The sequence below is a fragment of the Amycolatopsis orientalis DSM 43388 genome, assembly GCF_000411975.1.
GTDB classification, from domain to species: Bacteria; Actinomycetota; Actinomycetes; order Mycobacteriales; family Pseudonocardiaceae; genus Amycolatopsis; species Amycolatopsis orientalis_D.
The window spans coordinates 1-57,091 of the sequence record NZ_ASXG01000048.1 but is presented as its reverse complement, the minus strand read 5'-3'; the positions used below and the strand labels follow the sequence as shown (position 1 = coordinate 57,091).

Sequence of the window (57,091 nt, the reverse complement as noted above, 5' to 3'; positions counted from 1 at the left end):
GAACCGAGCCCGTAGCCGATGTCGGCCAAGCTGTTACGGACTCGGCACGGACGCCTGGACCGCCGCGAGTTCCTCCGCGCTCACCTGCCCCGCCAGCACCTCGCGGTACCGGGGTTCCTCCTGCTCCGGCAGCCCGAGAGAGAACTCGAGACCGTACGGTTCGCGGATTCGGGTCTCGAAATGCTCCTGCACTGACTGCCCGGTACCCGCCGGACCACCTCGGCCACGATCGAGAACCGGCGAATCCGCTGCAACCGTAACCAGATCCCGGCCGCCAGAACGGCCCCTACCCGACCAGCCGTCGAGCAATCACCCGGTCGTCCGCGAGTTCCTTCGCAGCAGTCCGCCATCCGCCCCGAGCACGCCGGGACGGTGGGTCAGCACGTCGTGAACCGTGCTCCCGCCCTTGCCTGCGACAGCGAACACTGGCCAGTGGCGCGCGCCCGGCACGTCCAGCACACAGGCCTGCACCACCAGCGCGGTCGCCCCTCGGTCGACGAATAGACACCGGTCAACGTATCCCCCGTGACCTCGCACGCCGAGAGATCGACCACCAGCCGACCGGGTACACGAACCGCTACCTGCACGCCCGCGTTCGCCCCGGCCACCGCGCCGAACTCCTCGCGGACCGTCTCGAAGCCGTTCGCCACAGTCCCGTGAATCTCGATGTCCCCCGTCAGCCCTCCGATCGTCGGTGCCGAAAGGGAGACCCGCGCACTGTCCCGAAGGTGGCTAGGCTTCGCTCTGTGACCGCCAGGCGAACTCTCGCCCTCTTCGCGGCGCTCTGCGCGCTCGCCACGCTTGTGCTGGGACTGCTCGTCGCGCCCTACGCACCCGGCTCGGTGGACCAATGGGCCGAGCGGTCTGCCTCGACGCTGAACCCAGGCTTGCTCAATGCGCTGGTGCTGCCGACCGAGCCGTACGTGCTCATCCCGGCCATCGTCGTCATCGCCGCGCTCTGCCTCTACCGACGGAACCGGCTCGACGCCCTACTCGCCGTGGCAGGCCCGCTCGTCGCCATCGCGCTGAACAGCTGGGCGCTGAAACCCGCCTTCGACCGCTGGAAAGGCGGCACCCTCGTCTACCCGAGCGGGCACACCGTCAGCCTGGTAGCCGTGCTCACCGTTGTAGTACTGCTGGTCCGGTTCAAGGCTGTCGCCGTCGCGGTGGGCGCGGTGCTGGTTTGCTGCGCAGCGGTAGGCATGATCGGCCTCGGCTACCACTACCTCACCGACATCGTCGGCGCAGTTTGCTTCGCAGCCGCCGTGGTTACCGCGCTGCGGGCGGCGCTGTCACCGCGTCGCGCGCGAGAGCCGTCAACCGGCTGATCGCCCGCAGATACTTCTTGCGGTAGCCGCCGTTCAGCATCTCCTCGCTGAACAACTCAGGCAGCGGCACGCCGGACACGACCACCGGAATCGCCCGGTCGTACAACCGGTCCGCCAGCGCGACCAGCCGAAGCCCGACCATCTGGTCCGGCACCGGCGTCACGTGCTTGAGGTGTACCCGCCGAACCCCGTCGAGCAGCTTCCCGTACCGCGAGGGGTGCAGCCGCTCGAGATGCTTCGTCAACGCGCCGAATTCGTCCACAGTGGACCCTTCGTGCGCGGCCGCGGACGCGTCGATCTCGTCGTCGCCGACCGGCGGCGGGGCCTCCGGCAGCCCGCGGTGCCGGTAGTCCGGCCCGTCGACGCGGACGACGCCGAACCGCCGCGACAACGCCTGGATCTCGCGCAGGAAGTCCTCCGCCGCGAACCGCCCCTCGCCGAGCTTGTCCGGCAAGGTGTTGGAGGTCGCCGCGACATAGACGCCCGCGTCGGTGAGTTCCTGCAGCAGCCGGCTGACCAGCGTGGTGTCGCCGGGATCGTCGAGTTCGAACTCGTCGATCGCCAGCAGCCGGTGTTCGGAAAGCCGCGAAACCGCGTTGGCGAACCCCAGCGCGCCGACGAGGTGGGTCAGCTCGACGAACGTCCCGTACGCCTTCGGCCCCGGAGTCTCGTGCCACGTCGAGGCCAGCAGGTGGGTCTTGCCGACGCCGAACCCGCCGTCGAGGTAAAGCCCCATCGGCCCGTCCGGGATCGCCGCGCCGCCGCCGAAGAGCGACCGCAGGCGGGACTTCTTGGCCTTGGCCGCGCCGATCCGCGCGGCGAACGCCGAACACGCCTCGACCGCGGCCGCCTGGCTGGGCTCGTCCGGGTTGGGCAGGTAGGTGGAGAACCGAGCCTCGCCGAACCGCGGCGGCGGCACGAGGGACGCGATCAGCTCGTCGGCCCCCAGCTCGGGAAACCGGTCGGTCAGCGCAGGCGCGGGCATGGTCGGAGAGCCTATCCGGACGGCCCCGCCCTCTTCGGCACGCCTCAGCGCGGCCGCGAACCGCGAATCCCCCGGTCGGAGCCGCCTTCGGCCTCGTCCAGCGCCAACGGGCACAGGCACGTGTGGCGACTCTCACCGGCCGTCGCGCTGAAAGGCAAGCGCCGCTGACCCGAAACCACTCAGCCAAGGACAGCCGGCCGCTCAGGCCGTGCGCACGCGCCGAGGCGGACTGGCCGGTCACGCCGTACCGCCGCCAGCCCCTGCGAGCCGCTGACCAGACCCGCACGGGCCGATCATCCGGCGTACGGGTTCGCGGCACTGCCGCCATCACACGACGGCTCGCCCCCGTTGTCCCCGGTCAAGTCCCCGACCGCACCGGCTGCCCGCGCCGACCGCCCGCCGACTCACCCATTCGAGTGATGCCGCGTGAGTTTTCGCCCGGTCGGGAGGTCTTCCGAACGGGCATGTCCTCGGCGCCGCGAGCCGCTCGCGGCGACACTGGACGCGCCACGTCCGCACACAGGGAGCGAGGAACCATGCCGAGCACGAACCGGCCCGATGTGCCCACCGCTGTCCCGTCCGCCGCGCTGGCGTCGGCCGACCAGACGGACACCGCGGGCCGCACCACGATCTCGTCGCTGGTCGTGCAGAAGATCGCGGCGCTCTCGACGCGCGAGGTCGCCGGGGTGCACGCGCTCGGCGGCGGGGTGTCGCGGGCGATCGGGGCCATCCGGGACCGGATCCCGGGCTCGGGCGCGACCTCCACCGCGGGCGTCGCGGTCGAGGTCGGCGAGAAGCAGGCCGCGATCGACCTCGACGTCGTCGTCGAGTACGGCGCCCGCATCGCGGAAGTCGCCCGCGACGTGCGGCGCAACGTCATCGCCTCGGTCGAGCAGATCACCGGGCTCGAGGTGATCGAGGTCAACATCGCGGTCAACGACGTCCACCTGCCCGGCGAGGAGGACGAACCCGAGTCGAGCCGGGTCGAATGACCTGACCGCCGCGGAGGGCCGCGACCGCCCCGGCCACGCCGCGCGCGCCGCCAGCGCCCGGACCGAACACCGCAGAGCAGGCACCACCTCAACCGCGCAGCACGCACATCCCAGGAGGGCGCACGTTGAACGCTACGCAGACCGGGATCCTCGCCGGGCTGATCCTCGGCCTGGCCGCCACGCAGGGGTTCACCGCTTTCCTGGTGACCTTCGCGGTCGGCATCATCGGGCTCGTGGTCGGCCGGGTCCTCGACGGCGAGCTCGACCTCGGCGACCTGTTCGGAAAGGGCCGGGACAAGTGACCCGGACGGTCGAAACAGGGCCGTCCCGCAGCGACCTCCCGGAACCCGCCGAACGCGGCTCGCTGACCATCGCGCACTCCGTCGTGCGCAAGGTCGCGCAGCACGCCGCCGACCAGGTCCCCGGGACAATGCTCGCCGAACGCCGCGTCGCGGGGGTCAGCGCCGGGATGTCCGGAGCCTCCGCCAAGGTCGGCGGCTCGGACAACGACGTCGAACTGTCCCTCGATCTCGCCTTGCGGTATCCCGCGCCGATTCGGGAAGTGACCGGGCAGGTGCGTGCGAAAGTCGTCGAAGAGGTCGAACGCATCACCTCCTATCACGTGCGTTCGGTCGCGGTGACGGTCACCGCGTTGTTGCCGGACGTGCCGCCGAGGGTGCGATGATGCGCATCCTCGTCCGTCTTCTGTCCACGCTGCTCGGCCTGGCTGTCGCGGCCGGCGGCGCGTTGCTGGCGCTCGAGGTCGGGTGGGCTTGGTGGCAGCCCGGCAAGGCGCCGCTCCTCGTGCCGTGGCCGCGGTGGAAGTCCGCCATCGCCGAGCTCGACTGGACCAGCACGCCGGTGCGCATCGCCGCAGGAATCGCCCTGCTCGCCGGACTGGTGCTCCTCGTGCTGGCGCTCGGCGCCGGCGACCGCGCGGTGCGGATGACCGACCCCGCCGACGGCATCACGGTGAACACCTCCCCGCGAGCACTCGCGCGGTTGGTCGGGCTGGCGGTGCGCGCGGAGGACAACGTGCGCGGAGCCTCCGTGACGGCCAGCGCCCGCCGGGTGCGCGTGCGCGCGACAAGCCGGCTGGAAACCGAGGAACAGCTGCGACCGCGGTTGCTGGAAACCGTCGCGAAGGTGCTGGACGACCTCCCGCTGCAGCGTCGCCCGAAGGTGTCTGTCGTCGTCGACTCTCCGAAGGACCGGTCATGAGCGCTTCCGCGGCGCGTCGCGCGCAAGGCCGTTCGTACGGTGCCGAGCGCACGCTGACCTCCGTGGTCGGCGTGCTCGGGGTGCTGGCGGGTGCCGGTGCACTCGTCGTCGGCATGGGGTGGCTCGGGCAGTTCCGCGGGCACCGGCCGGTGCTCGACCCGATCGCGGTCGGCTGGCTCGGCGACCACGCGCTGTACGCGCGAATCGGCGCGGTGGTCCTCGGAGTTCTGCTGCTCGTGTTCGGGCTGTGGTGGTTTTTCCGTTCGCTGCGCCCGGAACGCCGTCCGGACCTGAAGCTCGACGAGACGATCGGCGAGGAGCTGACCGTCACCGCCGGAGCGCTGGCCGGGGCCGTGCAAACGGACGCGGAGAGCGTTGAAGGGGTTACCCGCGCTCGGGTCCGATCAGTGGGCACGGTGGCCGAACCGGCCTTGCGGATCACGCTCTGGCTGGCCGAGGGCACGGAAGTCCGGCGGGTGTGGGAGGACTTGGACGCGTACGTGCTGACCCGGGCCCGGGAGTCGCTCGGCGTCGAGGCCCTGCCGACCGCGGTGCGGCTCGAACTCGACACGACCGGCCCGGCACGCGTGCGCTGACTCCGCGTTTCGCCCAGAATGCCCGCATGGCCCTCCCTGTGCAGGCACCGATCAAGCCCATGCTGGCGAAGCCGGCGAAAGCCATTCCCGACTCCGGCGGCCTGCTCTTCGAGCCGAAGTGGGACGGGTTCCGCTGCCTGGTTTTCCGCGACGGCGACGAGATCACCCTGCAGTCGCGCGCGGAGAAGCCGCTGAACCGGTACTTCCCGGAGGTTCTCGCCGCACTGCGGGAATCCTTGCCGGAGCGGGTCGTGCTCGACGGCGAACTGGTGGTGGCCCGCGACGGCAAGCTCGATTTCGACGCGCTGACCGAGCGCATCCACCCGGCCGACAGCCGTGTCCAACTGCTCGCCGAGCAGTCGCCCGCGCAGTTCGTGGCGTTCGACGTGCTCGCGCTGGGCGACGAATCGTTTGTGGACGAGCCGACGTCGGCGCGCCGCGAACGGCTCGAGTCTCTGCCGGGCATCGCGCTGACGCCGGCGACGACCGATCCGGAGACCGCGCGGCACTGGTTCGAACTGTTCGAGGGAGCCGGATTGGACGGCGTCATCGGCAAGCCGCTGACCGAGCCGTACTCGCCGGGCAAGCGGGTTTTGTTCAAGTACAAGCATTCGCGCACCGCGGACTGCGTGCTGGCGGGCCTGCGCTGGCACGTGGACGGCGAACCGGGAGAGGCGGTCGGCTCGTTCCTGCTGGGCCTGTACGACGACAACGGGCTGCTGCACCACGTCGGCGTGGTCGGGTCGTTCCCGGTCGCCCGCCGCCGCGAGCTGGCGCAGGAGCTGGCCCCGCTGATCACCGACGGCGAAGGGCATCCGTGGCTCGGCGACGCGGTGCGCGAAGGGCAGCGGATCCCGGGCGGTATCACGCGCTGGCGGTCGAAAGAACAGCCGTGGGTGCCACTGCGGCTGGAGCGCGTGGTGGAGGTCTCGTACGAGCACACGGAGGGCGGCTATCCGTCGCGCTTCCGCCACACCGCTCAGTTCGTGCGCTGGCGGCCGGACCGCGAGCCGTCGTCGTGCGGTTACTCGCAACTGGACGAGCCGGCGCGGTACGACCTGTCGGCGGTGTTCCGAGGCGAGGTCGTGCGCACCCGCTGACCTGCCCTGGACCGCCTTGGCCAGCGCGGACCGGACACGCCGCCGGACCCGCTCACTGGCTTCCCACACCAGGCGTGCCAAGCTCGTCCGAGAGTTCCGCCGAGCAGACGTGAGGACCAGCCCGTGCACCGCCGTTCCCCCAGCCGTTTCCGTACGCGCGCCCGGCTGGCGGCGGCGACGCTGGGAGTGCTCCTGCTGGCCGGATGCACCAGCGGGCCTTCGGTTCGCCCGGCGGTGATCGACAACGACGGACCTGCCACCACGGCGCCGCCGCCGAGCACTGCCGCGGTGCCGCTGCCCCCGCTGGCCGAGCCCAAGAATGCCAGTCTGCGATGGGCCAACTGCGATGCCGACACCCGGCAGCGGATGGCCGCTCCGGCACTGCCCGATTCGCTTCACGTCAGCTGTGCGCGCATGACTTCCCCGCTCGACGCGCCCGAGGACACGCAGCATCTGCTCGCCCGCATCCTCGTGCTCAAGGCAGGCGACGGCCCGATCCCGCTCGTGGTGGTCAACGACGTCGGCGGCGAGCCGGGCTCCCTGTTCGCCGCGCGCCTGGCGACCCGGTTGCCGCCGGAATTCCTCAAGAAGTTCTCGCTGATCGGCATGGACCGGCGCGGCACCGGGCTGTCCGGCGGGGTGCAGTGCGTGCCGCTCGAAGTGCGTTCCGAGCTGCTGGGCGCGGACCCTGCGCAGGGCGGCCTCGGCGAGGTGCTCGACGCGGCCCGCCGGGCCGGTCAGCAGTGCGCGCTCGATCTCGACACCGCGCAGACCGCGCTGGACAGCTGGCGCACCGCCGGAGACCTCGACCAGCTGCGCAAGCAACTCGGTCTGGACCGGCTGAACGCGCTCGGCCGCGGGGACGGTTCGAAGGTGCTTTCGGAATACGCGGTGCGCTATCCGGCGCAGGTCGGCCGCATGGTGCTGGACGGCATCCCGGACCCGGGCGCCGACCGAGCGGCGGTGCTCGACGCGGTGGCCGCCGGCGCGCAGGCGACGTTCGACGCCTTCTCCGCGGACTGCGCCGCCCGCAACTGCCCGATGGGCGATGCGAAGGTCGCGCTGAAGACCGTGACCGACCGGCTCCGTACGTCCCCTGTGGACACTGACGACGGCGTGACGATGAGCCCGGGCGTGGCGACTTACGCGGTGTACCAAGGACTCGCCGACCGGGCGAACTGGCCCGCGCTCGCCGACGCGCTGAACGCCGCGAAGAACGGCGACGTCACCGCGCTGGCCGGCTTCGCGAATCCGATCGTCGCGGACGTCCGCGGCCGCACGTCGCGCATCGGCGGCACCATCGCGACCCGGTGCAACGACTCCACCACCCGGCTGCCCGCCGATCAGCTGGACCGCGCCGCGGCGGGAATGCGCGCGAAGTACCCGCAGTTCGGCGCGGCAGTCGCGCAGGAACTCGCGTGGTGCGGCGCTTGGCCGGTCCGCCGCGAGCCGCTGCCGCCCGCCGGCGCTCCCGGAGCGCCGCCCATCCTGGTGGCCGCCACCGCGACCGACCCGGTGACGCCGGAGGCCGGCACCACTCGCGCCGCGGACCAGATGCCCAGCGCCGTGACCGTCACGTGGCAGGGCGTCGCGCACGGGGCGGTCGGCCAGTCCTCCTGCGTCACTGCCGCCGCGCAGTCCTTCCTGATCGACGGCAAGGTCCCGGACAACGGGACGCTCTGCCCGGCCTAGTGATCGACCAGCCGAGCGTTTCCGCCCGCGTCTTGAAGGTCCCGCGGCGTCTCCGTCGAACGGTTCCGTCTCGCCGAGGCAGCGCCGCCACCAGCCGCGTACCAGCTGACTGATCCGGCCGAGCAATCCCCGCTGAGGTCTGAGGCGGCGGGACCGGGGCTGTCCCGCCGAAGTCGTTTCGAACACCCCACCAGTATCTCGAACACCTGTTCGAGAATTCATCACTCGGCCCAGCGGGATCCGCTCCCCCATTCGAGACCGAGAAGTTCACCGCGCGTGCCGAAAACCCCCGCCGCAGGCCGAAACCCGCCACTCGCAGCCAGAAAACACGGCAAAGCCACCGCAAGCCGAAACGGCCCGTCCTAACGGGACCCAACCGGACTGCTAGCCGCCCAGGCCGCCTCGATCATCCGGAAGACCTCGTCCACCGCGGCCTCCGGATCAGCCGCCTCGCGAGCCACCGAATAGGCGTCGACCACGAACCGCGCGATCGCCCGGCAGGCGGTCGGCGTCCGGCCGAGCCCGGGGCCGGCCGCCATCGCCTCCGCCAGCGACTCCGCGTGCCGCAGCCGCATCGATTCCTCGTACTCCCGCAGCGCCGGCGACGCGTCGATCATCCGCCAGACCGGCGCGACGCTTTCCGCGGTGCAGTGCCGCACCAGCGCCTGGACCTCGTTCCGCAACGCCGGGATCAGCGACTCCGCCGACGCCCGCCGCTCGACCGCTCCCCGCAGGCTCTCCTCGAAGTTCGAGTCCTGCTCGAAGACCAGCGCCTCCTTCGAGGCGAAGTGCGAAAAGACCGTGGTCACTGCGACGTCGGCCTCGGCGGCGATGTCCCGGATGCCGACCTCGTCGTACCCGCGCTCGAGGAACAGCCGCATCGCGGTGTCGGCGATCTTCTGACGGGTCGCGGCCTTCTTGCGCTCGCGCCGCCCCGACGGCTCGGTCATCCGCGGATGCTATCAGCCACAAAATGCGACCGATTACTCAAAGCTAACCGTTAGCTTCGGCACCGCCGAGACGTTACTGCCGATACCCTTCGACCTCGCCCACCGAACGGACCGAGGCCTGGTCCGGATCGTCGTCGAACTCGACCCGGGCCCGGCGCTGCCGCAGCAGGTCCCAGCACTGGTCCAGCTCTTCTTCGGCCCGGCGCAGCCGCTCCCGGTCCTCCGAGGACAGCCCGGTCCCGATCGCCCGGTCCCGCAGCTGTTTCTCCTCCGCGATCAGCTCGTCGATCCGCCCCAGGATCCCGTCAGCCACATCAACCTCCAAGGAAGCGTCGGACACTCCCCCAGGACGCTACCCGGCCCCGGGGAATTCCCCACCTGGCTCGTTCGTTGGACCGCCTATGAGCACAGTCGAACTGACCGCGGACAATTTCGACCAGACCGTGACCGACAACGAGTTCGTGCTGATCGACTTCTGGGCAAGCTGGTGCGGCCCGTGCCGCCAGTTCGCGCCGGTGTTCGAGAAGGCTTCGGAAAAGCACACCGACATCACCTTCACCAAGGTGGACACCGAAGCCGAGCAGCAGCTCGCCGCGGCGTTCGACATCCGCTCGATCCCGACGCTCGCGGTGATCCGCGACAAGACCCTGATCTACTCCCAGCCCGGCGCCCTTCCGGAGGCCGCGCTGGAGGACCTCATCCGCCAGGCCCGCGAGGTCGACATGGACGAAGTGCGCAAGGCCGCCGCCGCGCAAGAGGCCGAGCAGGCCTGATCCAGCCACCGCAGGCGCACCACCCGGGGAACACCCGAAGGCCCGGCACCCCACCAGGGTGCCGGGCCTTCGCCGTGGTTCAGGACCGGGTGACGAGCCCGCGCAGGAAGAACGCGAGGTTCGCCGGCCGTTCGGCCAGCCGTCGCATGAAGTAGCCGTACCACTCGTCGCCGCAGGGTACGTACACGCGCACCGTCTCGCCTTCGGCGGCGAGCCGCTTCTGCTCCTCGGGCCGGATGCCGTACAGCATCTGGTACTCGTGGTCGCCGGTCGTGCGGCCGGCGTCGGCGGCGAGCTTGCCGGCGATCGCGATCATCCGAGGGTCGTGCGAGGCCACCATCGGGTAGCCCTGTCCGGCCATCAGCACCCGCAGGCAGCGCACGTAGGACTTGTCCACCTCGGCCTTGTCCTGGAACGCCACCGATTCCGGCTCGGCGTAGGCGCCCTTGCACAGCCGCACTCGCGATCCGGGACCGGACAGCTCACGGCAGTCCTGCTCGGTGCGGTGCAGGTAGGCCTGCAGCACCGCGCCCACCCACGGGTACTCGGCGCGCAGCTCGCGCAGGATGCCGAGCGTCGAGTCCGTGGTGGTGTGGTCCTCCATGTCGAGCGTCACCGTCGCCCTGACCGCGTCGGCGGCCGCGCAGATCTTCCGCGCGTTCTCGAGCGCGACGCCTTCGCCGTCACCCGGCAGGAACTGCCCGACCGCGGACAGCTTCACCGAAACGTCCGCTCCCTCGGCGAGGCCCTGTTCGGACAACGCCGTCAGCAACTCCTCGTACGCCTGCACGGTGGCGGTGGCCTGTGCGGCGTCGGTGGTGTCTTCGCCGAGGTGGTCGATGGTGATCTTCCGGCCGTCGGCGGCCAGCTCCCGCGCGGCGCGCACGGCGTCGGCGGTGGTCGAGCCGGACACGAACCGGCGCACTACGGACCGGGTGACCGGTACCGCTTCGATCAGCGCACGCATCCGCTGCGAACGAGCGGCGGCGAGCAACGGGGCACGCAGCATGGCGGTGTCTCCTTCTCAGCCCTGGTGCGGGTAGCGCACGGAGGTCGGCGGCACGAAGGTCTCCTTGATCGAGCGCGGGCTCGTCCAGCGGAGCAGGTTGAAGACCGAACCGGCCTTGTCGTTCGTGCCCGAGGCGCGCGCCCCGCCGAAAGGCTGCTGGCCGACGACCGCGCCGGTCGGCTTGTCGTTGACGTAGAAGTTGCCCGCGGTGAACCGCAGCGCCTGCGAAGCCTTCGCGACGGCCGCGCGGTCGTTCGCGATGACCGCACCGGTCAGGGCGTACGAAGCGGTCTCGTCGACCAGCTGCAGCACGGAATCGAAGTCAGCGTCTTCGTACACGTACACCGACAGGATCGGGCCGAAGTACTCGGTGCTGAAGATTTCGTGCTTCGGGTTCGTCGACACGAGAACGGTCGGCTGCACGAAGTAGCCGACGCTGTCGTCCGCAGTGCCGCCGACGAGGATCTCGACCTCGCTGTCGTTCTTAACGCGCTCGAAGAGAGCGGCGTGCTTGTCGAAGGCGCGACGGTCGATCACCGCACCGCCGAAGTGCGACAGGTCGGTGACGTCGCCGTAGCTCAGCGCGGCAGTCTCGGAGGCAAGGCCGTCCTTCAGCTGCTCCCAGACGCTGCGCGGAACGTACGCACGCGAAGCAGCGGAGCACTTCTGGCCCTGGTACTCGAAGGCGCCGCGGACGAGCGCGGTGCGAAGCACGTCGAGGTCGGCCGACGGGTGCGCGAGCACGAAGTCCTTGCCGCCGGTTTCGCCGACGAGACGCGGGTAGCTGCGGTAGCCGGCGATGTTCGCTCCGACAGTGCCCCACAGGTGCTGGAAGGTGGCGGTGGAGCCGGTGAAGTGGATGCCCGCGAGGTCGGGATGCGTCAGCGCGACCTCGGAGACGGCCTTGCCGTCGCCCGGCAGCAGGTTGATCACGCCCGGCGGCATGCCGGCCTCTTCGAGCAGACGCATCGTCAGGTGCGCCGCGAAGCTCTGCGTCGGCGACGGCTTCCACAGCACGGTGTTGCCCATCAGAGCGGGCGCGGTGGGCAGGTTGCCGGCGATGGCGGTGAAGTTGAAGGGCGTGATCGCGTATACGAAGCCCTCGAGCGAACGGTGCTCCATCCGGTTCCACACGCCCGGCGAGCTGACCGGCTGCTGGTCGAGGATGCTGCGGCCGAACGCGACGTTGAAGCGCCAGAAGTCGGCGAGCTCGCACGCGGAGTCGATCTCGGCCTGCGTCGCGGTCTTCGACTGGCCGAGCATGGTGGCCGCGTTCAGCGTCGCGCGCCACGGGCCGGTCAGCAGGTCAGCGGCGCGCAGCAGGATCGCCGCGCGGTCATCGTAGGACAGCGCGCGCCACTCCGGAGCAGCCTTCGCGGCAGCGGCGATCGCGTCCGTCGCGTCCTGCTTCGTGGCGCTCTGGATGGTGCCGAGGACGTGGCTGTGGTTGTGCGGCTGAACAACGTCGATCTTCTCGCCGCCGCCCGCGCGCTGCTCGCCGCCGACGGTGACCGTCAGGTCGACGGGACCGGCCTGACCCAGTTTCTTCAGCGCACCCTCCAGCTCGGCGCGCTCGGCGCTGCCCGGCGCGTACGTCAGCACCGGCTCGTTCTTCGGGGCGGGGGTCTGGGTCACGGCGTCCACGGCGGCTCCCTCGTTGGCTTACTCGTCGGATGCCCGAAAGATAACTCTGCGCAGCGTTCAGGGGTTTGTTCGAACGGCTAGAATCGCCCATATGATTTTGTCCGATCGGCCTACGCGATGACGGCCGCCGAACCGTTCGCCGGGGCCTCGCTGCGGCACGTGCTCGCGACGCTCGGCGAACCGCTCGTGCGGGTGCTCGTCGCGCCGCGCGGGCTGGGCGTTCCGGTGCAGGACGTGGTGATCCTCGACCCCGAGGACCCGCCGGAAACGCATCCCGGCGACCTGGTCCTGGTGATCGGCGCGCGAGGACGGTCGGCGGCTGCCGCGATCCGGGCGGCCGGACGCGCCGGGGCGACCGCGGTGGCGGTCAAGGGCGAAGGCGGCACAGACGTCGCGGCAGACGCGGGCGTCGCGCTGCTCACCGTCGGCGCGGAAGCACGGTGGGAGCAGGTCGAAGCGCTGGCGCGAGGGGTGGTCGACGCGGCCCGAGCGGGCGGCGAAGCGGAAACCGGCGAGGTGCTCGGCGACCTGTTCGCGCTCGCGCAGACGGTCGCGACGCTCACCGGCGGCCTGGTCAGCATCGAAGACACCGCGAGCCGCGTGCTGGCGTATTCGCGAGCCGGAGACGAGGTCGACGAGCTGCGGCGCTTGTCGATCCTGGGCCGCGAAGGGCCGGAACGGTACCTCGCGATCCTCCGCGAATGGGGCGTCTACCAGCGGTTGCGGGCCGGCGAAGGAATCGTGCGCGTGGAGGAGCGCCCGGAGCTGGGCATTCGCCGCCGCATCGCCGCCGGGATCCACGCCGGGTCGCAGCCGCTCGGCACGATCTGGGTGCAGGAAGGCGCGCAACCGCTGACCGAGCAAGCCGAGGTCGCCCTGCTCGGCGCCAGCCGAACGCTTGCCCCGCAACTGATCCGCGCGCGCACCCTGCCCGATCCGCAGCTTCGGCTGCGCGAGGATCTGCTGGCCGGGTTGCTGGAGGGACGCGTCGACGCCGAGTCCGTGGCGGACGACATCGGCGCCGATCCGGCGCGTCCAGCTCAGGTTCTGGCCTTCACGCTTTCGCGGCAGCAGTCGGCCGCCGCTTCCGACCGCTTGCTGCGCCGGGCTGAACTGGTGCACCTGATTGCCGTGCACACCGCGGCTTACCGGCGGACCGCGCTCGTGAGCGTGCTCGGCGGCCGGGTGTACGCGCTGCTGCCGGACCTGCCGGAGCACTCGGATGCCGCTGTGCTGGCGTTGGCGAAGGAAATCGTTGGGGCGGCACGGAAACACCTCGACACGCCCGTCCGCGCCGCGCTCGGCGGAATTGTGCCGAGGCTGTCGGACGCAGCGCTCTCGCGTGGCGATGCCGACCGGGTGCTGATGGCGATGACGCGCGGGCATTGGCCGTCCGACGTCGCGTCGCTGGCTGACGTCCGGGCGGACGTGCTGTTGTCGGAAGTGTTGGCCTACTTGGGAGATCAGCCCCGCCTGCGCGATCCGCGACTCGCCGAACTGCGCGCCCACGACGCCGAGCACGGCGACATTCTGATCCCCGCGGTACTGGCGTATTTGAACGCTTTCGGGGACGTCCGCACCGCCGCCCGCTCGCTGAACATCCACCCGAACACCGTGCGCTACCGGGTGCGGCGGGCGTCGGAGGTGTCCGGGATCGACCTGGCTGATCCCGCTCAGCGGCTGCTCACCGAACTGTTGCTGCGGCTGTAAAACCGGATGCCGCGGGGGTTCGCGCTCGCTAGGGTGGGCGTTGTGGATCTCTTCTTCCGCTCCTGGAACGCACTTCAGAATGCCGTGAAATCGCTGGAAGGCGGGCAGTGGGCGGCCCCGTCCGGCTGCGCCGGCTGGCTGGTGCAGGATCTGGTGTTCCACCTGGTCATAGACGCGCAGGACATCCTGATCACGCTCGCGACCCCGTCCGAAGCGGAGCCGACGCACACCGCCGCCCAATACTGGGAACTCAGCAACGACCTGCCGACCGGCGCCGAGCCGGAAAGCCTGTTCACCCGCCGCGCGGCGGTCAGCTACGGCACCCCGGCCGGGCTGGTGCACCACTTCGACGACCTGGCCCAGGCAGCGGGACGCGCCGCAGCGCTCGCGGACCCGGCGGCGCGGGTCGAAACCCGCGATTACGTGCTGACGGTCGCGGACTATTTCGAGACCTACGTCGTGGAAGCCACGTTGCACCACTTGGACCTGGTCCTGCATCTGTCCGGAGTGGACGGCCCGGACGCGGACTGCCTGGCCGCGACCCGACGGACCGTGGAGACGGCGCTGGGTTCGCCGCTGCCGTCGTCGCTGGACGACCGAAGCGCGCTGCTGGTAGCGACCGGCCGCCGGGCCGCGACGGACGAGGAAAAGGCCGCGCTGGGCGCGTTGGCGGAGAAGCTGCCGATCGTCCTTGGCTAAACCGAAAGCCGTTCCGCTACGGGCAAACCAGCAAGCTCGGCGAGCGCAGCGAACGATTCGACGCGCGCGGCGGGGTCGTAGGTGCTGGTGCTGACGAGCAACTCGTCCGCCCCCGTCACGGCGACCAGCTCCGCGAGACGCGCGCCGACCTCGTCCGGAGTACCGCTGATTTGCCCGGCCAACGTGTCGTCCAACCGGCGGCGTTCCCGGTCGGTCATCGGCAGAGCCACAATCTCGTCCGCGGGCGAGAGCGGCGGGAACACGCCATGGCTGCGCGAGTACACAGTGGACCATGCCTCGGGCACCAGGAGCTGGCGAGCGTCCTCGGCGGTGTCCGCCACCGCGACGGCTGTCGACACGACGACATAGGGATCGTCCACATCGGACCGGAACGTTTCGCGGTACCGCGAAATCGCCTCCGCCATCGCACGCTGGCCATGCGCGGGCGCGATCACCAGCGGCAATCCCAATCCCGCGGCGAGATCCGCTCCCGCACCGGTCGCGAGCAGAAACACCGGCACCGACAGCCCTTCGGCCGGGATCGCGTGGACGCCGTCGTGCTCGCCCTGGAAGAAGGCGAGAAGTTCGCGGACCTGACCGTCGAAGCCGTCCGCCGCGTCCTTGCCCTGCCCGAGCGCCCGCCGCACCGGCTCGATGAACCCGACCGACCGCCCGATGCCGAGGTCGATCCGCCCGGGGAACAAGGACTCCAGAATCCCGAACTGCTCCGCGACCACGAGCGGCCGATGATTAGGGAGCATCACGCCCCCGGAGCCGACTCGGATTCGCGAGGTCGCCGAGGCGACGGCCGACGCGAGCACCGCAGGCGAAGACCCGGCGACGCCCGGCACGCCGTGATGTTCGGACACCCAGAACCGGTGGTAGCCAAGCTTTTCGATGTCGCGCGCGAACGCGACGGTGTCCCGGATCGCCTGCGCGGTCCCCCGCCCTCGCCGCACAGGCGACCGGTCCAGCACGGAAATCGGAACGTCCACGCTTGCCGCAACGCCTTCCGCGCAAGCTGAATTCCCGCCCCGACGCCCCTCAGGTTGGCCCCGAGACCGCTCTCCCGTGAGGGCCACCTTCACGGACTCTGATTCCCTCACGGTTCCCCTCACGCCCCGCCAATGGCCGTGCGGGACCCCTTCACGGACTTGGATTCCCTCAAGGAGCCCTTCACGGACCACCCACCCGACCGCCCCGCCGCCGCTAGTCCCATCACGCGACCGCCACCGAAACACCCACCCATCGAAGCACCGACCGCCGCCAAAGCACCCACCCATCGAGGCACCCAGCCCCGGCCCTGCACCCCGATACGAAGCCAAAAACGCGGCGTGGAGGTGCTTGTCAAGGCATCTTTCCCGCCTTGACAAGCACCTCCGCGCCGTCGTCACAATCAGCTTCGGGGTGCCCCACGCAACCACTCACCCGCAATGTCGCCGCCAGGCGACGAGACGAGCCGACGAGCTACCCCCGGATCAGGATCACGGCCGCCACCGCTCGCTGTAATCCGGATGATCCGCATACGGCAACGCCAGCAGCCGAAGCGTCAAGCACCAATTCGACCCGGCCTCGTCCGCGGGCACATGGCAGGTCTCACACCAGTACTCGCTGCCGTACAGCGGGAACCCGGGCACCTTCTCCGACACCGTAGTCCGATGCGCGAGCATGATCCGCCGCGTCGCCTCGATCTCGTTGATCATCTGGTTGACCACGTCGAGTTCGAGGTCGCCGAGGGAGCGGACCCGCTCCTCCAGCCCGACCTTGGCTTCGCCGCGGGTGAGCGGTTCGCCGGACTTGCCCTTCTGCACCGCCTGCATGATCAGCGCCTGCCGCTGTCCGACGCGCGCGGCGAGGAACGCGATCAGGTCGTCCACGACGTCTCCCTCCTCCGGTCCCGGCTCCCCTCCGGCCCCGGCAATAGTCGCACCTCGACCCCAGCGCGTTACCACCCAGCGGTGCTCTCCAGGGTAATCGACCTCGAAAAATTGAGTGCGACCTGCGGAAACACCGGGGGAATCCACCGCGATGTTGATCACCGAGAGTGATCACAACCGGCGACCAGTCGGTCACGCCTGGTCGGATCGGGCCTTGCTCGGCTGCACCCGTTTCGGTTCGCCGGGCATCTTGGGGTAGTCCGGCGGATACGGCAGTTCCGCGCCGCCGAGGTCCCGGTCGTCGCGCTCGTACCAATCCAGCAGCGTCTCGAGACCGAATGCCTCCTCGTCCATCGGCGCGTGCAGGTCGCCGTGCTTGGCGAGGAAATCGGGGACGGTCAGCACGTCGAAGTCGTCCGGGTCGACGTCCGCGAGCAAATCCCAGGTCAGCGGCGTCGACACAGTCGCTCGCGGCGTGCCGCGCACCGACCACGACGAGGCGACCGTCCGGTCTCGCGCGGCCTGGTTGTAGTCGAGGAAGACGCGGCCGCCGCGTTCTTCCTTCCACCAGGAGACCGTCGCCTTGTCCGGAATCCGCCGTTCGACCTCGCGGCCGAGCGCGATCACCGCGTGCCGCACCGCGATGAAGTCCCATTCCGGGCGGATCCGCACGAGGACGTGCACGCCGCGGCCGCCCGACGTCTTCGGGTAGCCGGTGAGCCCGGCGTCGGCGAGCACCTCGCGGACCACGCCGGCGACCTCGACCGCGTCGGCGAACCCGGCGCGTTCCGGCGGGTCGACGTCGATCCGCAGTTCGTCCGGACGGTCGACGTCCGAGCGGCGGACCGGCCACGGGTGGAAGTCGAAAGTGCCGAGATTGGCCGCCCAGGCGAACACCGCGGGCTCGGTCGGGCAGACCTCGTCGGCGGTGCGGCCGGACGGGAAGGTGATCCGCGCGGTCTCGAGCCAGTCCGGCGCGCCTTTGGGCACGCGCTTGGCGTAGAACCATTCGCCGGTGACGCCGTCGACGTACCGCTTCAGCGTGGTCGGCCGTTCGCCGATCGCCCGCAGCAACGGGCCGGCCACCGCGAGGTAGTACTCGACCACCTGCCGCTTCGTGATGCCGCGTTCGGGGAAATAGACCTTGTCCGGGCTCGACACCCGGACGGTGCGCTCCCCCACCTGGTACTCGACCGGATCGCCGTTTTTGGGCATGGCGCCACCGTAGCCGCGAGTGCCGTACCGTGGCGGCGTGTCCGGGAGAACCAAGCTGATCGTCGCCCTGGCCGTGCTGGCTCTTCTTTGCGCCGCCGCGCTGTGGCTGCCGATTCCGGGACCGGCGCAGCTGCGCGCCTGGGCCGCGGCGACCGGATCGATGACTCCGCTCGTGCTCCTTGTCGCGTACTCGCTGCTCACCGTCGCGCCGATCCCGCGCACGGTGTTCAACCTGGCTGCCGGGTTGCTCGTCGGCAGCGTCGCGGGAGTGTTCATCGCCCTGGCGGCCACCACGATCGCCGCGGCGCTCGCGTACGGGCTGGCCCGGCTGCTCGGCCGGGACTTGATCCTGCGGCACCTGCACCGCGCGCCGGTGCGGGCGGTCAACGACCGGCTCTCCGACGGCGGCGTGCTCGCCATCACGTCGCTGCGGTTGATCCCGGTCGTCCCGTTTTCGGCGATGAACTACCTCTGCGGCGTTTCGTCCGTGAAACTCCTTCCGTACCTTGCCGGAACGGCGCTCGGGAGCGTCCCCGGGACGGTCGCGGTGGTCGTTTTCGCGGACGCGCTGACCGGCGACACGCCGCCTGCCTTGCTGGCTTGCTACGCGGTCTTCGCGGCGCTCGGTGCGGCAGGATTGGTGCGGGTGCTGCGGAAGCGCGTCCCCGCCGCCGAACCGGAGGCGCCCGTGCCGTCGGCACCGGCTGGCTGACGGCGGGCAGGTACTTCCGACCGCTACACTCGTTCGGGTGCGCGAGGGGTATCCGCGCTGCGCACGACCACGATCACGGGACTTTCGTCAGGAGCGGGCGTCATCGACACCGGGCAGCTGATCGCGGGGCACTACCGCCTCGTCGAGCACATTGGTAGCGGTGCCATGGGCGTGGTGTGGCGCGCTGTGGACGTGCGCCTGGAGCGGTCCGTGGCGATCAAGCAGATCCTGCCGCAGCCGGGCGTCTCCGAGGCCGAACGCGACAACATGCGCCAGCGCGCCATGCGCGAGGCCAAGAACGCCGCCCGCTTCCAGCACCCCAACGCGATCGTGGTGTTCGACATCGCCGAGCACGGCGGCGACCCGTGCCTCGTGATGGAGTACCTCAACGGCCCGAGCCTGTCCGCGGTGCTGGCGGAGAAGGGCACGCTGCCGGTCGGCCAGGTCGCGCGGATCGGCGAACAGGTCGCCGCGGCGCTCGTGGCCGCGCACCGCGCCGGGATCGTGCACCGCGACGTCAAGCCCGGCAACATCCTCATCGACGAAACCGGCACCGCGAAGATCACCGACTTCGGCATCTCCCGCGCCGCCGGCGACATGACGCTCACCCAGACCGGCCTGATCGGCGGCACCCCGGCCTACCTCGCGCCCGAACTGGCCCGCGGCGCCGACCCGGTGCCCAGCTCGGACGTCTTCGCCCTCGGCGCGACGCTGTACCAGGCGATCGAGGGACAAACCCCGTACGGCAACACCACGAACCAGCTCGCGTTGCTGTACGCGGCGGCGAACGGCCAGGTCAACCCGCCGTCGCAGGCCGGCCCGGCGACCGCATTGCTGATGAGCCTGCTGCGCAGCGAAGCTTCCGAGCGGCCGACCATGGCCGAGGCACGGGAGCGGCTGGCCGCGCTGGCGTCCGGGGAACCGGCCGCGCCGCTGCAATTGCTGTCGGGCAACCGCACACCCGGGAGCAACGGGTCGCGTCCGCCGTGGGCGCGGACAGCTGCTCCGGCGGCTGCGGCAGCTGCCCCGAAGGCTCCGTCGAACCCGCCGCGCACGCCGACTGCGGCGTTCATGCCGATGGGCTCGCCTTCGCGTCCCGCTCCCCCGGCGAACACCCCGCCGCGCCCGCAGCCCGCGGTGCGGCCGACGCCTACTGCTGCTGCGCCGAATTACTCCGGTGCCGGGTCCGGGGAGCGGGTTTCGCCTGCTGCCGCGCGGAAGAAGAAGATGGCGCTCCTCGCCGGCGGGGCCGCGGCGGTGGTCGTGGTGGCGTTGGTGGTGTTCCTGGTGCTCAGCAGCAGCCAGGGCAAGGGCGGGCCTTCGACGAACAACGCACAGCCGCCGGTGAGCAACTCCTCCGCTCCGGCGAGTCCGTCGACCACGCCGAGTTCGTCGGCACCGCCGGTCAAGTCCAGCGGCAACGTGCAGTGGGGGCCCGCGGGCGACCGGGTCGTGGACTTCTACTCGAGTGCCGGGTCGCCTGGCGCCTGGGCGATGCTGACCCCGTCGGCGCAGGCAGCTTTTGGCGATGAAGCCTCGTTCGCCTCTTACTGGGCGCAGAACGGGCTGTCTTCCTACAAGGGCGCAAGCGTTTACAAGCACCAAAACAACGCAGACGGCTCCGTCGACGTCCAGATCACTCTCACGCCGAAAGGCGGCGCGCCGACGCCGAAGGTCGTCCAGGTCATCGCCGCGGAGGACGGCACGTTGATGATCAACAGCGACCCGCGCCTCGGGGGCGGTACTCCCGCTCAGTGACACTCGCCGCAGAGGTGGGTACAGCGGGGCGAATAGCCTACCGTTGAGGCATGGCCGAGAACGGAGCTCTGCCGCCGGGCTGGAATCCTCGGTTCCACGAGGATCTGGTCGGGCTGGATCCGTACGACCCGGAGGCCCGTGCGTTCGCCGCCCATCTCGACCGGATGGAGCGCACCGGGCCGACTTTCACCGTCGAGGCGTGCCTGGACCAGGTCGCCGACTTCGCCGAGTCCAGCAACCGCACCGGCGGGCTCCGCTACTGGGTGTCCGCGCTGGTCGCGGCGCTGATCGTGCTCGGGCTGCTGGTCACCGCCTGGGACATCGCGCTGCACACGGTCGATTTCCTGTCCAGGTAACGTGGGAAGGGTGAAAGGTATGAAACCCGTCGTCGGCACCACTCCGCGCGTGGTGAAGTCCGAGCAGGAATGGCGGGAGCAGCTTTCCCCCGAGGAGTACGCGGTGCTCCGGCAAGCCGGCACCGAACGGCCGTTCACCGGCGAGTACACCGACACCAAGACCACCGGCGTGTACGAGTGCCGGGCTTGCGGCGCGGAGCTGTTCCGCAGCGACACGAAGTTCGAAAGCCACTGCGGCTGGCCGTCGTTCTACGATCCGGCGGACTCCGACGCGGTGCTGCTGCGCGAGGACCGCACCATGGGCATGCGGCGCATCGAGGTGCTGTGCGCCTCGTGCCACAGCCACCTCGGGCACGTGTTCGAGGGCGAGGGCTACCCGACCCCGACCGACCAGCGGTACTGCATCAACTCGATTTCCCTGAAGCTCGTCGAGGACTCCGGCGACTGACGACCGGGTCCGCCGAAACCGCCCTCTTCGTCCCGGGGAGGGCGGTTTTTCGTCCGGTGGCAACCCCGGGCGTGCGGGTAGCGTGGTTTGTTCATCCGGAGGGGGACCGCGATGGACTGGACGATCGAACGCGCGCTGCCGGCGGCGCTGGTTCTCGTGCTGGCGCTGGTCTGCTGGTGGTTCGGGCGGCGGACTGCCGCCCGGCTGCGCCGGGGCAGGCATCCCGAAACCCGGCTGACCTCTGCCGCCCAGGTCGCGTTGTTGACGAACGGCCCCACCCGCGTGGCCGAGACGACGGTCGCCTCGATGCTGGAGCGCGAGCAGTTGCGCGCGGACTCCACGGGAAGGCTGTACCGCACGCCGACCGAACCGTCTGACGCGCTGAGCCGCGAAGCGGCTGCGCTGACCGGCACGGGCGTCGGGATCGCGACCGTGCTGCGCGGTCTGGTCTGGGGAGAGACCGTGCGCGAGATGGTCGACGACCTCACCAAGCGCGGCCTGGTCGTCGACGGTCACGCGTTGCAGCGGGCATGGAAATGGACCGCCATCGGAGAAGCGGTGCTGGCGGCTGCCGGGGTGGCCGCGTTCATTGCCGGGCTGAACGGTTGGGTGCTGGTTTCGGTTCTGCTGCCCGCGTGGTTCGCGTGCACCGCGCTGTCCCGTCGCCGGGCGGCCCGATGGGTCCGCCCGACCGACGCCGGACGCGTGGCGGCCGAAGCGGCGTGGTCGGACCAGAGCCTGATCACCGGTCTGGCCGGAAGCGTCGCGGTCGGCGGGCTGGCGAACCACCCGGATCGCGAGTTGCGGGTCGCGCTCCAGCGCGGGCTTCCGGCGACCCGGCGGACCGGGGCGGGCATCGCGGGCGGAGCCGCGGGCGGTTTCGGCGGAGCGGCGGGGTACTGGGCCGCCGGGGCGGGTTGCGGATCCGGCTGCGGCGGAGTGGGCTGCGGATCCGGATGCGGCGGAGTGGGCTGCGGATCCGGATGCGGCGGTTCCGGGTGCGGGTCCGGCTGCGGCGGCGGATGTGGCGGCGGGGGGTGCGGCGGCGGAAACAGCTGAGCCGGGGAACGAACCGGACATCGAGTGCGTCAGTTCTGCCGACAGCGTCCGGCGATCTACCGGTTAAGGTGCGGGCAACGCGGAAAAGAGGGGGAAGCCGTGGACGAACCGTGGGGCATTTCGGGCCCGCAATTCCTGCTGGTCTTCGGCCTGGCGTTGGCGGTCGTGCTGCTCGTGCAGCTGAGCTGGCCGCCGATCGCGCGGTCCCGGCGGCGGAACGCGCCCGCCGCCGTCGAGGCGCCGCTGCGACCGAACGTCTACCAGCTCGCCTACCTGGCCGGCGGAGCGGACCGCGCGGTCGATACCGCGATCGCGACGCTGCTGGAGCAGGATCGGCTCCGGGTGAGCAGCAAGGGCAAGCTGAGCGCGATCGGCAAGCGACCGACCGGCAAGGGCCTGGAACGCGCGGTGCACGACGCCGCGCAGGGCGGTACCGCGACGGTGGCCATGGTGCGCAGGTCGCCGGTCGTCCGGCCGGAAACGGAGAAGATCCGCGAAGACCTCGAACGGCGCGGGCTGCTCGCCACCGGCGACGGACTGGACGGCTTCCGCGTCGGCATCGTGGTGTGCTACGCGGCGCTGTTGCTGATCGGCATCGTCCGTGCGGTCAACGGAGCGCAGCTGGGCCGCCCGATCGGCGGGCTGATCGGGTTGCTCTTCGCGGCCGGAACCCTGACGTTGATCGCTTACGTGGTCCGGAAGGGCTCGAAGACGTCCCAGGCGACCGACGCGGGGCACGCGATCGTCGTGCGGGCCCGCGAGGAAGCGAAGGCTGCCGAGGAACGGCCGGAGGAATTCGCTGCCCCGGACCGGAGCGGCAACGGAACGCTGCTCGTCGGCGCGGCGGCGGTCGTCGCGCTCGGCGGGATCGCGCTGTACCCGGACGACGAAATGAGCACGGCGCTGCTCAGCGGCAGCGGGAGCACCTGGGCCGGGGGCGGCGGTTCGAGCGGCGGATCGTCCTGCAGCAGCGGCGGTTCCTCGTGCGGCGGCGGTTCCTCGTGCAGCAGCGGGTCTTCGTGCGGCGGAGGCAGCAGTTGCGGCGGGGGCGGCTGCGGCGGATAACCCGCAGCCGGATCGAGGAGGGAGACGCGGTGCACGAGCCGTGGGGCATCTCGGGCCCGCAGTTCCTTGCGCTTTACGGGGCGGCACTGGCCTTGACGTTCGTGGTGCAGCTGGTCTGGCCGAGGATCGGGCCAAGCGCGTCCGCGGAACCGCACCGGCCGCTCGACGTCTACCAGCTCGCTTTCCTGGCCGGCGGCCACCACCGCACGGTCGACACGGCCATTGCCGCGCTGCTGGAGCGCGGACTGCTGCGGGTCGACACCCGGGGCCAGCTCACCGCTGTCTCCGGAGCTCCGACGGAGCCGGTTGAGCAGGCGATTCACCAGGCCGTGCGGAAGCGGCCCCACACGGCCTCGACGCTGCGCACGGCGGAAGCGGTCGCCGCGCCGGTGCGGAGCATCGGGAACGAACTGCGTCGGCGAGGGCTGGTCTCGGTCGCTTCCGCTCGCTTCCTGACCGGAGTGGTGCTGGTCTACGGAGTCCTGTTCGCAGTCGGCCTGGTGCGCGCGGTGAACGGATCAGCGCTGCACCGGCCGACCGCGGCGTTGCAGGTGCTGCTGGCAGTGACTGCGATTCTGACGGTCCTGGCGGTGACCAGCCGAAAGCGGCCCAAAGTCCATCTGACCAAGGCCGGGCGCGCGATGGTCGTCGCGGTGCGGACGGACCCGGTCGCGCAGCGGGCACAGTCCGGCGCGCTGCCGGCCGGCGCCGCTTCGCTGGTCGCGCTGGGCGGGTTCGCCCAGTACCCGGACCATGCGACAAGCTTGGCGTTGAAGAGCGGCGCGGGAACGTCGTCCGGCGGCGGATCGTCGTGCGGCGGGGGCGGCGGATGCGGAGGCGGAGGTGGGTGCGGTGGCTGACCGGCTGGGAATCGGCATCGGCTGGCGGCCGGAACTGGACCTGTCGATCGCGCGGCTGCCGGGCGTCGACTGGGTCGAGGTGGTCGCGGAGAACCTGCACGCTCCGCACCTGCCGGAAAGCCTGCTGGCGCTGAAGGACCGCGGGATGCCGGTGTTGCCGCACGCCGTCTCGCTGTCGCTGGGCGGGGCCGAGCCGCTGGACACCGCACGAGTGGAGCACCTGGCCGAACTGGCCAGGGCCCTCGACGCACCGCTGGCCAGCGACCACGTGTGCTTCGTCCGCGCGGGCGGGCTCGACTCCGGACATCTGATGCCGCTGCCGCGCACGCGCGAGGCGCTGGACGTGCTGGTGGACAACGTCCGGCTCGCACAGTCCATTGTGGACGTTCCGCTGGCGCTGGAAAATATCGCCGCGCTTCTGGAGTGGCCGGAAAACGAGCTGACCGAGGAACAATTCCTCACTGAGCTGACCGAACGGACCGGCTGCCTGCTGATCATCGACGTCGCGAACCTGTACGCGAACGCACGCAACGTGGGCACCGATCCGGTGGCGTTCCTGGACGGGATTCCCTGGGAACGGCTCGCGTACGTGCACATGGCAGGCGGTGTGGAGCGCGACGGCGTTTACCACGACACGCACGCGCATCCGGTGTTGCCGGAGGTGCTGGATCTGCTCGCCGAGCTGCGTCGACGCACGGATCCGCCGGGCGTTCTCCTGGAGCGCGACGACGACTACCCCACCGATTCCGAACTCGCCGCCGAGCTGGTCGCGTTGCGGACTGCGGTGACGTTGTGAGTCGCGAAGACTTGGCGGCTCGGCAGGCTGCGTTGCTGGACAGCCTGCTGACCGGAGCCGAGGCGCCGTCCGGATTCGAGGCCTCGCGGTTGCGCATCGAGGCAGACGTCTTGCTCTCGAAACGACGGCGACTGGTGGCGTACCTGCGCCCGGATCTGCCCGAGACGCTCGGCTCGCGGTACCGGCCGTTGTTCGACGAGTACGCGGCGGAGCGTCCGAAGCCGACTTCGCTTCGGGCGCGCGAGTACGCCGACGCCTTCGCGGAGTGGCTCATCGCCCGCGGTGACCTGCCCAAACCTCGGCGCAGATGGTTCCGGCGCTGAGCCTGTTCGGTTTTTGTCGGTGGCCCCGGTTACGCTGACGACATGTCCGGTTACGGCGGCGTTATCCGATCTCTGCCGAGCCGGGAGGGAGGGAACCTGTCGTGAACGGATTCTGGGCCGTGTTGAGCCCGATGCTGCTCGTCTATGCGGCCATGGCCGCGGGCTTGGTGAGCATTGTGGCCACCGGCAAGGACAAACTGGCCAAGCAGGCGTCCGCGCCGGAGTCGGCGGCCGTGCCGCGCGATGTCTACGACGTCGCGTACCTGGCGGGCGGGCGGCCCCGGGCGGTCGAAGCGGCGATCGCGGCTCTGCTCGCCCGTGGGCAGCTGCAGGTCGGGTCTTACGGCGAGATCATCGCCGCCGGCTCGCCGCCCGCGTCGCCGCTCGAGCAAGCCGTGCACCAAGCGGCCGGGCGCGGTCGTCTCGCGTCGTGGGTCGCGCGCTCATCCGTGGTCAAGCCTGCGATACGGACACTCGAGACCGATCTGGTCCAGCGGCGGCTGGTCAGCCGGCGCAGGCCGTTGACAGGCCTCGGGTACACGCTGACCACGGTCGCCGTGGTCGTGCTGGCGGCCGGGGTGGCCCGGCTGGCGTACGACGTGGGCCGGTCTCACCTGAACCCGATGGTGCTGCTCGCCTTCGCGGCGGTCGTGCTGACGCTCTGGCTCTGCCTGGTCGCCAGTCAGCGGATCACGAAGACGTTCGGCGAACGGAAAGTCAGCTCGCTACCGCCGACGACTGCGGGGGCGACGGTCGTCGCACGGGCCGAACAGCAGGCCGCCACGGGCAGCGGCACGGGACCAGCCGAACTCGTCGCGGTGGGCGGGCTGGCGGCTTATCCGGACAAGCGGATCGCGGGAGGTCTGATACCGGTTTAGCCGCGGGGTGGCTGTGCGCCGGGTTGGTGCGGGTCCCGAAGTTCCCTAACTGGCTCGGGTTGCCGGAGGGCCGACGGTGCCCACGCGAGGCCTGCGCAGCGCTAACGCGATTCGTGGTCCGACGAGCCTCGTGCCCGGGGCCGCGGGTGCCGACCGCGCGCCCGACGCCGAACTCACGCGGCTCGCGACCGATGAGCCCGGCGTAGTGCTCACGGGGACGGTGGTGCCACAGGACTGGCGGGACGCCCACCGTCGGGATGCTCAGGAGGCAGGCTGCGTTCAGTGGACTGGCCGTGCGCAACCGACCCGGGACTTACCGGACCGGCGGCGCGTACCAATTCGGCGTGACAGCCCCGGATCGGGCGCTCCCGAGGTGGGCGCGTGCGGTGCTTGCGGAACCTGACCGCGCTCACCTGGCCGGCGGCGTCGCGCGAGACCGGCGCGGTGTCCGTGCGGCTGGTGCCATCCACGCGGGACCTCGACGGCGCACGGGAGACCGACGGCGCTTACGTGACTCGGCGGTCCTGGGAGAACCGGCACGGCCCCGCCCTGGCTTGACCGCATCGACGAGCACGGCGGCCTTGGCGAGACCGGCACGGCACAGCCGAATCGCTGCGGTCAGCCCAACACGGCAGCGTGCTCACGACCAACGCATCCCTGCGGCATCCCCGCGACGAGCACGGCATGGAGGCGGCCCCGCGGCCACCCCAACACCTCAACGTCCTCGAGACCAGCGCCACACACCGGCCTCTCGCGACCAACCCGGGTCGGGCAGCGACCTCGCGACCAGTGCGCCACAGCGGCATCCTCGCGACCAGCGCCCCACCGCGACATCACGCAACCAGCCCTGCACGGCGGCGATCACGCGGCCAGCCCGGCGCGGCGGCATCCGGCACCCGACGCGTGCGAGACCGCGCGGCGTGGCCGCCGCAGGACCGGCGATGCTTACGGGACCGGCTGGGGCACGACCGGCGACCACACTGCGGTGTCTGTGCCGGGCTGGTGCGACGGGTGGTCCCAGTGCGGCGGCGAGCCCGGCAGGTCGCCGGCCATTCGGACCCGGGTCATCTGGCCGAAGTCGCTGTCGACGGTCTCCAGGAGGTCCGTACAGTCCACTTCGGACGGTTCCGGGTCCTTGCGGCCCAAGGAATCCAGCCACCGCCCGGTTCCGGCCAGGGACAGGCGGGCGTGCCAGGTGCCGCCGTCGGTGACGGTGCGGCGGATGGCCGTCATGATGGCGGCGGCGGTCAGCCAGCCGGTGGCGTGGTCCAGGGCTTGCGCGGGCAGTGGCGCCGGAGCGTCGGTGGAGTATTCCTCGGCGATGCCGGACGACATCTGCACGAGGCTGTCGAAGCCGCGGCGGCGGGCCCACGGGCCGGTCCAGCCGTAGGCCGACACATCGGCCACCACGAGTCCGGGGCGTAGCTCGGCGAGCTGGTCCGGGCCGAAGCCGAGGCGGGCGAGGGCACCCGGGCGGAAGGTCTGGAGCAGGACGTCCGCGCGGGCGATGAGCTTCTTCAGCTTCGCGCGGCCGCCTTCGGTGTCGAGTGCGATGAAGGCGGAGCGCTTGCCTTGGCCGGTGTCCATGGTCAGGACCGGGATGCGCGGCAGGTGTGCGGCGCCGACATGCAGGACGTTCGCGCCGTGCGCGGCCAGCACGCGGCCTGCGACCGGTCCGGCGAGCACGTGCGTCAGTTCCAGCACGCGCACGCCGCCCATCGGGCGGTCCGAGTCGAACAGGATGCGCTTCGGCGCGTCCCCGATGCGGTTCAGCTCGACCAGCGGCAGTTCCGCGACGGCCTGGCCTTGCGGGTGCGCCAGCCAGTCCTCGCGCGAGCGCATCAACGCGGCCGCGCCGCCCGCGGTCACCACGGCTGATTCGACCTCTGCCGCGGACTTGCCAGCCACGGCCTTGGTCACCGCTTCGCGGGTCGCCGGGACGCCGAGCGCCCAGCAGACCGCCGCTTCGTGCCGCGAGGTGTTGCAGTGCAGCTTGATCCAGCCGTCGGCGGCGCGATAGTCGCCCGCGATGCGGCCCCACGGGCTTGGCCCGGGCTCGCCGTCGATGCGCAGCAGCTGCTCGCTTCGGAACGCGGCCGCGGCGTGCCGGGTGTCGACCGACACCGTGCCCGGGTCGATGCCCCGCAGCCGCAGCAGTTCGCCCGCGGACAGGGTGGCCGCGGCGATGCTGGCGGTCGCCGCGGCGGGGACCCGGAAATGCCCGGGCAGCACGGATTCGTCGCCGGTCAACGACACGGCGGGCAGCGGTTCCCCGGCGAGCGACTGCCAGGCCCCGGCGAGTACGTCCTGCACGGGTTACGGCAGGGCCGCGACGAGCTCGGCGGGCGGCACCTTGGTGCCGGTGTAGAACGGGATTTCGACGCGCACGTGGCGACGGGCCTCGGTGTTGCGCAGGTGGCGCATCAGGTCGACGATCCGGTGCAGTTCGTCGGCCTCGAAGGCGAGGATCCACTCGTAGTCGCCGAGCGCGAACGACGCGACGGTGTTGGCGCGCACGTCCGGGTAGTCCCGCGCCTCCTTGCCGTGGTCGGCCAGCATCTTGCGGCGTTCCTCGTCCGGCAGCAGGTACCACTCGTAGGACCGGACGAACGGGTACACGCAGACGTACTTGCGCGCCTCCTCGCCGGCCAGGAACGCGGGCACGTGGCTCTTGTTGAACTCGGCGGGGCGGTGCAGCGCGGTCTGGCTCCAGACCGGCGTGGACGCGCGGCCGAGCGGCGTGCGGCGGAACCCGGTGTAGGCGGCCTGGACCTGTTCGATCTCCTCGGCGTGCCACCAGATCATGTAGTCGGCGTCGGCACGCAGGCCGGACACGTCGTACACGCCCCGGACGACGACGCCCTTGGCCTCGAGCCCGTCGAGGTACTCAGCCGTCTCGCGGCCGGCGGCGCCGCGGTCCTCCCCCAACTTCCCCGGTTCGATCCGGAAGACCGACCACATGGTGTAGCGGATCGTGTCGTTGAGTTCGTTGTAATTCAGCCGCGCCATGACTCCATCCTGGCACTGCCGGTCGGGCGATCGCCATGGGGCTCCGTCACACGAAGAGCTGCTCCGCGATCCGCCGGGCAGCGGCGTCGGCGGTGGCCACGCAGGCGGGCAGGCCGACGCCGTGCAGCGTGGCGCCCGCCACGGCCAGGCCTGGGACCTCCGCCACGGCCGTCTCGATCCGGTTGACCCGTTCCAGGTGCCCGGTGCCGTACTGCGGCAGGCCGCCGCCCCAGCGGGTCACCAAGGTGTCGATCGGCTCCGCGGTGACGCCGGCGAGCCGGGCCAGGTCCGCGCGGACGGCCGCGACCAGCGAATCGTCGTCGCCGTTCAACGCGCCGGGCTCGCCAAACCGGCCGACCGAACCGCGCACCAGCACCGGTCCGGCATCGCCGAGGTGCGCCCATTTGTTCGATGAAAACGTGAACGCCTTGGATGCGTACGGCACGCCTTCCGCGTCCCGCTCGCCCGCGCCGATGAGGATTCCGGAGGCGTCGGGCAGCTCCGTGCCGGGCGGGAACGCGAACGCGACGACCGCCATCGACGCCAGTTCGACCTCGCCGAATGCGGTCGAGGCCACCGGAGCGACGCCGTCGAGCAGTTTCCGCGCGGCCGGTGCGGGCACCGCGAGCAGCACCGCGTCCGCGTCCACCGGGCTGTCGGCAGGCGCGTGGGACGGCGCGGCGGCACCGAACTCGAGCCGCCAACCGGACGGAGTCCTGGTCAGCGCGCGGACCGTCGACGACGTGCGTAGCTCGGCTCCGGACAGCTCCAGCAACCTGTCGAGCAATCCCCGCAAACCGCCGGTGAGTGTGCCGAAAACCGGCGCGGTGCCCGGGGTTTTCGGGAGCAGCGACGACGCGGCCTCAGTGAGCGAACTCGCGCCGCCTTCGATCGCAGTGGCCAGGCCGGGCATCGTCGCGCGGAGGCCGAGGCCATCGGCACCGCCCGCGTACACGCCGCCCAGCAGCGGGTCGACCAGCCGATCCACGAGTTCGTCGCCGAAGCGCGTGCGCAGCAACGGCCCGAGCGGCACATCGGCTTCGCCCAGTTCGACCGGACCGAGCGAACGTTCCTTCTCGACCGCGCGCCGTCCGTCCTCCGAGAGCACGCCCGCGACCGACTCCGCGGACGCCGGGACCCCCATTACCGTTCCCGGCGGCAGGCTCTGCACCGAACCGCCGGCGTGGATTTTGGCGCGGGCCTTCGTCGGATGCACCAGGCGATCGGCGAGGCCGACCTCCTCGACCAGCGCCACCACCTCGGGCCGCCGCGCGAGGAACGCTTCGGCGCCGACGTCGTAGCTGACGCCGCCGACCTCCGCGGTGCGCAGCTTCCCGCCGATCGCGGCCGTGCTCTCGAAAACGGTGATCGTCACCCGGTCGCCGAGCAGCCGGCGCAGCCGGTACGCCGCGGTCAGCCCGGAGATTCCGCCGCCGACGACCGCGACGTGCTTCACAGCGAGTGCACCAGGTCGACGACCCGCTTGAGCACATCCGGGTCGACGCCCGGCAGCACGCCGTGGCCGAGGTTGAACACGTGCCCGCGAGCAGCGCGGCCCTCTTCGACGATCCGGCGCACCTCGGCCTCCAGGACCGGCCACGACGCGTACAGCAGCGCCGGATCGAGATTGCCCTGCACCGACACCTCGCCGCCGAGCCGGCGGACCGCGACGTCGAGCGGGATCCGCCAGTCGACGCCGACCACGTCCGCGCCCGCCTCGCGCATGGCGCCGAGCAGCTCGCCGGTGCCGACACCGAAGTGGATCCGCGGCACGTCGTACTCCCCGGCCACGGCCAGCACCCGGGCCGAATGCGGCAGCACGAACTCGCGGTAGTCGCGCTCGGACAGCGCACCGGCCCACGAGTCGAACAGCTGCACCGCGTCGACCCCCGCGTCGAGCTGGGCGCGCAGGAACGTCGCGGCGATGTCGGCGAGGCGCGCGGCCAGGTCGTGCCAGACCTCAGGCTGCGAGTGCATCAACGCCTTGGTGTGCTCGTGGTTCCGGCTCGGGCCGCCCTCGATCAGGTAGCTGGCCAGCGTGAACGGCGCGCCGGCGAACCCGATCAGCGGCGTCTCGCCGAGCCGCTCCACCAGCAGCCGGACACCCTCGGCGACCTTCCCCACCTGCTCCGGCTCGAGCTTCGGCAGCGCACGGACCGCGTCCGCGTCGCGCACCGGCGAGGCCACGACCGGGCCGGTGCCGGGGACGATGTCGATGTCGACGCCGGCCGCCTTGAGCGGGACCACGATGTCGCTGAACAGGATCGCCGCGTCGACGCCGAGCCGGCGGACCGGCTGCAGGGTGATCTCGGCGAGCATCTCCGGGTCGAAGCACGCGTCGAGCATCGGCACGCCCTCGCGCAGCGCGCGGTACTCCGGCAGCGAACGACCGGCCTGGCGCATGAACCACACCGGGACGTGTGCGGGCCGCTCCCCGCGCGCGGCGGCGAGGAAAGCCGAGCCGGGCAGGGCGCGACGGGGCGAAACGGACGGGGCGCCGGCGGGCGCGGGCGAAACCTGAGGCACGAACCCCATGGTCCCACGCGGGTCCGACAGTCCCGGGCCGCCCCGTGCCCAAGGCGCCTGGACCCGGTCTCGCGCCGCGCGGCGTGCTGCGAATTCAGCACCATCCGTCTGGTCTCGCCGCCGGATTCGGCACCTCCACGCATTGTTCTCTGCGCGCGACAAAGGAAGCATTCGGAGAGGACCAGTGGACGGCGAGTCGAGAAGGACGAACCCGGCGCGGAGGCAACGTCAGGGGTCGGCGAGCGTCGCTCCCCGGGTCGCGGGTGGGTCTCGCTCGGCGCGCCTGCGTCCGCAACGGGGCGTCGCCGCCCTACAGTCGGTGCGTGACCGCGATGACGCCAGTGCCCGATCTCTTCCGCGAAGCCGTCGCGGCGCTGCAAGCCGTCCGGCCGCGCCCGGAGATCCGCCTGGAGACGATGCGCGCGCCGCAGCGGCTCGCGCCGTGGTCCTACGCGTTGAGCTGCGACGTCTCCGGACCCGCCGACGTGATGGCGTCCGGCAGGCTGGTCCTGCTGCACGACCCGGACGGCCAAGAAGGCTGGGACGGCGTGCTGCGGCTGGTCATGTACGTGCGCGCCGAACTCGACCGGGAGCTGGCCACGGACCCGTTCCTGCCCGCGGTCGGCTGGTCGTGGCTCACCGACGCGCTGGAGGCCTCCGGCGCGTCGTGGAAGGCGCTCGGCGGCACGGTCACCGAGACGTCCTCGGCCCGGTTCGGCGACATCTCCGGCCCGGCCCGCACCGACGACCTCGAACTGCGGGCGTCCTGGACCCCGACCGACGCCGCGCTCGGCCCGCACGGGCTCGCGTTCTGCCAGGTGATGGCGAGCGTCGTGGGGCTGCCCCCGGTGGGCGTCACGCTGTTCGAGCAGCGCCAGAGCTCCTGATTTCCGAAGTTCACCCGGTCGGGCAACGTCTTCGCGGCGGTTGCACGCGCACGAACGCGCCTTCGCGGGCGCTTCCGGGCCCTCCGAGCATCCGGCGGGGATCTTCGGCGGGGCCTTCCGGCGGGGCGCCGCCGACCGTCCACCGTGGACCGCGGAGGCCGTTGCTCCGGCTGCCGCACGTTCGTGGCCGGGCGCGATCACAGTCCGTGAACCCCCGGTAACCAGCTCCGACGCGGTTCCGGAGCCGTTTCCGGCCGCTCGACCGGGGTCCGGGCGATCGGACGGCGCGCGCGGCAAAACATGAAAGAAAATGATCTTGCCCCGGCCGGGGCGCATTTCCGGGCCCGCACCGTCGAGGCAGCGGGCCCGCTCCGCGAGCACCCGCAGGTGCACGGGCCATCTGCACGCCCGTTTCGTTGCCGGTAACTCTGGTGCATCGCGGCCCGATCGTCAGTCGTTAACAAGACTCCGATCGTTAGTCCGATCGTGTTACAACGACCTCGCTGAGTGACGAACTGTTTCGGATAGATACCCATTCGATCCCCCCGCAACGGCGTCCGGACGGCTACAGTGCCTGGGACGACACCACTTTCGGTCTAAAGCTGGCGCGGCTGAACGGCCGAAGGTCCCGGTGCCGGTCGGGGGGCACGACCGACTCCAGGGAGGTAGTGACGTGGCTACCGTCGGCTTATCTCAGGCCGTCCGATCCACGCCAGCCGGCGCTTTGCCGGCGAGCATGGTTCCGCACCCGCGGGAAGAGCTTTTTTCCGTGTTGGTGGTCGATGACCACCCGCTGTTGAGGGAGGCAATCGCAGCACGACTCGCACAGATGGGTGCGGGCACCGTCCACGAGGCCGCCACGGTGGCCGAGGCGAGGGCGCGAGCACAGGCCACCGGCCCGTGCGACCTGGCGATCCTCGATCTCGGACTGCCGGACGGCAGCGGCATCGAGCTGGTTACGGAACTCCGTAGCCACGGCTGGCCGCGCGTGGTGGTCCTGGCATCCTCCGACGACCCGTACGCGGTGCGCTCCGCGTTCCAGGCCGGCGCTCAGGCGTACCTGCTGAAGTCGGCGTCGCCGGTGGTGGTCACCGACGGCGTGCGCCGGGTTCTCGAAGGCGGCGTCTACGCCGACCCGAGCGTGGCCCCGGTCCTGGCGACCGGCACGCGAGTGGCGGGCACCGACAACACGCCGCGCGAGCTGTCGGCTCGCGAGGTGGAGGTGCTCCAGCTCGTCGCGGACGGGCAGTCGAACAAGGAGATCGGGGAGGAGCTGTCCCTCTCCGCGCTCACCGTCAAGTCCCACCTGTCCCGCATCGGGCGCAAGCTCGGCACGGGCGACCGGGCGCAGATGGTCGCGCTGGCGATGCGAGCCGGCGTGATCCGCTGACGACGACGAACCACGTCCCTGCGGGGCGGGCGGACCAGGCGCGGTCCGCCCGTCCCGTAGGGTCGTCGGACATGGGAACTGCACAGGCGGACGGAGCGCGGACCGGAGACGAGACCACCGACCACTCCGGGGCCTCCCGAACGCCGGTGCTGCTCCGGGAACCGGCGGAAGGCACCCCACCGGTCGTGGCCGATCCCGAAGCGCTCGCCGAGGCGTGCGCGCGGCTGGCCGCGGGCACGGGCGCCGTCGCCGTCGACACCGAGCGGGCGTCGGGCTACCGGTACTGGCCCAAGGCCTATCTCGTCCAGCTGCGCCGCGAAGGCTCCGGCACGGTGCTGATCGACCCGATCGCGCTCGCCGACGACCTCGCCCCGCTGCGGGACGTCCTCAACGACACCGAATGGGTGCTGCACGCCGCGTCCCAGGATCTGCCGTGCCTGGCGGAACTGGACCTGCGCCCGCGCTCGCTGTTCGACACCGAACTCGCCGGGCGGCTGGCCGGGTACGAACGCGTCGCGCTGGGCACGCTCGTGGAGCTGCTGCTCGGGTACACGCTCGAAAAGGGGCACTCCGCCGCGGACTGGTCGAAGCGCCCGCTGCCAGTGGACTGGCTCAACTACGCCGCCCTCGACGTCGAACTGCTCAACGAACTGCGCGCGAAGCTCGAGGCCGAGCTGGCGGCACAGGGCAAGCTCGAGTGGGCGCGGCAGGAGTTCGAGGCCGTTCGCACCGCTCCCCCGCCCGCGCCGCGCGCCGAACCGTGGCGGCGGACGTCCGGGGTGCACAAGATCCGCAGCCCGCGCGGCCTCGCCGCGGTGCGGGAGATGTGGCAGGCCCGCGACGAACTGGCCCGCAAACGCGACCGCGCGCCGAGCCGGATCCTGCCCGACAGCGCGATCGTCAACGCGGTGACCTCGGACCCGAAGACGGTTGAGGAACTGCAGAAGCTGCCGGTGTTCAGCGGACGCGTGCAGCGCAAGTACACGGCCAGCTGGCTGCGGCATCTGCAGGCGGCCAAAGCGCTGCCGGCGAGCGAGCTGCCCAGCCCGAGCCAGCCGTCCGACGGTCCGCCGCCGGTGAACCGCTGGGCCGACAAGGACCCCGACGCCGCCGCCCGGCTCGCCGCCGCGCGGGCCGCCCTGGCCGCGATCGCGGAGGACCGCAGGCTGCCGGTGGAGAACCTCCTGCTGCCCGATCTGGTCCGGCGCACCTGCTGGCGACCGCCGGCCGACGTCTCGGAGGACTCGGTCGCGCAGGCGCTGCGCGCCGGCGGGGCGCGGCCGTGGCAGGTGGAGCTGACCGTGGCGGCGCTGAGCAAGGCGTTACACAGCACAGCCTCCTGACCCGCGGACGATGGTTCAGACCTCAAGCTGAGGTTTAGACCTTCGGGACGAACTGCCGGCTTTACGAACCGCGGCGAGCCGGTCGGCGATATCCGAGCGACCGGGCCACGCCGGTCGCCGTGGTGACGACCGCCGGCACCAGATGGGCCACCGAGGTCGTCTCCCGACGGCCCACGACCGCGACCGCGGCGGTGACCTGGGCGGACGCGTCGCGGATCGGGGCAGCGATGGCGACCGCGTCGTCGGCGAGCTGACGGTCGGCGACGCAGTAGCCGGTCCGGGCGATGTCGGCGAGTTCGGCGCGCAAGGTCTCCGGGTCGGTCGTGGTGTGCGGGGTTTCCGCAGTGATCGGGCTGGTCAGCGCGGCCTCGCGGAGGTCCGCGGCGGCATGGGCGAGCAGCACCCGGCCGGTGGCGGTGGTGGTCGCCGGAAGACGGCTGCCGGTCGTGGTCAGGATCTCGACCGAGCGGTGCCCGGCCAGCCGGGCGAGGAACACGACGTCGGTTCCGTCCAGCACGGACAGGTGCACGTTCTCGCCGGTCGCGTCGAACAGATCGCCCAGGTACGGCAGGGCGATCTCGCGGATCGACGCGCGGGCCAGCGACAGCGAGCCGAGTTCCCACAGTTTCAGGCCGAGGTGGTAGCCGCCGTGGTCGTCGCGGGTCAGCGCACCCCATTCGGCCAGCTCGCCGACCAGCCGGTGCGCCGTGCTCAACGGCAGACCGGCCGCCTGGGCGATTTCGGTCAGGGACAGCACTGGGGTCTGGGCGCTGAAGCAGTCCAGCACCGACAGCAGCCGCGCCGCCGCGGTGGGCCTGGCTTCCATGTGGCGGAAGTCTGATTGAGGCCGGACCGCGGCGCAAGCGACACTGCGGGCGCGGCTCGGCCGGGCCGGGAACGACCTGGCCGGCCGTGAGAAGGTGCGGACGGCGCGACAGAAGAACCAGACAGGAGCACATGACAGTGAAGATCGCGGTTCTCGGGGGCGGACACGGTTCCTGGGCCACGGTGGCGGAACTCGCCGAGCACGGCCACGAAGTGCGCTGGTGGCGGCGGAATGCCGAGGCACTGGAAGCAGTGCGCGCGACCGGAGCGGTGGGCGTCCGGGACTACCGAGGTTCCCGCTCGGTTCCGGTGGGCGACGGCGCCGGACAGATCAACCCGGTGACGGACCTCGCCGAGGCGGTGCGCGGCGCGGCGCTGGTCGTGATCCCGCTGCCGTCGACCACGCACGACGATCTGGCTCCCCAGCTCGCCCCGCTGCTGTCCGAGGGCCAGGTGGTGTTCCTGCCGCCGGGCACGTTCGGTTCGCTGGTGTTCGCCAAGGCGGTCGCCGCGGCGGGCGGAAGCTCGGAGATCGCGTTCGCCGAAGCCGGGACGCTGCCGTATCTCGCGCGCCGGCACGGCGACGCGGAAGTGGTGATCAGCGGCTACGCGACCCGTCTGCCGACCGGGGTTTTCCCGTTGCGGCTGGCGGAAAGCGCGTTGCGGACGCTGCGCGAGGCGTACCCGAGCGTCGAGGACGCGGGCGACGGGCTCAGCGGAGCGCTGATGAACGCGGGCCCGATCATCCACCCGCCGCTGATCACGATGAACGCTGGCCCGCTTGAGCATTTCGCGGCCTGGGACATCCACAACGAGGGCACGCAGCCGTCGATCCGCAGCGTCACCGACGCGCTGGACGCCGAGCGGGTCGCGCTGCGCGAAGCGTTCGGCTACGGCGCGCCGCATTTCCCGCTGGCCGACCACTACGCCACCGACGGCGAGGAATGGATGTACGGCCGCGCGGCGCACGAACGGCTCACCGACAGCGGCGACTGGCGCGAGAAGATCGACCTCCACACGCACCGGTACATGGTGGAAGACACCAGGCTCGGGTTGTCGCTGCTGGTCTCCGCGGGCCGGTTCGCCGGGGTTCCGACGCCGGTCGCGCAAGGCCTGCTGGCGCTGGGCTCTGCCATCACCGGCCGCGATTTCTACGCGGAGGGCCGGACCTTCGAAAACCTCGGCCTGGCGGAGCTCGACCGCGCCGGCCTGACCGAACTGCTGCGGAACGGAGTCCAGTCGTGATCGCCATCGTCGGGGCCGGGCGGATGGGCGAGGGCATCGCGCTGGCCTTCCTCGCGGCCGGCCATCCGGTGCTGCTCGCGGACGTCAAGGACCGCACCGAGGAAGAACGCCAGCTCCGGCGCGACGAGGTCCGCAAGCGCCTCGCCGACCGGCTGCGCGCGATGTCCGGCCACGCGGACGCGCTGGAAAGCCTGACACTGGGCGACCGTTCGGCGAAGGAACTCGCCGACGCGACCGTGGTGTTCGAGGCCGTGCCGGAGGTCATGGACATCAAGCGCGAGGTGTTCGGCTGGCTCGGCTCGCAGGTGCCGGAATCGGCGGTGCTGGCCTCGACGACGTCGACCTTCCTGGTCACGCAGATCGCCGAACTCGCCGACCGGCCGGAGCGGGTCGTCAACGCGCACTGGCTCAACCCGGCCGAACTGATGCCGCTGGTCGAGGTCAGCCGCAGCGACGACACCGATCCCGCCGCGGTCGACCGGCTCGTGGAATTGCTGCGCGAAATCGGCAAGGTGCCGGTGGTGTGCGGGCCGGCCGCCGGGTACATCGTGCCGCGGCTGCAGGCGCTGCTGATGAACGAGGCCGCGCGGATGGTCGAGGAAGGGGTGGCCGGCGCCGCCGAGATCGACCTCGCGGTCCGTGCCGGGCTCGGCCCGCGGTTTTCGGTGCTGGGCCCGCTGGAATTCATCGACTGGGGCGGCGGAGACATCCTGTACTACGCCTCGCGCTACCTGACCGGCGAACTCGGCGAGCGGTTCCAGGCGCCCGCGATCGTCGAGGAGAACATGACCGGCCGGCGGCGAGGCCTCCAGGACGGGGCCGGGTTCTACCGCTTCGACCCGGCCGGGGTGCCGGACTACCGGGCCGCGCGGATGCGGGAGTTCGAGGAGATCTTCCGGCTGCGGGAACCGCATTTGCGGGACGGGACACCGGTTCCGGTGCGTCCGGACGACGATTCGGCGGAGTGATCTGGCGGCCGCGGGTTCCGGCCCGCGGCCGTCAGCATTCCTCGAGCCATCGAGCTGCACGGACGGTGCGTGGGTGCGCCTCGCCGAAGACTGCGCTGAGCCCGGCGACCACGGACTCGAGTTCTTCCGCGGCACCCGATCGGTCGCCCCGTTGAGCTGCGGCCCGGGCCAGCGTCGCCCGAAGTCCGAGCACTGTCGGATGTCCCGCTGGCCAGGCACCCGCGGCCAGCACGGTCCGTGCCGAGCGCTCAGCTTCGTCCAGGTTGCCGCTCTCCACGCAGGCCCGGGCGAGGACACTGCGCAGGACCAGCGCGCGTCGGCCTCGGAGCCCGCCCAGGAGCTCGCGGAGCAGGTCGGCTGCCTCGGCGGCCTGCCCTGCTTTCAGGAGCACGGTCGCCAGGCACGCTCGCAGTAGCGGCCCCTTCTCGAACAACTCGCGCAACGAAGCGATCGCCGCCTCCGGGTCTCCGGTTTCGGCTTGCACTACCAAACGGAGCCCGCGGACCGCGTCCCGATCCTCGTCGGTCTCGCAGAGCGCATCCTCGTCCGACAGCAGTTCCTCGGCCGCCTCATAGCGGGCCAACGCGCGCAGCGCAGTGATTTTCTGACGTCGTCCGGCTTTCGTCCGCGAGTGCGCCGGGCCGAGTTCGGCCGCGCAGTAGTCGACGTGCGCGTCCAGCACGGCCAGCGCGTCTTCGTATCGCGCCGCCACGCCATAGGCTTCCGCCAGGAAGAGCTGGGTCTTGAACGTCGCGGCCTGGCGCGCGCCCCACGTTTCCGCGAACAGCTCGGCGGTCCGTGCCAGCACCGGGATCGCTTCTGCCGGACGGCCCTGCGCAGTCTGGCAAAGCGCCAGATTCGCCCATGCGGCAAGGGTGTTCGGCCCGCGCGGGCCGAAGACATCCGTCAACGCGGGGATGAGATCCGCGTAGTGCTGTTCCGCGGCTGGCCAGTCCTCGTCCTTGCACAGCAATTGACCCAGCAGGAGCCGTCGGCGCAGGTTCGGCACGCAGTTCGGGTTGCGTGCCTTCGCGAGGGCGGCCCGCAGCGCGGCGACCTCGTCAGCCGGCTCTGGCTTCGCGCGGAAGAGTCCCACTTGGACAGTCTGCCCTTCCAGCGGTTCGGTCCTCGTTCCGGCGCCCGGCAGCTCCCCGGGAGTGTGCCGTCCCCCACTCGACCGGGCCACTCCCCTGGTTACCGGCGGGTAACAAGGGCTAGGGTGCGGGCAGGAACACTCTCGACCTCAGGAGCATTCGTGGCCGCACCAGCTACGCCGCCGCTCGCGCCCACCGCGCGAGGGGTGCGCAATGTCGTCTTCGTCGAAGGGGTACGCACGCCCTTCGGCAAGGCCGGCGACAAGGGCATGTACGCCGGGACCCGGGCGGACGACCTCGTCGTCAACGCCATCCGCGAGCTGCTGCGGCGGCATCCGGAGCTGCCGCCCGAGCGCGTGGACGAGGTGGCGATCGCCGCGACGACGCAGACCGGCGACCAGGGCCTCACCATCGGCCGCACCGCCGCGCTGCTCGCCGGGCTGCCGAAGTCCGTGCCGGGCTTCGCGATCGACCGGATGTGCGCGGGCGCGATGACCGCGGTGACCACCACCGCGAGCGGCATCGGCTTCGGCGCGTACGACATCGCGATCGCCGGCGGCGTCGAGCACATGGGACGCCACCCGATGGGCGAGGGCGTCGACCCGAACCCCCGGATCATCGCGGACAAGCTGGTCGACCCGACCGCGCTCGTGATGGGCCAGACCGCGGAGAACCTGCACGACCGGTTCCCGGAGATCACCAAGGAGCGCACGGACGCGTTCGCCGCGCGCAGCCAGGAAAAGTACGCCGAGGCGGTCAAGACCGGCAAGATCGGCCCGGAGCTGGTGCCGGTCGCCACGCGCACCAAGATTCAACCCGCGGAGCGCAGCTCCTCCGTTGAGGGCGGCGGCGGGGGCATGGATGGACTCGGCTGGGGCCTCGCGACCGAGGACGAGCCGCCGCGCCCGGGCACGACCGTCGAGCAGCTGGCGAAGCTGAAGACGCCGTTCCGCCCGCACGGCCGGATCACCGCGGGCAACGCGGCCGGGCTCAACGACGGCGCGACCGCGGCGATCCTCGCCGACGAGGACACCGCGCGCGAGCTGGGCCTGCCGATCGGGATGCGGCTGGTCGGCTACTCGTTCGCCGGCGTCGAGCCGGAGGTGATGGGCATCGGGCCGGTGCCGGCCACCGAGAAGCTGTTCAAGCGCACCGGCCTGTCCATCGACGACATCGGCCTGTTCGAGATCAACGAGGCGTTCGCGGTGCAGGTGCTCGCGTTCCTCGACCACTTCGGCATCGCCGACGACGACCCGCGGGTCAACCAGTGGGGCGGCGCGATCGCCTGCGGCCACCCGCTGGCCTCGTCCGGCGTGCGGCTGATGACGCAGCTGGCGCGCCAGTTCGCCGAGCGCCCCGACGTGCGCTACGGCCTCACCACGATGTGCATCGGCATCGGCATGGGCGGCACCGTGATCTGGGAGAACCCGGCCTACAACGGCTCTGAGGGGGCGAAGTAATGACTTTCACCGCGGAAGAGGCGAAGGCCGCGTTCCCGGACGAGGTCGTGACGAACGCGGTCACCAACCTGGTCAAGGTTCCCGGTCTGGACAAGCCGGTCGCACTGATCACTTTGGACAACGGCCACGACCACACCCGGCCGAACACCTTCGGCCCGCAGGGTCTGGTTGCGCTGAACTCCGCGCTGGACGAGGCGTTCGCCGCCGAACCCGCCGCCATCGCGGTCACCGGCAAGCCGTTCATTTTCGCGGTCGGCGCGGACCTTTCCGGCGTCGAGGCGGTGTCGGACCCGAAGCTGGCGCGGGAGATCGCGCAGACCGGGCACGACGTGTTCCGCCGGCTCACCGAATCGAAGATCCCGACCTTCGGGTTCATCAACGGCGCGGTGATGGGCGGTGGGCTCGAACTCGCGCTGTCCTGCCACTACCGGACACTGTCGGACAACACCGCGGCGATCGCGTTCCCCGAGGTGTTCCTCGGCCTGTTCCCGGGCTGGGGCGGCACGCAGCTGCTGCCGAACCTGATCGGCCCGGACGCCGCCGTCACCGTGATCATCGAGAACGCGTTGGCACAGAACAAGATGCTGAACGTGCGCAAGGCCGCCGAACTCGGCATCGTCGACGAGGTCTTCGGTTCCGCGGACTACCTGGAGCAGTCGCTGCTGTGGCTGGCGAAGGTGGTCAACGGCGAAATCGCCCCGGCTCGCCGGGAAATCGACCGCGGCGCGGAGTGGGACGCCGCCGTCGCGCGCGCCAAGTCCATCGTGGACGGTCGCACGCACGGTGCGTCGCGGGGCGCGACCAAGGCCGTCGAACTGCTGGAGCTGGCGCGGGAGAACGACCTCGACCGCGGTTACGCGGCGGAGACCGACGCGCTCGCCGAGCTGCTGATGTCGGACGTGCTGCGCGCCGGCCTGTACTCGTTCAACCTGGTCAACAAGCGGGCCAAGCGGCCGGCCGGCGCGCCGGACAAGTCGTTGGCGCGCAAGGTGAACAAGGTCGGCATCGTCGGCGCGGGCCTGATGGCCAGCCAGCTGGCGCTGCTGTTCGTGCGCCGCCTCAAGGTGCCGGTGGTGCTCACCGACGTCGACCAGGCGCGGATCGACAAGGGCGTGGGCTATGTCCACGAGGAAATCGACAAGCTGCTGGCCAAGAAGCGGGTTTCGCCGGACGGCGCGAACCGGCTGAAGGCACTGGTGACCGGCTCGCTCGACAAGGCCGCGTTCTCCGACGCGGACTTCGTCATCGAAGCCGTTTTCGAAGAGCTGGGCGTGAAGCAGCAGGTCTTCGCCGAGCTGGAGCAGCACGTCTCCCCCGAGGCGATCCTGGCCACGAACACGTCGTCGCTGTCGATCACCGCGATGGCCTCGAAGCTGCAGCATCCGGAGCGCGTGGTCGGCTTCCACTTCTTCAACCCGGTGGCCGTGCTGCCGTTGCTGGAGATCGTGCGGGGCGAGAAGACCGACGACGCGACGCTGGCGACCGCGTTCTCGGTCGGCAAGCAGCTGAAGAAGTCGAGCGTGCTGGTGAAGGACGCGACGGCGTTCGTGGTGAACCGGCTGCTGCTGCGCTTCCTCGGCGAGGTGCTGGTGGCGGTGGACGAGGGCACGCCGTTCGACGTGGCCGACTCCGCGCTGGAGCCGCTCGGCCTGCCGATGTCGCCGCTGAACCTGATGCAGCTGGTCGGCCCGGCCATCGCGCTGCACGTCGGCGAGACGCTGCACGGCTCGTTCCCGGACCGCTTCACCGTCAGCGAGAACCTGGAAAAGTTCGTGAAGGCGGGCAAGAAGGGTGTCTGGACCTGGGACGCGGACGGCAAGCCGTCGGTCGACCCGGAGGTCGCCGAACTGTGGGAGCAGGGCGACAAGCCGTCGACCGCCGAGGAGGTCCGCGACCGCGCGCTGAACGCGATCGCCGAAGAGGTCCGGATCATGCTCGACGAGGGCGTGGTCGCGGAGGCCCAGGACATCGACCTGTGCCTGATCCTCGGCGCGGGGTGGCCGTTCTGGCTGGGCGGCATCACGCCGTACCTCGACCGGTCGGGCGTGTCCGAACGCGTCAACGGCAAGCGGTTCCTCTCCCAGGGGGTCGCTTCGGTTCCGGCGTAATGCCTCGGCGGAGCCGCCTCGCCCGAGGCGGTTCCGCCGTGAACCGGGACACACCGAGCACTTCGTGATCTTCCGGGCACCAGCCGTTCACCACTGCCCCATAGCGTCCTGCCGAATCGTCGGAGCAGGTCAGGAGCAGGATGAACAGCACGAACCCGGGCGGCGTCGGCCGTCGCGGATTCTTCAAGCGCGCGGGTCTGGCCGGCGCCGTCGCGGCCGGAGCCCCGATGCTCGCAGCGGGCCGAGCCGACGCCGCGGGCCTCGATCTCGACTGGTTGTCCAGCCGCCGCTACCAGTGGGTCGCCGGCGATCACCACACGCACAGCCAGTACTCGTACGACGCGATGTACACCGTCGACCGGATCGCGGCCGGCGCTCGTGAGCACGGCGCGAAGTGGATCGTCTTCACTGACCACGGACACGCGACGCACGAGAAATCGTCGGTGGAACCGACCAGCCGCGACGTCCTCGCCGCGCAGCGGAGGCATCCGGATCTGCTGCTGTGGCAAGGCGTGGAGTGGAACGTGCCGGGCGCGGAGCACGCCACGCTGTTCTTCCAAGCCGGACGCGAGCAGGCGGCTGTCTTGCGCGAGTTCGAGCGCAGTTTCGACTGGCGGCTGACCGGTTCCGAATCCTCGAGCCCGGAACACGAAGAGTTGGCGCTCAAGGGTTTGCGGTGGCTCGCCGAGCAGGAACGCACGCGGCGGATCCACGCGCCGGTCGTGCTGGTCAACCACCCGCTGCGCAACGGCCGGGTGTCGCCGCACGAACTGCGCAATTACCGCGACACCGCGCCCGGGATCGTGCTCGGCATGGAGGGCGCACCCGGTGCGCAAGCCGACGGATTGCCTAAGCCGCAAGGCAATGGCGGCGCACGGGGCGGGTACGCGAACAACCCCGGAACGAACTCGTGGCCCGGCTTCCCGGCCGAGGCGTACCGCACGTTCGGCGGCTGGGACTGGACCGCCGCGAAGGTCGGCGGGCTCTGGGATTCCCTGCTGGCCGAAGGAAAACCGTGGTGGATCACCACGAACTCCGACTCGCACTACAACCGCGGCGACCGGCTCGTGCGCCCGGCGGTGCCGGACGGCTGGTACGAGCAGACCGGCAAGTACCCGGACCCGGTCGACAGCGGGGTGCCGCAATTGTCCGCGCCGTACGCGGATTTCTACCCTGGCGAGTTCAGCCGCACCGTAGTCGGCGTACGGCGGCCGGGCTTCGAGGGCGTGCTGGAAGGCCTGCGCGCGGGCCGGATTTGGCTGGCCCACGGCGGTTTGGTGCAGCACCTGGAAGTCGGCGTCGCCGGCGGCGGCGAATGCGCGACGTTCGGCGGACGCCTGCGCGTACGCCGCGGCTCGACGGTGACGGTCGTCGTTTCGGCGGTGACCGCATCCCGGCCGAACGGATCGGGTTCGGTGCCACGGCTGGGCCGGCTGGACCTGATCTCCGGCCCGGTCACCGGCCCGGCGGCGGATCGCGACGCGATGACTGCGCCGGGTACGCGAGTGGTCGAGTCGTTCACGCCTTCGCGCAGTTACGCGGGTCGGCGGGTGACGTTCCAGCACACGTTCCGCAACGTGCGGGAGCCGTTCTACGTGCGAGTGCGCGGAACGGACGGGAACCGGCACGTCGCGGGCGGGATCGAGCCGGCGATGGACGTGATCGGGCAGGCGAATCCGTACGAAGACCTTTGGCTGTACGGGAATCCGACGTTCGTGGACGTCTGCTGAGCACTGCTTCCGGCAGGCGCGGTTTCGGCCGCGCCTGCCGGATCAGAGTCAGATGCCGACGACGGTGAGCAGTCGGTCGAGGCCGATGAAGTCCTTCGGATTTCTGGTCAGCAACGGAATCCGCTGCACTGCTGCCGTCGCGGCGATCTGCAGATCCATCCGGAGGGGACGGGAGTCTCGCCCGAACTGGCGGACCAGCGCGGCGGCTGTGCCGTACATCTTGGCCTCGTTTGATGGCGAACGGCAGCACGACGAACTGCTCGAGAGCGGCGTGATAGCGCTCGACCCGTTCCGCAAGCCGGATGGGATCGTTGGTGGCGAGGCCGTAGGCCAACTCTGCGATGGTCACCGAACTGACCGCGGGGATCGAGGACGCGAACGAACCGAGGTCGAGGCGTTCGAGATCGATCACCACGGAGGTGTCGAGCAGCACCCGAGCCGGGGCTGTCACTGTTCTTCCCCCGGCTCGCCCAGGCGGTCCGTGCCGAAGACAGCGTCATCGGCCTCTCGTTCGCGACGCCATTCACCGCTGTCCATCGGCGGAAGCCCGCGGAAGGCGTCCTGGATCTCGCCGAGGCTCCGGTTGCGCCGGGGTTCTTCCTGGGCGCGGTGCAGCACCAGGTCAGCGACCGGCTTTCCGTTGCGGGTCACGATGAACATCTCGCCCGCCTCCACCCGCCGCATGATCTCCGCGTTGTCGTTGCGCAGCTCGCGCTGACCAATGAAATGGGGCACGACAACCATCGTCGCAACTTCTGAATAAGTGAGCTACGCAGCAGGCAGCCGCACCGTCACCGACAACCCGCCTCCGACCACCGGTTCCGCGGACACCGTTCCGCCGTGTGCCTGCACCGCCGCCCGCACGATCGACAATCCCAGCCCCGCGCCGGAACGCGCCGTGCGGGCCACCCCCGCGCGGCGGAACGGCTGGAACAGTTCCGGGACCGCCGCCGGGTCCAGCAGGCCGCCCGACGAACGCACCCGCAGCGTCGACCATTGCGGGCCCGGTTCGGTCGTCACCTCGATCCAGCCTCCGTCGACGTTGTGCCGTACCGCGTTCTCGACCAGGTTTCCGGCGATCCGTTCCAGCAGAGCCGGATCCCCGATCGCGGGCGACGGCTGCATCGCGAACTCCGCGCGGAGACCCCGTTGTTCGGCCTCGCCCCGGACGGCGGACCACGCGCGCTCGACCAGCACCGTCAGGTCCACCAGTTCCCGCGTCGCCAGACCGGCTCCGTCGGTCCGCGCCAGCAGCAGCAATGAATTCACCAGCTGTCCCGCCCGGTTAGTCGCGTCCAGGACGACCCCGGCCATCCGGCGGAACTCGGCCTCGTCGGCGTGTTCGTCGGACAGCGTCACGTCCAATTCGGTGCGGATCACCGACAGCGGGGTGCGCAATTCGTGGCTCGCGTTGGCCACGAAATGCCGCTGCGAATCGAACGCGTCCTGCAGCCGGTCGAGCATGTCGTCGAAGGTGCGGGCCAGTTCGGCCAGTTCGTCCCGCGAGCGGACCTCGCCGATGCGCTCCCCCAGCGACTCGATCGACAGCCGCTGCGCCGTGCCGGTGATCTCGCGCAGCGGGCGCAGCACGCGGGAGGTGAACGTCCACGCGAGAATCGCCGCCGCGGCCACCACGAAGAAGAACGCCAGCGAGCCGAAGATCAGCACCCGGGTGACGGCGTGCGTGCGCAGATGCTGCGCGAGCGTGGACGCGTCCACGTCGTTGCCGTCGACCCGGACGATGGTGCCCGGCGGCATGTGCGGCACGGCGTCGACCGCGTCGCCGACGAGCGTCCACGCCAGCCACAGCAGCAGCAGCCCCGCCGCGGCGACCAGGACGGTCGCCAGGACGGTGACGCGCACCCGCAGGCTGCGGGCACCGGGAAGCTTCACTCCGAACCGGCGACCGACACCCGGTAGCCCGAGCCGACCACGGTCTCGATGATGCCCGGTTCGCCGAGCTTCTTGCGCAGGGTCATCACGGTGACCCGGACCGTCGTGGTGAACGGGTCGGCGTTCTCGTCCCACACCCGTTCGAGCAGTTCCTCGCTGCTGACCACGGATCCGCCGGCGGACAGCAGCACCTCGAGCACACCGAACTCCTTGCGGGTCAGCTCGACCGGCCCGCTCGCGCGCCGCACGGTCCGCTTCGCCGGGTCCAGCTCGACGTCGCCCGCGGTGAGCAGCGGCGGAGCGGCGGGCGTCGCGCGGCGGCCCAGCGCCCGCACGCGCGCGACCAGCTCCGGGAAGGCGAACGGCTTGGCGAGATAGTCGTCCGCGCCCAGGGACAGCCCGTCCACCCGGTCGGACACCGAACTGCTCGCGGTCAGCATCAGCACGCGCGTCAGCTCGCCGGACGTCACGATCTCGCGGCACAGGTCGTCGCCGGACATCCCGGGCAGGTCGCGGTCGAGCAGCACCACGTCGTACCGCGTGACGGACGACTTCTCGTGCCCGTCGTCGCCGGTGAGCGCGATGTCGACGGCCATGCCCTCCCGCCGCAGCCCGCGGGCGATCGCGTCGGCCAACGGCTCTTCGTCTTCGACTACCAGAACTCGCACCAGACCACAATCCCATAGTTTCCTGAGAACACCTGAGAGACCTGAGTGGACACTCGCGTTCACGCCCAGCGCAACGCGAACCACAGTCGCATCCGTGTTTCCGGGTCGGCCAGCTGCACCCCCAGCGCCCGTTCGACCTGTCCGATCCGGTGCCGCACGCTGTTGCGGTGCACCCCTAGTTCGGTCGCGGTGCGGTCCCAGCTTCCGTGGTGCGCCAGCCAAGTCCGCAAGGTCGGCACCAGCTCGCGGCCGTGCGCGCGGTCGAGTTCCCGCAGCGGGGCCAGCAGCCGTTCGGCGAACGCGCCGGCCGCGGCGGGTGGGATCAGCTCGTCGAAGCCGAGCGGATCGGCGCTGGCGGCCAGCGGACGGGACAATGCTCGGGCGCGCGCGAGCAGCAGTTCGGTTTCCGCGACGGCGGCCGGCAGGTCCTCGGCGGGATGCGGCGTGCTGGCCACCACGAGCCAGCCGTGGTCGAGGAGGCCGTCCAGGTCGCCCAGTTCGCCGGCGATGGCGTAGAAGCGCGGGCCGGGCAGGACCTGGACGAGCGGGGTGTCGAGGCGGGCGCGCAGCCAGTCCGGCCGCCGGGCCAGCGCGTCCGGGCCCCGCCGGTGGGCGACTCCGGCGACGAGCCGGGCCTGGTCGCTGCCGACGACTCCGGCCAACGCGTCCGATCCGGGGCCGCCGAGCAGCAATGCGGTGGCCGCGGCACCGAGTTCCGCGCTGTCCGATCCGGCGCGGCCGACGAGTCCCAGCAGCGCCGCGCCGACGGCCAGGATCGCCCGGTCTCCGCTGTGGAACCGCTGCGCCCGGCCGACCACGACCAGGTGCGCGGCGGTCGCCTGCGGATAGACCGGCTGCGCGACGACGTGCGTGCCGTCCGGCAATTCGGTCGAGGCGATGCGGATTCCGGAGCGCGAGCGCAACGTCGCGAGCAGTTCCTTCACCGGTGACGGCAACGGCTGCGGCGCGTCGTAGCCCGCCGCCAGCACGTCTCCGGCGCCGACCATCGCGACCCACCCGCGCAACCGGCCGGCGAGCGCGGCGACCAACTCCCCCAGGCCGCCGCCAGCGGCTCGCGTCAACGCTTCGCGACCTTCGGCCAGCCGTCGTTCTTCATGCCGGCCTGCCTCGGCGAGCGCAACTGCGACGGCGCGGTTGATCGCCAGGAACGGCGTCGCGGGCGGCACCACTAGCAGCGGCAGACCGTGCTCCGCGCAGGCGTCGCGCAGCGCGGCCGGCAGGGTTTCCGAGACCGTCGGAGTCAGGCCGAAGCCCAGCGCGGTGACGCCCGCGTCGCACAGCCCGCGGACGTACCGGTCGGCATCTTTCGGCAGGTTCACGCCCGCGGTCAGCACGAGCTCGGCACCCACCAGGTACGGCGCGGGATCGGCCAGTTCGCTCACGTGCGCCCACCGCACCGGCCGGTCCAGCGCGCCTGGACGCAGCGTTTCGGGCACGACGTCGAGCGCCAGCTCCGGGTTGCCCGCGACGGTGCGTAGTGGGACTGTCACCTCTGCGGGCAACAGCACGTCCTGGTGGGTCATTTCAACCAATCTCCGACGAATTCCTGGATACATCGTCCCATGCCGCCGCGGGGCCGCCCGACCCTACGGTGTCCCGCAAGAACCCACCCCGTTTCAAGGAGGACCCGTGGGCGGCGACTATGCGGTGATCGCGCTGTACATCGCGGGCATGATCGGGGTCGGCTGGATCGGCCTCCTGCTGGCCAAGACCAAATCCGACTACCTGGTCGCCGGACGGCGGCTCGGCTGGTTCATGTACTCCGGCACGATGTCGGCCGTCGTGCTCGGCGGCGCGTCGACCGTCGGCGGCGTGAAGCTCGGCTACACCTACGGCATCTCCGGCGCGTGGCTGGTGATCACGATCGGCGCCGGGATCCTCGTGCTGCACGCGGTTTTCGCACGGCGGCTGGTGAAACTGCGCGTCTACACCGTCGGCGAGATGCTCGACCTGCGTTACGGCGGCCGCGCGAGCGCGGTGTCCGGCGTGGTGATGTGGGGCTACACGCTGATGCTCACGGTCACCTCGACGCTGGCGTTCGCGTCGATCTTCAAGGTGCTGTTCTCGATCCCGAGCTGGGCCGGGATCGCGATCGGCGGGTCGATCGTGGTGCTGTACTCGGTGCTCGGCGGCATGTGGTCGATCACGCTGACCGACATCGCGCAGTTCGTGATCAAGACCGTCGGCATCCTGTTCGTGCTCCTGCCGGTCGCGCTCGTCTCGGCGGGCGGCTTCAGCGGGATGGCCGAGAAGCTGGACGCGTCGTACTTCGAGTTCACCTCGATCGGCGGCGAGACGATCCTGACCTACTTCCTGATCTACACCTTCGGGCTGCTGATCGGGCAGGACATCTGGCAGCGCGTGTTCACCGCGCGCACCCCGCGCGTCGCGACCGGCGGCGGTGTCATCTCCGGCGTGTACTGCCTCGTTTACGGCATCGCGGGCGCGCTGATCGGTACGGCGGCGAAGGTCCTGTACCCCGATCTCGGCAGCGCTCAGGACGCCTTCGCCACCATCGCCGAACGGCTCCTGCCCACCGGCGTACGCGGTCTCGTGCTCGCTGCCGCGCTGTCCGCGCTGATGTCGACTTCGAGCGGCGCGCTGATCGCGTGCGCCACCACGACGACTTCGGACCTGTTGCGCAAGGTCGGCCTAAAGAGTGGCGAGGTCTTGCGTAACCGAGTGACGACACTTGTGCTGGGCATCGTGGCCATCGGGATCGCAATGCTCGTGGACGACGTCGTCAACGCGCTCACCATCGCGTACGACATCCTCGTCGGCGGCCTTCTCGTGACGATCATCGGCGCGCTGTTCTGGAAGCGCGGTACTCGCGAAGGCGCGTACGCGTCGATGGTGGCCGGAACGGTGTCCGTGATCGCCTTCATGATCATCGACGGAGTCGCGGCCAACAGTCCCATCTATTGGGGCCTCGGGGTCAGCCTGATCGTGTACGTCGGCGTCAGCCTCGCGACACCGCGTACGCCGGACAGCATTCTTTCCGTGTGGACCCAACGTCTCCACGGCTCCGAAGCCGCTGAAGATCTCAGCGCATCTGAAATCCGACAGGAGTTGCCCCAGTGAGTGAACAGCGTCCGGTCGGCCCGCTCGACTCGTCGCAGATCCCGCGTTTCGCCGGCTTCGCGACCTTCGCGCGGCTGCCGCGGATCGACGAGGTGCCGAGCGCCGACGTAGCCGTGGTCGGCGTGCCGTTCGACTCCGGCGTGTCCTACCGCCCGGGCGCGCGGTTCGGCCCTTCGGCGCTGCGCGAGGCGAGCCGGCTGCTGCGGCCGTATCACCCCGGTCTGGACGTTTCGCCGTTCGCCGAGAAGCAGGTGGTGGACGCCGGCGACATCGCGGTCAACCCGTTCCACATCGGCGAAGCGATCGAGAAGCTGCAGCAGGAAGCCGAAGCGCTCACTGCGGGCGAGACGAAGCTGGTGACCGTCGGCGGCGACCACACCATCGCGCTCCCGCTGCTGCGCGCGGCAGCGAAGAAGCACGGTCCCGTTGCGCTGCTTCACTTCGACGCTCACCTCGACACCTGGGACACCTACTTCGGCGAGCCGTACACGCACGGCACGCCGTTCCGTCGCGCAGTCGAAGAAGGCATCCTCGACACCAGCGCCGTGTCGCACGTGGGCACGCGCGGCCCGCTGTACGGCAAGCGCGACCTTGAAGAAGACCGTCGCCTCGGCTTCGGCATCGTCACCTCCGGCGACGTACTGCGCCGCGGCATCGACGAGACCGTGGACGCGCTTCGGCAGCGCATCGGCGACCGTCCGCTCTACGTGTCCGTGGACATCGACGTGCTCGACCCCGCGCACGCGCCGGGCACCGGCACCCCTGAGGCGGGCGGCATGACCAGCCGCGAACTGCTGGAGATCCTGCGCGGCCTGCGCGGGCTCAACCTGGTCGGCGCGGACGTCGTGGAACTGGCTCCGGCGTACGACCACGCCGAGATCACCGCGGTCGCCGCTTCGCACGTCGCCTACGACCTGGTCAGCCTGCTGGCGCTGGGACGCGGCGCATGACCCGGATCGGCGGCGACGTTGTCGTAGAGACGCTGCGGGCGCTCGGTGCGCACACCGTGTTCGGCCTGCCTGGGCAGCACGCGCTCGGCTTGTTCGAAGCGCTGCGCCGGGCCGAGGACCTGCGCGTGGTCAGCTCGCGAGTGGAGAACAACCTCGCCTTCGCCGCGGACGGCCACGCGCGTGCCCGGCTCGCCGCCGATCCGCACGGCCCGGTGCCGGTCACGCCGATGATCGTGTCGACCGGCCCCGGCGCGCTGCTCACGCTGGCCTCGCTGCAGGAATCGCGCGCGGCTTCGGTGCCGGTGCTCGGGATTTCCAGCCAGATCCCGGTCGCCGGGCTGGGCGGCGGACGGCACGGCTATCTGCACGAACTGCCGGACCAGCAGGCCAGCTTCCGTGATGTCGTGAAGTCGGTGCACGTGGTCCGCTCGATCAGCCAGATCCCGACCGCGCTGCGCGAAGCGTGGGAATCCGCCGCGACCGCACCGTACGGGCCGGTGTGGGTGGAAATCCCGCAGGACGTGCTGCTCGCCGAAACCACCCTGCCGCAGTTGACCTCGGTGACCGCCGCTCCGGCACCGCTCGAACCGTTGCCGGAGCTGGTCGCTGAAGCCGTGAAGCTCCTCGCCACGGCGAAGAATCCGGTGATTCTCGCCGGTGGCGGCGCCCTGCGGTCCGGAGCGCACGACGAGCTGCGGCAGCTCGCCGAAACCCTGCGCGCGCCGGTGGTGTCGACGTTCGGCGGCAAGGGCGTTTTCGCCTGGGACCACGAGCTTTCCGCGCAATCGTGGCTGGAAGACTGGCACACCACCGAATTCCTCGCCGCCGCCGACGTCCTGCTGGTGCTCGGCTCCGGGCTGGGCGAGCTGTCCAGCAACTACCGCGAGTTCGCGCCGCGCGGCCGGATCGTGCAGGTGGAAGCGGATCTCGGCAAACTGGAGTCGAACTATCCCGCGCTCGCGCTGCACGCCGACGTCCGGCACACCCTCCGCGCGGTGCTGGCTCAGCTCGCCCCGCGCACTCCGGACGGCCGCGCCGAAGCCGCGGTGAAGGATCTGCTCGCCCGCGTCGAGTCCAGATTGGACAGTCAGCCGCTCGCGCTGGAGCGGAAGCTGATCGACGACATCCGCGCCGCGCTTCCCGAGGGTACGCAAACCTTCTGGGACATGACCATCGCGGCCTACTGGGCGTGGTCGGCCTGGAATCCGGACGGCGCGCCGATCCACACCGCGCAGGGGGCGGGCGGCCTCGGCTACGGCCTCCCCGGCGCGCTCGGCGCCGCTGCCGCGGGGGTGCGGGCGCTGGCCGTGTCCGGTGACGGCGGCGCGATGTACGGACTGGCCGAACTGGCCACCGCCGTGCAGCACCGGCTCGACGTGACCTGGCTGGTGATCGACGACGGCGGCTACGGCATCCTGCGCGAATACCTCACCGGCGCGTTCGGCCAGACCACCGCGACCGAACTGCCGCGACCGGATTTCGTCGCGCTGGCCGAATCGTTCGGCATCCCCGCGCGAAAGACCACTGTGGACACTGTCCGCACCGATCTCGCCGACGCGCTGCGCACCCCGGGACCGTCCGTCGTCGTGCTTCCCGCGCTGCTGAAGATGTTCGCCCCGACCCACTTGGAGCACTCGTGACCCACGTCCGCAACTTCGTCGGTGGCGCCCTGGTCGACACGCCCGACACCGAGGCCACGCTCGAACTGACCGACCCGGCCACCGGCAAGGTCTTCGGCACCAGTGTCGTTTCCCGGCGGAACGAAATCGACCTCGCGATGGAATCGGCCGCGCGCGCGTTCCGGTCGTGGCGGCGCGGCACGCCCGCGGAGCGCCAGGAAGCCCTGCTCAAGATCGCCGACGCGCTGGAAGCCCGCGCGGAGGAGTTCGCCGACGCCGAGGTCCGCGAGACCGGCAAGATCCGTTCGGTCGTGCTGGAGGAGGAAATCCCGGAGTGCGTGAGCACGCTGCGGTTCTTCGCGGGCGCCGCCCGGCAGCTCGAAGGCACCGGCGCGGGCGAGTACTTGGCCGGGCACACGTCGGTGATCCGCCGCGAGCCGATCGGTGTGTGCGCGCAGATCGCGCCGTGGAACTACCCGCTGATGATGGCTGTCTGGAAAATCGGCCCGGCGCTCGCCGCGGGCAACACCGTGGTGCTCAAGCCCGCCGAGACCACCCCGTCCACCGCGGTGCTGCTGGCCGAAACCGCGGCGGAATTCCTGCCGCCGGGCGTGTTCAACGCCGTGTGCGGCGACCGGGAAACCGGTCGTGCGCTGGTCCGGCACCCGCACACCGACCTGGTGTCCATCACCGGCTCGACGCGCGCCGGCATCGACGTGGCCACCGTCGCCGCGGCCGATCTCAAGCGCACCCACCTGGAACTGGGCGGCAACGCTCCCCTGCTGGTCTTCCCGGACACCGACCTCGCCGACACCGCCGAGCGGATCGCCGACGCCGCGTTCTACAACGCCGGACAGGACTGCACGGCCGGCAGCCGCGTGCTGGTGCACGAAAGCATCCACGACGAATTCGTTGCCGCACTGGCGAAAACGGCAGCCACCCGCCGTCCGGACGTCGACTACGGCCCGCTCAACAGCCGTGCGCAGCTCGACCGCGTGCTCGGCCTGCTGGAGCGGCTGCCGTCGCACGCCCGCGTCGAAACCGGCGGCACCGCGACCGGACCGGGCTTCCAGCTCGCGCCGACCGTCGTCTCCGGCCTCCGCCAGGACGACGAATTGGTCCAGGAAGAAATCTTCGCGCCGGTGATCACCGTCCAGCCGTTCGCTGACGAGACCGAAGCGCTCGAACTGGCCAACGGCGTCCCGTACGGCCTCGCTTCCTCGGTGTGGACGAACGACGTCGCCCGCGTCGCGCGGGTGTCGCGCGACCTCGATTTCGGCTGCGTGTGGGTGAACACGCACGGCCCGCTCACCGCCGAGATGCCGCACGGCGGGTTCGGCCACTCAGGGCACGGCAAGGACCTCTCGGCGTACTCGTTCGCCGAGTACACCCGCGTCAAGCACGTCATGACGAGGTTCGAGTAATGAGCGACAAAGTCACCGAGGTCGAGCAACACGGCATCGCGCCGATCCCGCCCGCCGAACAGACGTCGCGGCCGCGCGACCTGTTCCGGCTCGCGTTCGGCGGGGCCAACACGTTCGCCACGATCATCCTCGGCACGCTGCCGATCGCGTACGGGCTGAGCTTCTGGGCCGCGCTCGCGGCGACCGTCGTCGGCGTGGTGCTCGGCGCGCTGGTGCTGTCTCCGATGGCCTTGTTCGGCCCGGTCACCCGGACCAACAACGCGGTTTCGTCCGGCGCGCACTTCGGCGTGGTCGGCCGGTGCGTCGGCTCGTTCCTGTCGCTGCTCACCGCGATCACCTTCTTCGCGATCTCGGTCTGGGTGAGCGGCGACGCGGTAGCCGGTGCGGCGCAACGGCTTTTCGGCATCGACGGCGGCCCGGCGCTGCGCGCGGTCGCGTACGGCGTGATCGCGATCGCCGTGCTCGTCGTGTGCATTTACGGTTACCGCTTCATGCTGCTGGTCAACCGCGTCGCGGTGACGCTGGGCACGCTCATCATGCTGCTCGGGATCTTCGCCTACGGCGGTTCGTTCGATCCGTCGTTCGCCGGCAGCGGCAATTTCGCCCTCGGCGGTTTCTGGCCGACGTGGATCCTCGCCGTGCTGACCGTGATGGCGAACCCGATCTCGTTCGGCGCGTTCCTGGGCGACTGGTCGCGCTACATCCCCGCGGCCCACTCGCGGCGCTCGCTGCTGGCCGCGCCGTTCCTCGCGCAACTGGCGACGCTGCTGCCGTTCGGCTTCGGCATCGCGACCGCGACCCTGGTCGCCGATCCCGCCGACTACGTCACCGGCCTGACCGCGATTTCCCCGCTCTGGTACGCGATCCCGCTGATCGTGGTCGCGCTGATCGGCGGACTGTCCACCGGCACCACCGCGTTGTACGGCACCGGACTGGACTTCAGCTCGATCTTCCCGCGGCTGTCCCGCGTGCGAGCGACGCTGCTGATCGGGACGCTGAGCGTGCTGTTCATCTTCGTCGGCAATTTCGTGCTCGACATGGTGTCCAGCATCAACGCGTTCGCGACGCTGATCGTGCTGTGCACGTCGCCGTGGATGGTGATCATGATGATCGGCTACGTGCAACGCCGCGGCTACTACGACCCGGCCGATCTGCAGGTCTTCAACGAAGGCCGCACCGGCGGACGGTACTGGTTCCACCGAGGCGTCAACTGGCGCGCGATGGCGGCCTGGATCCCGGCTACGGGGCTGGGACTGCTGTGCGCGAACACCCCGATGATCACCGGCCCGCTGGCGGGCATCGCGGGCGGAGTGGACATCAGCCTCGTGGTGACGCTGTGCACGGCCGCGGTGGCGTATCCGGTGCTGGTGAAGGTGTTCCCGGAGCCGCGGGAGGTGTTCGGGGACACCGCGATGATCGCCGCGGAAGCGGTGGCTGCCGAGGCGTAGCGGGGCTGCCCGCCACTCGTGGGGAGACGCGAAACGCGGTACGCGCGCGGGCAGGCTGTGGGACGATCCCTGTCCCCGAAACCCCTGCCTGGAGGCGATTCGTGACGTTCGCAGTCGGCATTTTCGACCTGTTCAGCTTCGCCGTGCCCGGAGCGGTCCAGTTGTCGCTGCTGGTCTACGTGCTCGACCGGCTGGGGATCCTGCACGTCGCCGCGCTGACTTCCGCCCCGGGAGCGCTCCTGGTCGCCGGTGCGGTCGTGGCCAGCTATCTGCTCGGACATCTCTTCCACCCACTGGCCGCGCAGCTGGAGCGGGTGCGCCCCCGGCGGGACGCGGAGGAGGCCCGGCAGGAGTTCGTCGCGCAGATTCCGCAGGCACGGGACCGTGCTTACGTGAAAGCCAACCCGGTGCTGCTCGTCGCCGCGGCGGAATTGCACGACAAGGACGCCGCCGGAGAAATCGTCCGGATGCGTGCGCAGTCGGTGATGCTGCGCAACATCGCCTTCGCGTTCACGCTGGCCGCGGTCGTCGCACTCGTCCAGACCGCGACCGGACCGCATCGGCTGGTCGCCGCCGGAGCCGCGGCCCTCTCGGTGCTCGGCGCGACCGGGGCATTGGGCAGCAGCCGGAAGGTCTGGCACATGTCCCGGCTGAAGGCGCTCGAGATCTGCTACTGGATTCCGGACATCGACCAGACTTTCGCCGACGCCCCGGCGGAAGGCTAGCGGGGCGCGTCCCGCCGACATCGAGAAATGGCGGTTCCCCGCTCCGGGGACCCGCTGTTCACGTACTCAGGCGCGAGGTTTTCCGAGGCACTCCGGTGAAGTTCGCTTCTCCTTGCCGCCTCCGCCACGTCGGAGACCCGTGGAACCAAGGACCGCCCCGCTCAAGCGCACGGCCCCCGCACCCCGCGCAAGCAGCTTCCCCCGCTTCGAAGCCCCGCGATCCGAAGGCCACCCCGCTCAAGCGCGAGACCTCCGCCCCACTCGCTCAAGCACGCCTCTCCCCCGGCTTCCCCACGCCGGAACCCTCCGCGACCCGAGGACCGCCCCACTCAAGCTCGAGACATCCGCCCCACAGGGTCAAGAACGCCTCTCCCACGCCTTCCCCCGCTGCGACGCCCGCCGCCCCTCGGGGACCGTCCCACTGAAGCGCGAGACATCCGCCCCACTCGCTCAAGCACACTTCTCCCGCACCGCTCCCCCGCGCCGGAACCCAACCGGCCCGAGGACCACCCCACTCAAGCGCGAGACCGCCGCCCCACTCGCTCAAGCACACTTCTCCCGCACCGCTCCCCCCGTTACCTTTTTCGTAGCTCCTGATCAAGGAGTTCGTGGTCGCCAGGCCCGGCATGAC

At 70.8% G+C, this 57,091-nt stretch carries 56 protein-coding genes; 36 read left to right on the top strand and 20 right to left on the bottom strand.

Features of this window, described 5'->3' with window-relative positions; all coding sequences use genetic code 11:
* Positions 1 to 33 precede the first annotated feature (33 nt).
* Positions 34 to 192, bottom strand: a complete 159-nt coding sequence (locus L942_RS44860) for a hypothetical protein (protein ID WP_200862756.1) — start codon at positions 190 to 192, stop codon at positions 34 to 36.
* 554 nt (positions 193 to 746) lie between these two features.
* Here L942_RS44860 and L942_RS09365 point away from each other — a divergent pair.
* The gene (locus L942_RS09365; RefSeq protein WP_037357586.1) at positions 747 to 1,328 is read left to right on the top strand and encodes a phosphatase PAP2 family protein; all 582 of its coding nucleotides are present in this window, start codon (positions 747 to 749) and stop codon (positions 1,326 to 1,328) included.
* Here L942_RS09365 and zapE read toward each other — a convergent pair.
* Positions 1,270 to 2,313 carry a cell division protein ZapE gene (zapE, locus tag L942_RS09360; protein ID WP_037357584.1) on the bottom strand — a complete coding sequence of 348 codons (1,044 nt, stop codon included), beginning with the start codon at positions 2,311 to 2,313 and terminating at the stop codon, positions 1,270 to 1,272. The genes L942_RS09365 and zapE overlap by 59 nt on opposite strands.
* Before the next feature lie 536 nt (positions 2,314 to 2,849).
* On the opposite strand from zapE, the gene L942_RS09355 reads away from it, so the two are divergent.
* The 7 genes from L942_RS09355 (at position 2,850) to L942_RS09325 (ending at position 7,914) form a co-directional block, all read left to right on the top strand.
* Positions 2,850 to 3,305 carry an Asp23/Gls24 family envelope stress response protein gene (locus tag L942_RS09355; RefSeq protein WP_037357581.1) on the top strand — a complete coding sequence of 152 codons (456 nt, stop codon included), beginning with the start codon at positions 2,850 to 2,852 and terminating at the stop codon, positions 3,303 to 3,305.
* A gap of 125 nt (positions 3,306 to 3,430) precedes the next feature.
* The gene (locus L942_RS44855) at positions 3,431 to 3,607 is read left to right on the top strand and encodes a hypothetical protein (RefSeq protein ID WP_009075692.1); all 177 of its coding nucleotides are present in this window, start codon (positions 3,431 to 3,433) and stop codon (positions 3,605 to 3,607) included.
* Positions 3,604 to 3,990, top strand: a complete 387-nt coding sequence (locus tag L942_RS09345; RefSeq protein ID WP_037357577.1) for an Asp23/Gls24 family envelope stress response protein — start codon at positions 3,604 to 3,606, stop codon at positions 3,988 to 3,990. The genes L942_RS44855 and L942_RS09345 overlap by 4 nt, the downstream gene beginning before the upstream one ends.
* Positions 3,990 to 4,526, top strand: a complete 537-nt coding sequence (locus L942_RS09340; RefSeq protein WP_037357615.1) for a DUF6286 domain-containing protein — start codon at positions 3,990 to 3,992, stop codon at positions 4,524 to 4,526. The genes L942_RS09345 and L942_RS09340 overlap by 1 nt, the downstream gene beginning before the upstream one ends.
* The gene (locus L942_RS09335) at positions 4,523 to 5,122 is read left to right on the top strand and encodes a hypothetical protein (RefSeq protein WP_037357575.1); all 600 of its coding nucleotides are present in this window, start codon (positions 4,523 to 4,525) and stop codon (positions 5,120 to 5,122) included. Before L942_RS09340 ends, L942_RS09335 begins: the two co-directional genes overlap by 4 nt.
* A 26-nt stretch (positions 5,123 to 5,148) precedes the next feature.
* Entirely contained in the window at positions 5,149 to 6,222 is a 1,074-nt protein-coding gene (locus tag L942_RS09330; RefSeq protein WP_037357573.1) for an ATP-dependent DNA ligase, read from the top strand.
* 123 nt (positions 6,223 to 6,345) lie between these two features.
* On the top strand, positions 6,346 to 7,914 hold the full coding sequence (locus tag L942_RS09325) for an alpha/beta hydrolase (RefSeq protein ID WP_037357572.1): 1,569 nt from the start codon (positions 6,346 to 6,348) through the stop codon (positions 7,912 to 7,914).
* A 362-nt stretch (positions 7,915 to 8,276) separates the two neighbouring features.
* Here L942_RS09325 and L942_RS09320 read toward each other — a convergent pair whose 3' ends face one another.
* Entirely contained in the window at positions 8,277 to 8,864 is a 588-nt protein-coding gene (locus tag L942_RS09320; RefSeq protein WP_037357570.1) for a TetR/AcrR family transcriptional regulator, read from the bottom strand.
* A gap of 73 nt (positions 8,865 to 8,937) precedes the next feature.
* Positions 8,938 to 9,177, bottom strand: coding sequence for a DUF2630 family protein (locus tag L942_RS09315; RefSeq protein WP_037357568.1), 240 nt, complete (start codon positions 9,175 to 9,177; stop codon positions 8,938 to 8,940).
* Positions 9,178 to 9,265: 88 nt separating this feature from the next.
* On the opposite strand from L942_RS09315, the gene trxA reads away from it, so the two are divergent.
* Complete coding sequence (gene trxA, locus L942_RS09310; protein ID WP_037357566.1) at positions 9,266 to 9,637, top strand: thioredoxin; 372 nt, start codon at positions 9,266 to 9,268, stop codon at positions 9,635 to 9,637.
* Between the two features lie 79 nt (positions 9,638 to 9,716).
* Here the strand turns inward: trxA and L942_RS09305 are convergent, their stop codons facing one another.
* Positions 9,717 to 10,646, bottom strand: a complete 930-nt coding sequence (locus L942_RS09305; protein ID WP_037357564.1) for a proline dehydrogenase family protein — start codon at positions 10,644 to 10,646, stop codon at positions 9,717 to 9,719.
* A 15-nt stretch (positions 10,647 to 10,661) separates the two neighbouring features.
* Entirely contained in the window at positions 10,662 to 12,290 is a 1,629-nt protein-coding gene (gene pruA, locus L942_RS09300; RefSeq protein ID WP_037357562.1) for an L-glutamate gamma-semialdehyde dehydrogenase, read from the bottom strand.
* A 117-nt stretch (positions 12,291 to 12,407) separates the two neighbouring features.
* On the opposite strand from pruA, the gene L942_RS09295 reads away from it, so the two are divergent.
* Together L942_RS09295 and L942_RS09290 are read left to right on the top strand one after the other, a co-directional pair.
* Positions 12,408 to 14,000 (top strand): PucR family transcriptional regulator, encoded by a 1,593-nt coding sequence (locus L942_RS09295; RefSeq protein ID WP_106964845.1) that lies wholly within the window; start codon positions 12,408 to 12,410, stop codon positions 13,998 to 14,000.
* 42 nt (positions 14,001 to 14,042) lie between these two features.
* A complete protein-coding gene (locus L942_RS09290; RefSeq protein ID WP_037357560.1) occupies positions 14,043 to 14,699 on the top strand; it encodes a maleylpyruvate isomerase N-terminal domain-containing protein in 657 nt (218 codons plus the stop codon).
* Here L942_RS09290 and L942_RS09285 read toward each other — a convergent pair.
* The 3 genes from L942_RS09285 to L942_RS09275 all read right to left on the bottom strand — a co-directional run bounded on the left by L942_RS09285 (position 14,696) and on the right by L942_RS09275 (position 17,791).
* The gene (locus L942_RS09285) at positions 14,696 to 15,694 is read right to left on the bottom strand and encodes an MsnO8 family LLM class oxidoreductase (protein WP_037357558.1); all 999 of its coding nucleotides are present in this window, start codon (positions 15,692 to 15,694) and stop codon (positions 14,696 to 14,698) included. The two genes, L942_RS09290 and L942_RS09285, sit on opposite strands and share 4 nt — an antisense overlap.
* A 489-nt stretch (positions 15,695 to 16,183) precedes the next feature.
* Complete coding sequence (locus tag L942_RS09280; RefSeq protein ID WP_037357556.1) at positions 16,184 to 16,576, bottom strand: DUF6221 family protein; 393 nt, start codon at positions 16,574 to 16,576, stop codon at positions 16,184 to 16,186.
* 192 nt (positions 16,577 to 16,768) lie between these two features.
* A complete protein-coding gene (locus L942_RS09275) occupies positions 16,769 to 17,791 on the bottom strand; it encodes a DNA polymerase domain-containing protein (protein WP_037357555.1) in 1,023 nt (340 codons plus the stop codon).
* Between the two features lie 37 nt (positions 17,792 to 17,828).
* On the opposite strand from L942_RS09275, the gene L942_RS09270 reads away from it, so the two are divergent.
* The 11 genes from L942_RS09270 to L942_RS44200 all read left to right on the top strand — a co-directional run bounded on the left by L942_RS09270 (position 17,829) and on the right by L942_RS44200 (position 26,604).
* Positions 17,829 to 18,503, top strand: a complete 675-nt coding sequence (locus L942_RS09270; RefSeq protein WP_037357613.1) for a TVP38/TMEM64 family protein — start codon at positions 17,829 to 17,831, stop codon at positions 18,501 to 18,503.
* 117 nt (positions 18,504 to 18,620) lie between these two features.
* Entirely contained in the window at positions 18,621 to 20,261 is a 1,641-nt protein-coding gene (locus tag L942_RS09265; protein WP_268745718.1) for a serine/threonine-protein kinase, read from the top strand.
* Between the two features lie 50 nt (positions 20,262 to 20,311).
* Positions 20,312 to 20,617 carry a hypothetical protein gene (locus L942_RS09260; RefSeq protein ID WP_037357550.1) on the top strand — a complete coding sequence of 102 codons (306 nt, stop codon included), beginning with the start codon at positions 20,312 to 20,314 and terminating at the stop codon, positions 20,615 to 20,617.
* A gap of 19 nt (positions 20,618 to 20,636) precedes the next feature.
* The gene (gene msrB, locus L942_RS09255; RefSeq protein ID WP_037357548.1) at positions 20,637 to 21,065 is read left to right on the top strand and encodes a peptide-methionine (R)-S-oxide reductase MsrB; all 429 of its coding nucleotides are present in this window, start codon (positions 20,637 to 20,639) and stop codon (positions 21,063 to 21,065) included.
* Positions 21,066 to 21,176: 111 nt separating this feature from the next.
* Complete coding sequence (locus tag L942_RS09250; protein ID WP_037357547.1) at positions 21,177 to 22,124, top strand: TIGR04222 domain-containing membrane protein; 948 nt, start codon at positions 21,177 to 21,179, stop codon at positions 22,122 to 22,124.
* A gap of 99 nt (positions 22,125 to 22,223) precedes the next feature.
* The gene (locus L942_RS09245) at positions 22,224 to 23,189 is read left to right on the top strand and encodes a TIGR04222 domain-containing membrane protein (RefSeq protein WP_037357545.1); all 966 of its coding nucleotides are present in this window, start codon (positions 22,224 to 22,226) and stop codon (positions 23,187 to 23,189) included.
* Between the two features lie 29 nt (positions 23,190 to 23,218).
* Positions 23,219 to 24,049 (top strand): TIGR04222 domain-containing membrane protein, encoded by an 831-nt coding sequence (locus L942_RS09240; protein WP_037357612.1) that lies wholly within the window; start codon positions 23,219 to 23,221, stop codon positions 24,047 to 24,049.
* Positions 24,042 to 24,845, top strand: a complete 804-nt coding sequence (locus L942_RS09235) for a DUF692 domain-containing protein (RefSeq protein ID WP_037357610.1) — start codon at positions 24,042 to 24,044, stop codon at positions 24,843 to 24,845. Before L942_RS09240 ends, L942_RS09235 begins: the two co-directional genes overlap by 8 nt.
* Entirely contained in the window at positions 24,842 to 25,168 is a 327-nt protein-coding gene (locus L942_RS09230) for a hypothetical protein (protein WP_037357544.1), read from the top strand. The genes L942_RS09235 and L942_RS09230 overlap by 4 nt, the downstream gene beginning before the upstream one ends.
* A 101-nt stretch (positions 25,169 to 25,269) precedes the next feature.
* On the top strand, positions 25,270 to 26,046 hold the full coding sequence (locus L942_RS09225) for a TIGR04222 domain-containing membrane protein (RefSeq protein WP_037357542.1): 777 nt from the start codon (positions 25,270 to 25,272) through the stop codon (positions 26,044 to 26,046).
* Between the two features lie 381 nt (positions 26,047 to 26,427).
* Positions 26,428 to 26,604: a hypothetical protein gene (locus L942_RS44200; RefSeq protein ID WP_158684448.1), complete on the top strand. Its 177-nt coding sequence runs from the start codon at positions 26,428 to 26,430 to the stop codon at positions 26,602 to 26,604.
* A gap of 387 nt (positions 26,605 to 26,991) precedes the next feature.
* Here L942_RS44200 and L942_RS09220 read toward each other — a convergent pair whose 3' ends face one another.
* The 4 genes from L942_RS09220 to hemE are packed head-to-tail and all read right to left on the bottom strand — an operon-like array spanning position 26,992 to position 31,590.
* Entirely contained in the window at positions 26,992 to 28,359 is a 1,368-nt protein-coding gene (locus L942_RS09220; protein ID WP_037357540.1) for a CoA transferase, read from the bottom strand.
* 3 nt (positions 28,360 to 28,362) lie between these two features.
* The gene (gene hemQ / locus L942_RS09215) at positions 28,363 to 29,055 is read right to left on the bottom strand and encodes a hydrogen peroxide-dependent heme synthase (RefSeq protein ID WP_037357538.1); all 693 of its coding nucleotides are present in this window, start codon (positions 29,053 to 29,055) and stop codon (positions 28,363 to 28,365) included.
* 46 nt (positions 29,056 to 29,101) lie between these two features.
* On the bottom strand, positions 29,102 to 30,511 hold the full coding sequence (gene hemG / locus L942_RS09210) for a protoporphyrinogen oxidase (protein ID WP_037357536.1): 1,410 nt from the start codon (positions 30,509 to 30,511) through the stop codon (positions 29,102 to 29,104).
* Positions 30,508 to 31,590: a uroporphyrinogen decarboxylase gene (hemE, locus tag L942_RS09205; protein ID WP_081655002.1), complete on the bottom strand. Its 1,083-nt coding sequence runs from the start codon at positions 31,588 to 31,590 to the stop codon at positions 30,508 to 30,510. Before hemE ends, hemG begins: the two co-directional genes overlap by 4 nt.
* A 314-nt stretch (positions 31,591 to 31,904) precedes the next feature.
* On the opposite strand from hemE, the gene L942_RS09200 reads away from it, so the two are divergent.
* The 3 genes from L942_RS09200 to L942_RS09190 all read left to right on the top strand — a co-directional run bounded on the left by L942_RS09200 (position 31,905) and on the right by L942_RS09190 (position 35,201).
* Positions 31,905 to 32,468, top strand: coding sequence for a DUF3000 domain-containing protein (locus L942_RS09200; RefSeq protein ID WP_037357534.1), 564 nt, complete (start codon positions 31,905 to 31,907; stop codon positions 32,466 to 32,468).
* Between the two features lie 673 nt (positions 32,469 to 33,141).
* Positions 33,142 to 33,858 (top strand): response regulator transcription factor, encoded by a 717-nt coding sequence (locus tag L942_RS09195; protein WP_033291604.1) that lies wholly within the window; start codon positions 33,142 to 33,144, stop codon positions 33,856 to 33,858.
* 71 nt (positions 33,859 to 33,929) lie between these two features.
* A complete protein-coding gene (locus L942_RS09190) occupies positions 33,930 to 35,201 on the top strand; it encodes a ribonuclease D (protein WP_051165831.1) in 1,272 nt (423 codons plus the stop codon).
* Between the two features lie 61 nt (positions 35,202 to 35,262).
* Here L942_RS09190 and L942_RS09185 read toward each other — a convergent pair whose 3' ends face one another.
* Entirely contained in the window at positions 35,263 to 36,027 is a 765-nt protein-coding gene (locus L942_RS09185; RefSeq protein WP_037357531.1) for an IclR family transcriptional regulator, read from the bottom strand.
* Between the two features lie 131 nt (positions 36,028 to 36,158).
* Here L942_RS09185 and L942_RS09180 point away from each other — a divergent pair, with 131 nt between their 5' ends.
* Together L942_RS09180 and L942_RS09175 are read left to right on the top strand one after the other, a co-directional pair.
* Complete coding sequence (locus L942_RS09180; protein ID WP_235078997.1) at positions 36,159 to 37,271, top strand: NAD/NADP-dependent octopine/nopaline dehydrogenase family protein; 1,113 nt, start codon at positions 36,159 to 36,161, stop codon at positions 37,269 to 37,271.
* Complete coding sequence (locus L942_RS09175) at positions 37,268 to 38,239, top strand: 3-hydroxyacyl-CoA dehydrogenase NAD-binding domain-containing protein (protein WP_037357527.1); 972 nt, start codon at positions 37,268 to 37,270, stop codon at positions 38,237 to 38,239. The genes L942_RS09180 and L942_RS09175 overlap by 4 nt, the downstream gene beginning before the upstream one ends.
* Before the next feature lie 31 nt (positions 38,240 to 38,270).
* On the opposite strand, the gene L942_RS09170 is transcribed toward L942_RS09175, so the two are convergent.
* On the bottom strand, positions 38,271 to 39,335 hold the full coding sequence (locus tag L942_RS09170) for a tetratricopeptide repeat protein (RefSeq protein ID WP_037357525.1): 1,065 nt from the start codon (positions 39,333 to 39,335) through the stop codon (positions 38,271 to 38,273).
* 204 nt (positions 39,336 to 39,539) lie between these two features.
* On the opposite strand from L942_RS09170, the gene L942_RS09165 reads away from it, so the two are divergent.
* From L942_RS09165 to L942_RS09155, 3 genes are all read left to right on the top strand, one after another.
* Positions 39,540 to 40,793 carry a thiolase family protein gene (locus L942_RS09165; protein ID WP_037357523.1) on the top strand — a complete coding sequence of 418 codons (1,254 nt, stop codon included), beginning with the start codon at positions 39,540 to 39,542 and terminating at the stop codon, positions 40,791 to 40,793.
* On the top strand, positions 40,793 to 42,901 hold the full coding sequence (locus tag L942_RS09160; RefSeq protein ID WP_037357521.1) for a 3-hydroxyacyl-CoA dehydrogenase NAD-binding domain-containing protein: 2,109 nt from the start codon (positions 40,793 to 40,795) through the stop codon (positions 42,899 to 42,901). The genes L942_RS09165 and L942_RS09160 overlap by 1 nt, the downstream gene beginning before the upstream one ends.
* 140 nt (positions 42,902 to 43,041) lie before the next feature.
* Positions 43,042 to 44,631, top strand: a complete 1,590-nt coding sequence (locus tag L942_RS09155) for a PHP domain-containing protein (RefSeq protein ID WP_037357519.1) — start codon at positions 43,042 to 43,044, stop codon at positions 44,629 to 44,631.
* A gap of 48 nt (positions 44,632 to 44,679) precedes the next feature.
* On the opposite strand, the gene L942_RS45295 is transcribed toward L942_RS09155, so the two are convergent.
* The 5 genes from L942_RS45295 to L942_RS09130 all read right to left on the bottom strand — a co-directional run bounded on the left by L942_RS45295 (position 44,680) and on the right by L942_RS09130 (position 48,736).
* Positions 44,680 to 44,850, bottom strand: a complete 171-nt coding sequence (locus L942_RS45295) for a hypothetical protein (RefSeq protein WP_235078995.1) — start codon at positions 44,848 to 44,850, stop codon at positions 44,680 to 44,682.
* A 228-nt stretch (positions 44,851 to 45,078) separates the two neighbouring features.
* Complete coding sequence (locus L942_RS09145) at positions 45,079 to 45,375, bottom strand: type II toxin-antitoxin system Phd/YefM family antitoxin (RefSeq protein WP_037357517.1); 297 nt, start codon at positions 45,373 to 45,375, stop codon at positions 45,079 to 45,081.
* Between the two features lie 24 nt (positions 45,376 to 45,399).
* Positions 45,400 to 46,524, bottom strand: coding sequence for a sensor histidine kinase (locus tag L942_RS09140; protein WP_037357515.1), 1,125 nt, complete (start codon positions 46,522 to 46,524; stop codon positions 45,400 to 45,402).
* The gene (locus tag L942_RS09135; RefSeq protein WP_009075614.1) at positions 46,521 to 47,192 is read right to left on the bottom strand and encodes a response regulator transcription factor; all 672 of its coding nucleotides are present in this window, start codon (positions 47,190 to 47,192) and stop codon (positions 46,521 to 46,523) included. The genes L942_RS09140 and L942_RS09135 overlap by 4 nt, the downstream gene beginning before the upstream one ends.
* Before the next feature lie 59 nt (positions 47,193 to 47,251).
* Complete coding sequence (locus L942_RS09130) at positions 47,252 to 48,736, bottom strand: PucR family transcriptional regulator (protein ID WP_051165830.1); 1,485 nt, start codon at positions 48,734 to 48,736, stop codon at positions 47,252 to 47,254.
* Between the two features lie 106 nt (positions 48,737 to 48,842).
* Here L942_RS09130 and L942_RS09125 point away from each other — a divergent pair, with 106 nt between their 5' ends.
* The 6 genes from L942_RS09125 to L942_RS09100 all read left to right on the top strand — a co-directional run bounded on the left by L942_RS09125 (position 48,843) and on the right by L942_RS09100 (position 56,460).
* Complete coding sequence (locus L942_RS09125; protein ID WP_037357513.1) at positions 48,843 to 50,294, top strand: sodium:solute symporter; 1,452 nt, start codon at positions 48,843 to 48,845, stop codon at positions 50,292 to 50,294.
* Positions 50,291 to 51,244: an agmatinase gene (gene speB / locus L942_RS09120; RefSeq protein WP_037357511.1), complete on the top strand. Its 954-nt coding sequence runs from the start codon at positions 50,291 to 50,293 to the stop codon at positions 51,242 to 51,244. The genes L942_RS09125 and speB overlap by 4 nt, the downstream gene beginning before the upstream one ends.
* Positions 51,241 to 52,884 (top strand): thiamine pyrophosphate-binding protein, encoded by a 1,644-nt coding sequence (locus L942_RS09115; protein ID WP_037357510.1) that lies wholly within the window; start codon positions 51,241 to 51,243, stop codon positions 52,882 to 52,884. Before speB ends, L942_RS09115 begins: the two co-directional genes overlap by 4 nt.
* Positions 52,881 to 54,287, top strand: a complete 1,407-nt coding sequence (locus L942_RS09110) for an aminobutyraldehyde dehydrogenase (RefSeq protein WP_037357508.1) — start codon at positions 52,881 to 52,883, stop codon at positions 54,285 to 54,287. The genes L942_RS09115 and L942_RS09110 overlap by 4 nt, the downstream gene beginning before the upstream one ends.
* The gene (locus L942_RS09105) at positions 54,287 to 55,735 is read left to right on the top strand and encodes a purine-cytosine permease family protein (RefSeq protein ID WP_037357505.1); all 1,449 of its coding nucleotides are present in this window, start codon (positions 54,287 to 54,289) and stop codon (positions 55,733 to 55,735) included. The genes L942_RS09110 and L942_RS09105 overlap by 1 nt, the downstream gene beginning before the upstream one ends.
* 101 nt (positions 55,736 to 55,836) lie before the next feature.
* A complete protein-coding gene (locus tag L942_RS09100; protein WP_037357503.1) occupies positions 55,837 to 56,460 on the top strand; it encodes a hypothetical protein in 624 nt (207 codons plus the stop codon).
* Positions 56,461 to 57,091: the final 631 nt, after the last annotated feature.

Excerpts from the sequence above, each read along its gene's own strand:
- L942_RS09190 (WP_051165831.1), top strand. The coding sequence starts at position 33,930 with ATGGGAACTGCACAGGCGGACGGAGCGCGGACCGGAGACGAGACCACC.
- L942_RS09295 (WP_106964845.1), top strand. The coding sequence starts at position 12,408 with ATGACGGCCGCCGAACCGTTCGCCGGGGCCTCGCTGCGGCACGTGCTC.
- L942_RS45295 (WP_235078995.1), bottom strand. The coding sequence starts at position 44,850 with ATGTACGGCACAGCCGCCGCGCTGGTCCGCCAGTTCGGGCGAGACTCC.
- L942_RS09340 (WP_037357615.1), top strand. The coding sequence starts at position 3,990 with ATGCGCATCCTCGTCCGTCTTCTGTCCACGCTGCTCGGCCTGGCTGTC.
- L942_RS09130 (WP_051165830.1), bottom strand. The coding sequence starts at position 48,736 with ATGACCCACCAGGACGTGCTGTTGCCCGCAGAGGTGACAGTCCCACTA.
- L942_RS09275 (WP_037357555.1), bottom strand. The coding sequence starts at position 17,791 with ATGCCCAAAAACGGCGATCCGGTCGAGTACCAGGTGGGGGAGCGCACC.
- zapE (WP_037357584.1), bottom strand. The coding sequence starts at position 2,313 with ATGCCCGCGCCTGCGCTGACCGACCGGTTTCCCGAGCTGGGGGCCGAC.
- L942_RS09180 (WP_235078997.1), top strand. The coding sequence starts at position 36,159 with ATGACAGTGAAGATCGCGGTTCTCGGGGGCGGACACGGTTCCTGGGCC.
- L942_RS09115 (WP_037357510.1), top strand. The coding sequence starts at position 51,241 with ATGACCCGGATCGGCGGCGACGTTGTCGTAGAGACGCTGCGGGCGCTC.
- L942_RS09320 (WP_037357570.1), bottom strand. The coding sequence starts at position 8,864 with ATGACCGAGCCGTCGGGGCGGCGCGAGCGCAAGAAGGCCGCGACCCGT.
- L942_RS09250 (WP_037357547.1), top strand. The coding sequence starts at position 21,177 with ATGGACTGGACGATCGAACGCGCGCTGCCGGCGGCGCTGGTTCTCGTG.
- L942_RS09260 (WP_037357550.1), top strand. The coding sequence starts at position 20,312 with ATGGCCGAGAACGGAGCTCTGCCGCCGGGCTGGAATCCTCGGTTCCAC.
- hemQ (WP_037357538.1), bottom strand. The coding sequence starts at position 29,055 with ATGGCGCGGCTGAATTACAACGAACTCAACGACACGATCCGCTACACC.
- L942_RS09105 (WP_037357505.1), top strand. The coding sequence starts at position 54,287 with ATGAGCGACAAAGTCACCGAGGTCGAGCAACACGGCATCGCGCCGATC.
- L942_RS09330 (WP_037357573.1), top strand. The coding sequence starts at position 5,149 with ATGGCCCTCCCTGTGCAGGCACCGATCAAGCCCATGCTGGCGAAGCCG.
- L942_RS09145 (WP_037357517.1), bottom strand. The coding sequence starts at position 45,375 with ATGGTTGTCGTGCCCCATTTCATTGGTCAGCGCGAGCTGCGCAACGAC.
- trxA (WP_037357566.1), top strand. The coding sequence starts at position 9,266 with ATGAGCACAGTCGAACTGACCGCGGACAATTTCGACCAGACCGTGACC.
- L942_RS09305 (WP_037357564.1), bottom strand. The coding sequence starts at position 10,646 with ATGCTGCGTGCCCCGTTGCTCGCCGCCGCTCGTTCGCAGCGGATGCGT.
- L942_RS09160 (WP_037357521.1), top strand. The coding sequence starts at position 40,793 with ATGACTTTCACCGCGGAAGAGGCGAAGGCCGCGTTCCCGGACGAGGTC.
- msrB (WP_037357548.1), top strand. The coding sequence starts at position 20,637 with ATGAAACCCGTCGTCGGCACCACTCCGCGCGTGGTGAAGTCCGAGCAG.
- hemE (WP_081655002.1), bottom strand. The coding sequence starts at position 31,590 with ATGGGGTTCGTGCCTCAGGTTTCGCCCGCGCCCGCCGGCGCCCCGTCC.
- L942_RS09185 (WP_037357531.1), bottom strand. The coding sequence starts at position 36,027 with ATGGAAGCCAGGCCCACCGCGGCGGCGCGGCTGCTGTCGGTGCTGGAC.
- L942_RS09155 (WP_037357519.1), top strand. The coding sequence starts at position 43,042 with ATGAACAGCACGAACCCGGGCGGCGTCGGCCGTCGCGGATTCTTCAAG.
- L942_RS09335 (WP_037357575.1), top strand. The coding sequence starts at position 4,523 with ATGAGCGCTTCCGCGGCGCGTCGCGCGCAAGGCCGTTCGTACGGTGCC.
- L942_RS09355 (WP_037357581.1), top strand. The coding sequence starts at position 2,850 with ATGCCGAGCACGAACCGGCCCGATGTGCCCACCGCTGTCCCGTCCGCC.